This is a genomic window from Conexibacter sp. CPCC 205762 (assembly GCF_030646155.1).
Lineage (GTDB): Bacteria > Actinomycetota > Thermoleophilia > Solirubrobacterales > Solirubrobacteraceae > Conexibacter.
Window position 1 is genome coordinate 55787 of record NZ_JAUTDN010000009.1, and the last position, 57136, is coordinate 112922.

Below are 57136 nucleotides of genomic sequence, written 5' to 3' on the forward strand. Positions count from 1 at the left end.
GCGGGCGGGTGGGGGTGCCTTCCAGCAGCCAGGTCGCGCGATCGACGCGGCGGGCTGCGTCCCCGGCGCGCAGCGTCTGCAGCGCGCAGCGAACGCGGTGTCTCCAGCGCGTGTCGGTCGGATGGGCCGGCCCTGGCGGATCGTGGCCTCGGTCGCGGCTGATGTCGACCGAGGCGCCGCAGAGCCGGTAGAGATCGGTGAGCGTGTAAGTGCCGTGGCTCAGCGTGCGGAGGACGTCGGCTTCAGTGCGAAGCACGGGTCGGCAGAGCCGGGAGCGGGCTGCGGTCGCGTGCGGCGATGGTCACGCGCCAGTCGGAATCGGGCTCGTGGGCCGAGACCGATCCGGTTCCGTCGTAGTCCACCAGTCGCTGGACGACGGTTCTCATGAAGACGGGGCTTCGCGGATGGCCCCCGACCGCCTCGTCCACCAGGGCGCGGGTCCAGTCGGCCTGCAGCACCGCGAACCGCTGCGCGCGATCCAGTTCCGCGAAGCAGCGCAGGGTGTGTCGATCCAGCTGGTCGCCGCCGTCGTCGTCGCCAGCGCCGATGCTGACCAGCCAGTTCCAGTCATCGGTCAGCTCGATCGGATCATGCTCGCCGTACGGCTCGACGAGCACTGCGGCGAAGTCGCGAGCTGCGTCGGAGTTTGCGTGCCGTATGCCGCAGGCGCCCGCCCACGACTCGGTCAGGACCTTGTAGAGCGGGAACCGATCGGCTGCGGTGACGAGGAGATCGCCGAGTGCGTCGCGGGCTTGCACCAGATCGCCGCTGGCGAGCGCGTCCGGCACCGACTCGGTCTGGATGGCCCAGACGACGGCCGGCATCGCGGCGCCAAGCGCCTGAACGAAGGCGATGACCCGAGGATGCGACTCGTGGCCATCGGGGCTGGCGATCGGCGTGGTGGGCAGCTCGCCGGGATCGCCTTCCGGCACCGGCAGCACCGTCGCGGCGCCGGCACTGATGACGCCAGCACGCAATCCGTCGAGCGAGTCAAGGCCGTAAAGCGCCTCGATCAGCTCGATCTCCGACGACTGCGTGAGAGATGTTGCGGTCTGCCCGTCGTCGCGGCCCATGTAGCCGCGAAAGGGCTGCCACGCCCTGGCTGTGAGCCACTGGGCGTGAGCCAGCACGGGCGCGATCCCGCCGAAGCGAGCGAGTTCTTCTTGCCTGAGCATCGTGCTCCTGATCGTGAGGTTTACGCGGGCGGCCGGGCGCGGCGCCGCCGCTGTTCGGTGCGTCGTGTCAGGCCGCGCGGGCGCGGCGCTTCAGACTCGACGGGTTGTGCGAGACCAGCGCGAGGTTCTCGCCGGCAGGCAGGTCAAGCCGCTCGACCACGGTCGCGGCGAAGTCTTCGGGCGCGTGGTCCCACGCGTGGGCGAGCGCGAGGATTGCGGTGCCGATGCCGCCCGTCAGGGTCGCGTTGTGCGTGGGGATCTGAAGTCTGCGGTGGCGCTCGCGCGCGCCGACCTCGCGGGTGTCGCACAGGGCGCCCGCCACGACCGCCGAGACGGTCATGCGCTTGGCGTCGATCGTTGACCGCTGCGCGATCTCGGCGTCGAAGCGGCGCTGGGCCTCCTCGGCGCCGAGCGGCGGTCGGTCGCGTTCGTCCATGAAGCCGCCGGTGCCCTCGACGGCCTCCACGCGCCAGTCCGCACGCACGTGTCCTAAGCCCTGGCCGACCAACAGTCGGATGCGGGCGTGGCAGATGCCCAGTAGGATCGCGTCCAGTGAGTCGGGCAGGTCGCAGCCGTCCGTGCCGCTGGTGATGGCGTCGCAGAATCGGCCGACCGCGCGGTTCCATCTCTTCGCGTCGGCCTTGATGTCGCTGATGACGTCCTGCTCGATGTCGAGGATGGTCGGCGGCAGATTCTCGGGCGTCGCGGCCTTGTTGCCGTAGCGGGCGGCGAGGGCGTTGGTCGCTCGGACGGCCCATTCGAGCATCAGGGTTGGGCTGGTGCAGATGACGGCGCGAGCGAGGAGGTCGCCGTCGCGATCGCCTCTGGTGTCGAGCGCGACGATCGCGCCGTCGGGCGCGGTCTGCATCGCCTGGTGGACGTCGCTGGGCTCGACGTGCGCCAGCCGCTCATCGGGAGCCAGTTGTGAAATCAGCTCGAGGGCAGCTCTGACGTCGCGGGCGAGCGCGGTCCTCTCCCGCCACTGTCTCCGCGTCTTGAGCGCCTCGACCGCGCGGTTGATGACGTCGTCGACGGCGAGGACGTCGAGGCCGCCGGAGAACACCTCGGCGTAGGTGACGTCTTGGACACGCCCATCGCGGACAGCTTCGTAGACCACGAGGTCCGGATTGGCTGCGACCTGGCTTGCTCCGACGCGTTCCCCGAGGTCGCGAATGACGCCTTCCACGACCGCAGGGGCGCGTTTGGCCAGCGGCACCAGGCGCGTGGCTGCCTCCTTGGTGAGCTGGCCGGCGTCGAGCTTCTCCAGCGCGATCGGGGGCAGTGACGCTGCGAGTCGAAGGTCGCCTCTGATGGTCGGCACCGAGGTGCCGTAGTTCTCGGCGATCGCCTGGAGCGTCATTCTCGTGGCGTTGACGCATGCTGCGATCGCTGCGATCCGCTCGCCTGGCCGGAGAGCGCGCCGGTGCTCGTTCTCGATCGTCGCGATCGCGACGATGGTGGCCGGATCGGTCCCGGGAGGGTGGATCGCGGCGTGCACCTGGCCCGTGCCGGTGCCGTTCTCAAACAGCAGCCGGATCGATTCGTAGCGCCGTCTGCCCGCGACCAGTTCGTGAGTGCGGCCTTCAACGTCGGGTCTCTCGTATTCGACGACGTTGATGTTCTGCAGCTGGCCGTTTTGCCCGAGGCTTCCGGCCAAGCCGTCCACGTCTTGGAGGTCGCGGCGTGGGTTGTTTCTCGCCGGTGCGATCGCGGTGATGTGCAGGACGGCGACTCTGAGGGGCGCGTGGATGTCGCGAGTGGCGAGGTGCAGCTGGGTGCCGGCGGGCGCGGCCGCGGGCTGGGGCTTTCTGGGCATGGGCCTCCTGGTCGTGAGCGTTAGGCACGCTGCTCGATCAGCCGAGCGGCGATGTAGCCGGCGGCGGTCGCGTGCTCGCCGAGCTGGTGGTCGGCGGCCAGCGCAGCGAACTGGCCGGCGAGGTGGCTGCGGGCATTGGCTCCGTCGAGCATCGCGACGGCTGGGGCTGCACGGACCATGAGCTGCTCCTGGTGAAACCGCATGTAGGAGCCGGCGAGGAGGCCGATGATGACCTCGATCTCGGGCCAGCAGGATCCGATGCGGGCGGCGCGTCCGTTGCGCTGCGCGAATCTCGGCGGCGTCGGCGGAAGGTCGATGTGAAGGACGCGCTGGGCGCGTTGAAGGTTCTTGCCGCGTATCGACTTCGGGCCGATGAGCAGCGCGTCGACGTTCGCCTCGCCGGTGCGGAACGCGCGGCAGAGGCGATGCCGTTCCTCGGCCGGTGTGCTGCCGGTCAGCAGTCCTGCCTTGATCCCGAAGCGCGACTGCAGTTCCTGGTCCAGCAGCGTCAGCGGCGGGATGTGCTCGCAGAAGCCCAGGATCGGGTGCCCGCCTTCGACTGATCTGGCGATCAGCTCCGCGTGCAGCCGTCGCATCGTCGGCGTCTGCCCGGACTCCTTGAGACGCTTGATGTCCTCGTCGAGCGCGAGCAGCTGCGCAGCGTTGGAGGTGCTCGCCAGCGCGGCCTCCCAGTCACATGCCAACCGCGACGCGAGCGGGCCGAGGTAGCGCAACGACCGCAGCGCGCTGTCGAGCGCCAGCTGATTCTGCCGGCCTCTCTCCGACGTGGGATCCAGCGCACCGGCAGACTCTGCGGCGTCCACCAGCGTCTGGAGCGCGGCGATGAGGCGGTTCTCGATCGACTCCATCGCCCGCTGCTCAAGCTCGGTCGGCGGAACCTCGTGGACGAGCGGCGGCGCCAGCCGTGGCATGACGTGCTCGACCTCTTCTGGGGTCGGCCGTGCGATGACGGGGCTGAAGGACTCGTGCAGCCGCGTGAGCGTCGCGGTGTCGGTGACCCGCAGCTTGTTGAGCCGTTGACGGCCACGGCGCATCGTCTCCTCCGAGTAGCCGCGCCCGACGCCGATCTGTTTGAAGACGTCGGTGTGGCTGACGTGGTACGGCGTGGCGTTGGCGACGATGCACCGGTCGGCGTTCTGGCGGATCCGCCGCGCGGCTCGCTCGATCGCGCTCTCGCCGATCAGGAAGTCAGCGTCGTCGATGACCATGACGTCCCAGAAGCAGACGACGTCGCCCTCGGCGCCGCCGGGATCGCGGCGGACCGTTTGCGAGAGCGCGGCGACGGCGGTGCGCGCGACGGTCTGCCCGCACAGGAACACGACCGGTCCGACGCCTGCAGCGGCGTCGAGCTCGCGCATTGCCTTGGTGACGTTGCAGCTCGGGGTCAGGATCCGCACGATCGCGTCCTTGGTGAGGAACCCGGCTTCCTCGGCCGTGCCGACCAGCACGTCGTCGCGCCACTGCGCGACCAATTCGTCCTCGACCAAGATCAGGTCGCGCGTGGCCGGCGTGGTTCCGGCCCACCGGTTGAGCGTCTCGACGATCATCGCCGACTTGCCGCTCCCTGTTCCGGAGGCCAGCAGGATGCCCCGGTCGGTTGCTTCCATCTGCGCCACGAGCCGTTCCTGGAAGCCGTAGAGCTGTTCCCCGTTGGGGAGGCGACCGGTGCCGCGAACGGGCGCGTGCATCATGCGCACGACGTCGGCGACCTCGCCGTCGATGCTCGCCGCGCGGCCAGATCGCTGGTGGTGCTCGATCGCGTCCAGCGCGACGGCGACCGGGACCTCCTCGGCGCTGATGGGCGCCCCGGTCGGTTGCCCGACCAGGAGGGTGCCGCGGCCCGGGAGTCCGGCGACGGGGGCGACTGCGAGGGTGCGTCGCCCTCGCGTGATCAGCTCCTCGGCGACCGGGAGCTGCTGGCGGTCGAGCGCGAGGACCGCGGTCCGGTCGGTCTGGCTGATCTCCCACAGGAGGCAGGCCATCACCGCTGGCGTGAGGAGCTTGGTGCGCGCATGGTCGCCGTCGAGCACCGACTCGCCGCAGACCGTCGTCGCTTGCGCCAGCGCGATCCGGCACTCGAACGTGTCAAAGCGCGCGTAGAGCATCGGTGGGGGTCCGGTGCCGATCGCGTCGGTCAGCTGCTCGAGGTAGGCGTCGCGCTGCCCGCGGCCCTTGAGCAGGCTTCCAAGGCTCACCGTGGCGACGTGCTGGGCGTGGGCGTGGGACGGCGCGTCTCTTGGGCCTGTTCGCAGCGCTCCGGGGATGCGGCTCGCGAGCTGCGTCAAGCGGCTGGCGGCGTTCTTGCCGGTGTCGCGGTTGAACGTCAGGGTCTGGCCTCTGGAGCGGTTGAGCGGCCGTCTGCTGGATCGCGAATCGGCGATGTAGCGCAGCTCGATCACCGGGTCGATCGTCCAGTCCAGCCGCAGCAGCGGCTCGTGCCAGCGGTCATCAGCGAGCCAGTCGAGGCTCTGGACCGGGCTGCCGTCACTGGTGCGCAGGACCGCGCGCCACAGCGCCATGGTTCCCGGCCTGAGCGTGAAGCGGGCGGTCGCCGTCGCCGCGATGCGACCGTCGGCGAGCATGTCGCCGGCGTCGACGAACACGGTCGTGTCGCTCGCGTGCTGGCTCGGACACAATCGCGACCCGTTGACGGTTGCCAGCGGATAGGCGAATTCGTGCCGTGCTGTCTGGGGTGGGGCCTCGACGAGGTCCGGCAAGGTCCTCGCGAGCGTTCTGCGCACGAGTGCTGCCGCGGCGTGCGCCGTCGTGATCTCCGGGGAGTCGATGCAGGCGAGGCTCGTCGTCCCGGTCAGCTCCGCAGCCCGCGGTAGCGTCTGGGAGGCCTGCGCGAGCGCGCGCGGGTAGGCCTCGGGCCATGCGCGGCGGGCGAGGTTGACGGCGCGGTCGTTGAGGCGGTCGAGACTCAGCAGCTCGCGTGCGGCCTCGACGTCGATCCCCGTCGGCTCCCTCGGCGGGGACCCGGTCGCTCGTCTGGCAGGCGACGATGCGGGATCTGGGTGGGCTGCGTGCGCGGGCTCTGGGTCAGGCGGGCGGTCCTGCAGCAGGGCAGGTCCGGTCATAGGCGTCCTTTCTCAGGCGGTTAGCGCTGTGCGGTGAGGCGGCGGCGAGACGCGCCGCGCCGCTGTCCGCGGTCGGCGAGCACCGCGTCGATCAGCACCGTGGCGAGTGCGTCGCCGAGTTCTGTCGGCTTGTCGACGCGGACGCCGGTTCCAAGCGCGTTCATCGGCTCGGCTCCGGCGCACACCGTCATGGCGCGCATCCCGGAGCGCAGATACGGGCTCAGGACCGCGTGGTCGTGGGCGTTGTAGTGCCAGTCGCCGTCGGAGACGACGGCGAGGATGCGGGTGGCAGCGGTGTCGAGCAGGTTGAGCCGGGCTGCGCCGACGAGAAACGCCTCACTGATGTGGGCGGTTCCGCCGGCGGCGTACATGATCGGGACGCGGCTTGGGGGTCTCGCCGGATCGATGAGGCCGGTGGCCTGGTTGCCGAAGGAGACGACGGCGACGCGCCCTCTGAGGCTGCGAGCTCCTTGTGCGATCGCCCACCCCATGCCGACGGCCAGATCGATCCAGTGGCCCATGCTGCCGCTGCTGTCGACGAGGACTACCACCAGCGGGTCTCGCAGCAGGCCACGGACGGGCTCGACGCGCCCGAATGGTTCGGCGTTTGGCGCGAGGCCGCGGGCCAGTTGTGCGTCGCGTCGGACGAGCTCGGTGAAGTCGATCCGGCCCGGCGGGTAGCGCGTCTGCAGGCGTTCGTCCCGCAGCGCCGGCACGGCCGCGATGCGGCGGTGCACCTCGCGCGCGACTGCCTGTTCCTCCGCCGTCGGCTGCCGCCAGCCGGCCACAGGGTCAAACGGGACGCCGGGCAGGCCGGCACCGGCGAGCACGGCCCTCCGGGAGGACCGGGACGGGTCCCCGTCCCCGGCTCTGACGGCACGGCGGATCTCGACGCGAGCGCGCGTGTCCTCGACATGCGCCAGCGCGTCGCCGATCGGCTCCCACTCGCCGGGCTCAAGCACCGACTGGGCCTCGCCGACCGTCGCCACCAACGCGATGAGATCGATGGTGGGCCCGACGACGTCTTGGCGATCGGTGTCGGCCGTCGACGCGCCGGCCTGGGTGCTCGGCTCGGCGTCGGGCGGCGTCGTCTCGGCCGGCGTGCTCGCGGTCGGCATGCCGACGGCGTCGTCCTGGTCGTCGCGCCCGGACGCGCCGGCGTCGGTCAGGAGGTCGCGCAGGCGCTCGCAGCAGGCCCGCATGCCGGCCTCGTCGGCGTCCTTCACGATGACGACGTCACGTGCGAGCTCGTCGAGCGCGGCAAACACTCTGGGTCTCAGAGCCGGTTCAAGGGCGTCCCGGCACGCCCGCACGACGGTGGGGTGCAGCAGCTGGGCGTGGTCGGCCCCCAGCGCTCGCAATGCGATGTCGACGAGCGGCAGCAGCTCCCCGTCGCCGACGGCTTCGGCCAGAGCCGGGAGTCGGTGGCCGGCGAAGACGTAGCCAAAACAGCCGCGGTACCACGGCTGCTTGACCGCCATCGATGCCTCCATGCGCGCCTCTTCCAGCAGCCGGTACTCGCGGTCCAGGCCCGCGGCGGCCAGGGCTCTGAGCATCGTCAGGAGGGAACAGAGGATGTGGCCGAGCTCGTGCATCAGGATCCCGTAGGCCTCCAGCGCGCGGCCGATCTCCTCCTGCGTCGCTGGCGTGATGAGCGGCTTCTGCTCGGCGACGGGCATCGACGGATCGCAGGCCCACAGGTAGCCCGACATCGTCACCAGCTCGTGTTCGAGGTCCGCGGCGGCGACTCCCGGGACGACCAGTCCGGGCCGGGTCTTGACAGCTAAGACCTTGCCGTGGGTGGTCTCGCGGGCGACCGCGGCGAGAAGCGCCAGCAGCCGTCGCCAATCGGGGTCGGCCCGTCGCGTGCTCTCGTTGCGGGCGATCGCCCCCATCACGACGCCCGCGAGGTCCTCAAGAGGCATGACCGCTCCCCCCGTTCGCCAGTGCTGCCGGCCTACAGCTCAAGGGGCGTGAGGTCGAGCTGGTCGGCGCCGGGCATGTCGCCCCACAGCGCGTCGATCAGCAGCCGAGCGATGCCGTCAGCGCCGGTGAGCTGGCATTTGGTGATGAACGCGCGCAGCGCCAACTCGGTGCCGACGATCCGCTCGGCTTGGGTGATCGCGATGATCTCGCGCCGGCCGGGCACCCAGTCGTCCGCCATCGCGGCCGCGTGCTGCACGTCGTCGAGGTCCAAGCCCAGGAGCGTCAGGCGCGCGTCGACCGCTTTCAGCGCGTGGTGCCGGCCGGGCTCGTGATCGGCGCCGACGCCACGGGACCGCCCAGAATCGCTGGGAGCCACGTAGCCCGAGCATCGGGCGAGTGCCACGAGCAGTTCGACCATCGTCACCACGTACGGGTTGGGCCGCAGCGCGGCGCTGCGCAGCGCCGGCGACAGAGCCACGGGGCGATAGGCGGTCGTCGGAGCGAGCGTCGGGGCCATGACCACGGCATCGGTGTCGGTTGCGGGCACCGTCATCGCGCCCAGTCCGCTGGGGTTGCAGACCGACAGCTCAAGCTTGAGGCGGCTTCGGACGGAGGCTTCCAAGGGGAATTGGGGGTCGTTGTTGTCGGTGAGGATCGCGCGGAACGTTGTGTGGGTCGGGACATCGGGTTCGCCGGGCTCGTAGGCGTCCAAGCTCAGCGCCTCGCGCTCCATCGGCGAGTTCAGCGCCTTCAAGACGTAGCCCAGCAAGTCGGCCTCGTTGATGACCAGGCCGCCGCCGTCGCGGATCGTCCGAGCAGCCTTCGCGAGCCGAAAGACCCAGCGGCCTTCGTCATCCTGCGTCGGGCGCCCGACGACCGCCTCGTCGCGCACGCCGGTCGTGCCGGCCATCACGACGACGCGGGCACGGCTCGATTCCAGCGGCTCTCTGTGCATCGCGGCCTGCGCCGCGACCATCGCCGCTTCGGCCAGCGACGACTTGCCGTAGCCGGCAGGTCCGTAGAGCCGGATGTTCCACCCGGCCTGGATCAGCAGCGACAGCAGCGTCACGTCGGTGACGCGCGTCCCTGGCACGATTCGGACCTCGTGCGTCTTGTGACCCGGGCGCGGGCACACGACCGTCTCCCCCTTTCCGATCTTGCCGACATTGGGATCTCTGGGAGGTCTGATCCAGCTCGGTTTGATCGGGGCCAAGACGTGCCCTCCACGCGGCGCACCGGCGCCGTAGGCCTGTTTGACGACCTGGTCCAGATTCGGCATAGAGCTCCTTGCTGAGCACGCGCCGAACTCCGGCGCGAGCGTCGAAGTCGAATGACGTGGCAAGCCGCCGGCACGCCGATCGCGCGCCGGCGGCTGACTGAGGCTGGCCGGGGTACCGAGCAAGCTCGGCGCCCGGGTTAGAGCAGCAGCAGCTGGCTGTCCCGCGAGACGCAGGTCCGGTCGGTCGCCGGCTGTGCGGCGGCTCGCTGACGCTGCTGCTTGGGCGCGTGCCGCCAGTCGTGCGTGTGGAGCGGAACGTCGCTGTAGGACCAGCCCCACAGCGACTTCTTGCCGTCCCCGAACTGGTTTGCCGCGCTGGGTCTGGAGTAGGTGCCGCCGCCGCCCGACCTTGGGCACGTTCGCAAGAACGTCCAGCCGTCGAACTTGTACATCTGGCCGCCTCTTGCGCCTGCCAGACCGTACGATATGACCGCGTCGATCGGCCAGCACGGCCACGTTTGAGCCAGGAACATCCGGTAGAGGCGAAGGAGCGCTCGCGTGCTGTGTCTGTGACGGGGCGTGCTGGCGATCCGTGCCAGTTCGACCGTGTTGGTGCGCATGATGGTGTCGGTGACCGTTCTGCTCACCGTCGATGCGCTGGTCGCGATCGCGACCAGCTCGTTGTTGACGCGCAACCCGAAGTTGTCCACGCGGAACGGTCGCTCGCAACGTCTGAGTCTGTGCCACCGGTCGTAGAAGGCGTTGGCCGTGTCCTCTCGCTCAGGCGTGATCACGACCATCGCGCCGCGACCGCCCCGGCCACCCGACTGGTGCTGGGCGCGCGTCGCCTCAGGCCACAGGAAGCCCGGAAGTCGCGCAGCGGTCCCTCCCGGCATCGCGACCTCGAGCACGGGCGCCCGCGCTCCTCGCGTCCGGTGCGGGCACGCGAATCGTCCCGGTCGTCGTTGGCGTCTGGCACGGGCGATCGCGGCGCGCGGGACGGCGCCGACGTGAGCCGTGGTGAGGCTCATCGCGTCTGCTGGGGATCGAGCCCGATCCCCAGCGCGGCCGCAAGGATCGCTCCGAGGGCGTGGCCGGGGTCCGCGCCGACCTTTTCGATCGCCCACCAGTCGACCTCGCGGCCGTCGGCTTCGCATACCGTGATCGCGTCCGGGGACCACTGCCCCTCGCCGTCCCGTTGGTGTTCGGGGAGGATGAAGCGGATCGACCGCCGGGGGGCGGCAGGGATCGGGATGTCGATATAGCGCCCGGCGGTTCCTCGGCGCAGTCGCCATCGCTCGCCGGCGGGCTCGCCAAGCGTGTACCGCAGATACATCGGCCCCGGCGGGCGGCTCTCGTTGAGCGGGTCGAAGAGGACAGCCGAGGGCTCAGCGACGTCGGCGCTGACCTGGCGGACGCTGTCGAGCGTCCCGACCTCCGCGCGCGCGGCTCGCAGATCGGCGAATCGCTTGGTTGCGATCCACTCCACGTATCCCTCCTCGAGGAACCCGTTCGGCGCGAACGTCGTCGTCCAACCAAGTTCCTGCAGGTCCGCGAGCAGGTAGCTCGCGCCGCGGAGACGGCGGCCGTCGATCACGTACGGTGCGCCGTCAGCGATGCCTCCCTCCTCCGGCGAGGCGACGTTGATGAAGATCTGCGCTTCGATCAATGGTGATGAACCTCCGGTGCGTGGATGATTGACGGGCCCGTGCGGGCGCGAGGGCAAGCGCGCGCTCGCGCCGCGGCGGCAAGCTGGTCGGGTAGGGCGGAGCGAGCCGGCGGGCTGCGCTGGGGGCGCCGCCCGACCGCCGACCGAGCGCCTTCGGTCGCTGCCGCCTGGTGCGAGGCGTTGGTGCGCTACCGGGCAAACCGGCGCACGGCGAGCAGGTCGCGCACGTACTGCTGCAGTCGCGGGTCTTGGCCGCGGTGTGGGTCGCACATGGCCGCGTTCTCCCAATCCCAGCTGCCGTCCTCGGCTCTGACGCCCTCCAACAGCTCACGGTTCTCGATCCAGAAGATCGACGGGTCCGAGTAGGCCTCGTCGTCGACGATCACGCTCGGTCGGCCGTCGACGACGGCGTAGCGGATCTCGACGGTTGCGTCGTCGTTGTCGGGGTCGCTGAGGATCTGCGCTTGGGTGACCGGCTCCGTGAACCAGGCGGCCACCAGCGCGACGATCGCGTCGAAGTTCTCCTGCCCGCCCTCGGGGGCGTCGTTGCGCAAGCACTCAGCGAGGTTGGTCAGGATCGTTTCCGCTGTCGTGCCATCGCCCAACATCGCAGCGACGAATGGATAGCCGGCTTGGTCGAGGCGTTCATCGAGACGCCACGGGCCGGTGAGCAGCAGGGGCGCGATCCGCTCGTTGATGAGCCGGGCAGCTTCTCGACGGTCAGCCACGATGACGCCGTCGATGCTCCCGGCCCCCGTTGACGTTGCCGCGTACGCTCTCGCGTCCGATCGGTCGAGAAAGGCGATCGGCTCCTCGAGTGTGTCGAACGGTCGAACGATCCAGACGACGTCCGGCATGCCCGCCGACGACGGGTCGGGTCTGGAGTGATCGGGCGTGCTCGGCACGACCCTGTCGTTGTTCATGAGAGTCTCCGTTTCAGAGTGCTGAGGCGGGGGTGTTGCGACCGGCGGGCGGTCGAGCTCGGCGCGTCGCGGCGCGCTTGACACCCCGTACGTGCTCGGCCCGCTCGCCCGCCGGCATGCGGCTACGCATCCATGCGCAGCTGGTCCGCTCGCCGCCGGTGCGCGGCAGCTTCCCGCAGCGTGCCTGCAAGCCCCCAGTCAAGGCGCGCGTCGCGGTAGAGCGCCCAGCCGGTGCCGTCGAAGGAATCGCAGGCGCCGGTGGCGATCACATGGCGGATGCGGCGCAGCGTGTTGACGCGCCCCCAGTGCACCCACCGGCCCCGCGATCTCGCGTGCCGGGCGATGGCAGCTGCGGCTGGACCGAGCTTCCAGGCGTCGCTTCCGCCGACGAAGACAGCGTCGACGCGGAAGGTGAGCGTGATCGTCAGCCAGTCGGGGTGGTGCTCGATCCCGTCCTGCAGGACGAGCGCAACCGGCAGCCCGCGGCGCGCGACTGCAGGCGCCCACGCCTCGAACCGGCGAGCTGTCGCGACGGCGTCGCCGACGACGTCGGGCACAGCGACGAATCTGCAGTAGGAAGCACGTCTGCGGGCGATGACTCTGGACGCTGCGGCGTCCCACTCGGCGCCGGCGACCGGCCGAAGCCGATCGAGCATCCGCACGAATCTTCGGCGGTCGAAGCGTCTGAAGCAGGCGTTGTCTGCGCCCCACGGGATCCGGGCGGCGTCGGTGTGCTCGACGTCGGTGTAGTGCCCCTCGGGCTGAACGAGCCGGCCAAGAGCGGCGTGCGGGCGGCCGGTTGCGTCGGTGTGCTCGAAGAACCGTCTGTGCGGCATCGTCACGAACATCAGCGGGCACGTGCGGCTAGCCATATCCGGAGCCGCCGGCGAGTCGCTCGGTTCGTCTGCAGCCTGGTCACGTGGCGAGTGTTCGGGCTCGCGATCGGCGCGCGGCGGCTGCGGTCCGTCAGCGCTCTGGGCGACGCGCGGGATGACGAGCGAGGTCGCACCGGCCCGGCGGCCCGGCGCTGAAGCGGTCGTCACCACGTCTGGGTGATGTGTCTCGGCGGGAACGGAACCCGCAGCAACTGCTCGCGGACACGGTCGGCGAGCAGCACGTCTGGCAGGTCGTCGATCTCCTTCTCGCCGCCGAGATCGGCGGCGGTGATGAACACGTCGTACTCATGCAGGCGTCGGGCGCTGGTCTTGTGGAGGTCGTGGTGCTCAAGACGCCCTGGGTAGGTGTCGCCGTCGTCATTGGTCGCGTGGTAGCTGAGGCCGTGCGACTGGGCAGCTGTGAGCACGGGACGGTACGCCTCGATGCCGTCGCACGCGCCGTGATCGACGATCCGCAAGAAGCCCTGGCCGGGGTCGCCCGGGTCGCTGGGGTGCCAGATCGCGGACCGTTCGTCGAGGCCGCGCAAGCCGGCGGCGTCGGCCTCTTGGACGGTCTTCACCTCATGGTCGCACTCGGCCAGCGCGAGTCTGAACGAGTGAGGGATCGCGTCGATCGAGCTGATCGGCCAGACGCAGATTTCGGTGTAGGCGATGTCGTCGATCAAGTTCAACTCCTTTGCTGCGACGGCCTCGACGGCTCGTGTCGCAGAGGTCGTGGGATGGCGACGGCGCCTCGCCGTCGATGGCACCGACCGCGGTTCGGCTGCGAGGCGCCGTCTGGGGTGGCCGCGACCGAGCCAGCGGCAGCAATCCTCGGCGGTCTCGGGGCGCCAGCAGGGTCGCGATCCAGTGTCGACGCTCGGCAGCGCGCGAAGGGTCCCCCCCTGCTCTGCACGAGCTGGCGGAGTCGCTCGCTCGTGGCGGTCGTGTATCGCGTCGTCGCTCCGGCGAGCGTGACGGGCAATGAAATGCGAAGGTCAGTCGCGCCCGAGCGCAGTCGCCAGGACCTCTGCGAGCGTGCCTTCGGGGTCGTTGTGGAGCTCGAAGTCGCTCCACGTTCTGATCACCGTGTCGTCGGCGCGGCACACGCGGATGTGGCCGCCGTCGAGATCAATCGTGCCATCGTCGCTGGCGCTGATCCGAAGGCGCCGGCGGGGGCCGGTGCTCAGATCGATCGCGATCTCCGACGCGGGCGACGCGTCGAGCTGCACGGGCATCAACGGCGAGGAAGGCGAGTCGAGGCTGAGTGCGATCCCGATCTGTCTCTCGTACTCGCCTCGATCCTCCCCCACCAGCAACTCGACCGGTGCGTCCTCAGACGACGGCTCGCCGGCCAAGCGCCAGCCCGGAAGGGCCAGCAACTCGTCGCGGGGTTGAAGATCTGCCGCGAACCGCTTACGCGCGGTCCATTCGATCCAGCCGCCCGCGAGTGCTTCCGGATCGCTGAACTCGATCTGCCAATTGAGCTGCCGAAGCTGTCTCAGAGCGGCGGCGATGGCGCGCAAGCGGGGGCCGTCGATGTGGTAGTCGTCGGGAGCCGGGCTCGGTGCAGTGCGGCCGTTGGCGGCGACGATGAGAGCGGTAGCTATGACCATTCTGGTTCCTTTCTGCCTATCGCTGCGGCGGTGTTCTGCGCTCGGCGACGATCTCGTCGATCGTCGCGCGCACGTTGTGCTCCTCGACGTGGTCGGCGAGGTAGGCCAGCTGCTCCGGGACGCCATCGCTGTTGACCGCCTCTGCGAGGTTGAGCGCTTCGTCCACAACGGCCTGAGCGAGTTCGTCGGCAGTAATTTCGTGCACGGCTGCCATGACCTCCAGGGAGGCTCTCGCCAAGACCCGATTGAGTTCCTCCACGATGTGACCAAGGACGATCTGGACCCTGGTCGCGGGTCTGGCCGCCTGCCAGCTCTTCGGGTCGCCGAGAAAGGCTCGGGCGTCGATCCATCCGTCGGTGACGAAGCTCCTCTCGCGATCGGTTGTCCGGATGAGCAGCAGGACCTTGGGGCCAGCGCGATCGGCTGCGTATGCCTCGACCTCGACGCCCGTGGGCGTCGTGACCAGCGCCTGGGCGAGGGCCAGTTCGAACACGGAGACGATCCTTGAGGCCAGTAAGCCCTGGGGCCATTGCTCGACCTTCGGGAGGGAGGAGTTCATGCTGTCTTCGTCGAGGCGGAAGAGTCCGCCGAAGTAGGCCGCTTTCAGCATCGCGGGCGTTGCATCGATGAGGCTCGGCATCGGATTGGTCATGAGGTCGTCCTTATCGATCTCGCGAGTTGTGAGGTACCGCGGCGGCGTTGGCGTGCAGACTCCCCGAGCGGGGACGCGAGAATCTGTGCTCGGTCGGGACGGTGGCACGCGATCGCCTGCGGTCCGCGGGCAGGCCGCGTTGGCTCGCGCAGGGAGCGGCTGGCGTTGGTCTGTTGACTTGGAGGAGCGTGCGCGAGCCGCTGGCTGGAGCGGGTCACATCTCGTCGTCGTCGTCGGCGGCGGCGTCGGCGTGTCCGAGCACGTCGAGGACGACCTGCTCTGCGTCGATGGCGAGCCCCAACAGGGTCGTGCCGGGGTGGCGCTCAACGATGTCGCGCAACGCTTCGCTCACAGCTGCGGCGATGTCGTGGGCGTCGTCAACGGCGATCTTGATGTCAGCCATTCGGGTTCTCTTTCGTGTTCGGACGTTCAGGAGCAAGGTGTGAGGTCTGCAGCGGTGGCGCGGCGCCACCACGTTGGGAAGTGCGGGTCCTGCTTGTCGACGGCGCCGGCTGTGCCGGCGCAGAGGTAGTGCTCTGTCCCGGGTTGGCGGTCAGGGCGCGTGCGCAGCCACGCGCGGGGCGTGACGTCGGTCTCGTCGACGGCGGCTCCCAGCGCGGCCGCCTCGTGCCGCAGGCGGCGGTGGATGTCGTCTCGCGACCCGACCGCCACAACGCGGACCGCCCGGCTGGAGTTGCCGACGGTGCGCGGGTCGGCGCGGCGGGGCCGGGCGATGCGTCTCACCTCGTAGAGCGCGTGCGGCTGGGCGGCGAGGTGCAGTTCGAACGCGGCGAGGAGATCGGGGGCCAGACGGTCGCGAAGTCGTCTGCCCGCGATCAGGCCCTGGCGCGGGTTGAGGCACAGGGCGTGGTGTTCGCGGGCGAGCACCGCCACGGCTACTGCCGGGTCGTCCCGAAATCTCTGCAGCGCTGCTGCCATTCCGGCCTTGTTGGTGAGCGTGAACGGGCAGTAGACGCATGCCGACTTCGGCCATCTCGCCACGCCCGTGGCGTTCTCGATGTAGGAGCGGCAGCGGCGGCGATCCCAGTCCCACTCCTGCAGCGGGTACCACCCGGTTCGACCGCGTCGGTCAAACGTCGCGTCGCGCGCTGCTCGCTTGCGTTCCCACGGCGAGGCGTCGAATCCGATGGCCTGCCGGAACGGGCGCCCGGCGCGGTCTGCGGCGAGGAACTGGTCGATGACCCAGCCCTTGAACTTGACCGAGCACAGTCGGGCGCCGCCGACCTGCGGAACGGTCCCGGCCGCGTGGAGTTCGTCGGACAGCGCGTAGCCGCCCGCAAGATAGAGGTGTGCCGGCGAGGTCGAGTCGTCGAGGATCTCGACGCCCTCCCGCTCGCGTTGGCCCCTGCGGGCGATCTGCACGAATCGCACGCCAGCGTCGGCGAGGCGTGGCAGCACGTGCTGGGTCACCAGCTGACCGGTGGCGGGATGCTCGTCGCCCGTCATCGCGGTGACGACGGTGAGGTCTTCCAGTCGGAAGTCTCGCGCCGACGGGTCGGCCAGCCAACGCAGCAGCAGCGCCGTCGAGTCGACTCCGAGGCCGTAGGAGAGCACGACCTCGCGGCCAGCCGGTTGCCTGCCGACGTTCACGTGAAGCAGCTCAAGCTGACCGCCGCGCGGGTCGACGGGGCACGGCAGCTCACGGCGGGCCGATGGCGCCCGCACCGCGACCTCGCGGCCATGCGGGCGCGGTGGCGGCGGTCTGCATGCGGTGAACGGCTGGGTGCGGGGCACGAGCGTCCCGTCGCTATCGGCGGGCAAGCGCGTTCCAGACAGGGCGCTGGGATTCGGCGACCATCGCGCCCTCACGTGCCAGCAGTATGCGGTGGATGATGTTGCCGAAGAGCGTCTGGCAGACGGCGTTGCCGGCGAGGCGCACGGCGTCGGAGTTGCAGATTCTGATCCTGTTTCTGGGGTCGGTCAGCTCGATCGTTTTGAAGATCTCGCCGTCGGGGCGCAGCACGAGATCCATCAGCGCCTGCGCCTCCTTGGGAACGAGCATGCGGAAGGTGCATTCCTCCAGCCGCGTGGCGGTCTGCGACAGTGCGTTGGTGCCGCGCGTGGGGCCGGCCTTGTAGTCGGCGAGCTGGTGCTGCGGTGGGCCGCCGGCGGGGGTGAGGACGGCGTGCCGGTCGCGGGTCGTCTGCGTCACAGCGGGTTCGTTGAGCGATCGCGGCGACCCTGGGTTGCCGTAGTAGCTCGTGAGGTAGTCGACGTCGTCCGGGCGTATCGCGAAGCCGCGCTCCTGCACGGGCAGACCGCCGAGCAGGCTCGGGCGCACGGTGGTGACCTGCGTCGGTGCCGGCGATTGGTCGACGTCCCGCGCCGATGAGTTCGATCCGGGCGGGAGGATCGCCTGGTGCTCCTGCAGGACGCCGCGTTCGAGGCTCGTGCTCTGCGTCGGAGCGGGCGCGTCAAGCGGCCAAGCGCGCACGTAGCCGCTGCCCGGCCGCTCGTAGGTGTTGCCCGACACCTGAACGACCATGTCGCGGCTGGTGGTCTGCACGGCAAAGAGCCCGCCGCCCTCGGCGGTGGTGACCGTCGCCGCCGGCTGGGTGCTGCTTTCACGGGCGACGTTGTTGGTGCGGTTGGGACCGACGAGCACCATGTGGTTGCCCTTGGTCGTGACCGTGGCGACCGGCTGGTGCGCGGTCTCGCGAGCGATGGCGCCTTCCTGGTCAGGTCCGACGATCGCGTGGTGGTTGCCCGATGCGCAGAGCGCGTGCGCGGGCTGGCCGACGTCGCGCGCGACGGTGTTGTTGCGCAGCGGCACGATCATGTCGGGCGCGAGGTACGCGAGCTCGTGCTGCGCGGTGACGGTCGGCGCTGGAACCCAGATCGGCCGAGGCGAGGTGGTTCGTGGGTCGCGGCCGTTGACGGTCGTCAGCTGTGCAACGGCGCCGCGCAGCTCCCATGCGCGATGCAGACGGGCCATCGTCTTGGGTCTGAGTGGCTTCTCGCGGTCGCAGATGCGGGTGGCGGGAATATGTGGGTCGATCGCAGTCCGTGCCGGGACGATGTAGGGCGAGACGACCGAGCGGCATTCAGGGCAGGCGTAGAGGTACTGGCCCTGGGGCCCGTACTTTCCTGCCGGGCCGACCGGCGTTCTGTTGCGCAGCGCGGCAGGTTTCCATGCCTGGATCCCGTGAACGTCTCTGACGCAGTGCCAGCAGAAGGCGCGGGGGCGGAAGTCCAGATTCGGCCGGGGTGCGCCAACGCGGCGGATCACGAACGCGACGCGGTCGCGGGATTGCGGCGCGTAGAAGAACGCCGCATTTATGCAGTGCATCTCGACGACGTAGCCGAGGTCTTTCCAGCCCTTGAGCCAGTTCCCGTTCCTGAACTGGTTCCACTTGACGACCTCGACGACGTTCTCCAGCAGGATGTATTCGTAGCGACGGTATGCGGCCATTCGCTGCGGACACCACATCGTCGCGCGCGAGCGCTCGCCCTCACGTCTGGGATCCCACGCTCCAAGCTCAGAGACTGCTTCCTGATAGTTGCGACCGCGGCTGTGCAGCCGGCACTCCGGGCAGGCGAGGAGGATGTCGGCCTCGCCGTGAAGGTTGGCCGGATGCAGCACGCTGATGTCGCCGATCAGGTGCTCCACGTCGGGGAAGTTCTCGCTGTGGGCAAAGAACGCCTTGGCGTTGTGATTGGCGCTGATGTTGCCGCGCATCCCGACCAGCCGGCCGGCGGCGTGCATGCCGCCCATGCCGGCGAACAGGTCGTCGAAGCGGCCGCGGTACCGGTGGTAGGAACCGCTCCGGAGGTCGCGCCATGTGAGCGGCGCGAGCTCGGAGCCCGCAAGGGCGACTACGGCCTCGCCCCCGTCCGGGTGCGGGCTGCTCGGAACGGCTCGCAGCGGATGCGCATCCGGATCACCGCGTCGCGACTGAGCCGCGTGGTCGCGCTGCCTGACCAAAACGGTCCGTCCAAAGCCATCCGAAGACGGCGGCCAACGGGGTCCTCGTGGGGAAGGTATCGGGCACGGTCGATGACGGCCTCCACACGCGGCGGCAACGCCGTCGTCTCGGCGTGAACTCGTTGCATCGGATGTCCTTTCGGATCTAGAGAAGTGAGAGCTGCTCGTGCTGACCGGCCGGCGCGCGATCGGGGCCGCTGGAAGCCGTCGGTGCTGGTTCCGGCGGACGCTGCGAGAGCAACGCGACGGGATAGGCCTCGGCGTCGGCGTGGGCGACCAGCAGGTGGTCGAGATCGGCGAGGGTGTCGGTCCAGCCGCAGTCGTCGAGCAGCGCGCGAAGCGCGCTAGGGTCGTCGGTCAAGCCGCTGTCTTGGGCCAGCTGGTTCGCGAGCGCGTCGTGGACGGTCAGCTCGGGCTGGCGGGCGATCGCGGTGGCGACGTTGGCGGCCGTCTGTTCGGGGTCTTCGCCGTGCGCGCCGTCGTACCGTCCGCCCCAGGCTCTGCGAGCGGCGAGCAGCAGGCTGTAGGCGCAGGGAAGTCTGCGGTCGAAGATCATCGCGTTGAGCGCCCGGAAACGGGCGTTCAGATGCCGTTCGCTGTGGAACGGGTCGATGCGGCGCAGCATGTCGCCGACGGCGAGCGTGACCGGGGCCGGCATGCCAGCGCGGTCGGCTGCGACCTCGAGGGTGACCGGCGTGAAGAGGTGGTGCCCGTCGGTGTAGTCGAACACGCGCCGGGCGCCGTCGGCGAGGTCGACGACGACCGCTTCGGACTCGGTCATCCGGACGGTCTCGATCAGCTGTCGCTCGCCAGAGGGGAAGGTGATGTCGCCGAAGACGCCGACGCCGACCGCCCAGCTGAAGCGGCGAGGCGCCGACGGGCGCGACGAGGTCCGCGGTCCTCGCCGCGGCGCTGAAGCTGCGGGTCCGTTCATGGACCTCCTTTCAGAGGTGGGTGGAGCATGCCGCCTGCCGGGACGCTCCCAGCGGCGGCGGCCTGCTAGAAGAGCTGCGAGGGTGTGGTGCCATCGCAGAGCAGCGATCTCCACACCCGGATTGGCCTACGGTTGCAAGACGGGCGTACTGAGGGGCGGGTCGCGTCGGTCTTCTCGACGAAGCCGCGTGCGCGGCACGCGGCCATCAGACCTCCGATCTGGCGGTCCTCGCGGGGTGGCATGCTCAAGACGCTCCAGACCTCGTCTGTGGTGAACTCGTCGTGTCTCTTTGCAAGCGCCTGCACGTCTCTGATTGACGCTTGCAACCACGCGGCGTCGAGTTCTCTGTTGCGCTCGACACGGGCGGTCGGGCTCACGGCGGCCGCGGGGGTTGGGAAGGGCAGCTCGAAGCCGTGGGCTGGTGCGCCGTCGGGCGAGCGCAGGATCCCGTCCTCGTCGAGGTAGGCGATGATCGCGCCGGTTTTGGCGTCGCGGAACTCGCCGTCCTGGTAGCGGATCGCGAGCTCGCCGGTGATGGAGTCGGTCATGCGGCCTGTCGGGTCCTCTCGTCGGTGTCGGTGAGCAGGAGCGACTGCCAGACGCGCAGGCGTCGGCCGCCGCTCTGCCTGCGGCGGCACGGGGTGGTTGCGTCGGTGCGGGCGATGTAGCGCCGCTCGGCGGCGCGGTTCATCAGGACGCTGAGGCCCGACCGGGTGTCGCGCGGCAACGTCGTGAGGACGTCGCGGACGTCCTCGGTGGTGATCTCGGCCTCGCGTTCGGCCAGGCGCCGGACGCTGTCGAGCGCGTCCTTGAGCCACTTCTGGTCTCGCCGGCGCAGCTCTTCCGCGGCGAGGTCGGGGTCTGGGCGTGGGACCGCGCGCAGGACGGGTACGGCGATCGACTCGGTCGGGATGCCGTCGGCGTCGCGCCAGACGTCGTCCTCACCGAGTTCTGCGACCAGCTCGAGCGTGTCGGGTTGGATGATGCGGCGGCCGCGCAGCAGCACGAGGCTTGTGACCGCGCCGGCGTCCAGCTGCTCGGAGCTGAACTGGCCGGCGCGGGTCTGTCGCTGCGCGCTGTGCGGCAGGGGCGTGCGGCGTGCGACGTCCGCCAGCGCGGTCACGCCGCGCGTGCGGCGCGCCGGCGTCGTCTGGCGACGGGAAGCTCGACGACGCGCCCGGGGACGGCGGCGCCGCGGTAGCCGGTGTTGTAGGGCATGCGGCCGTCGGCGTCTTCGAGCGGGTGCGAGCCGTCGACGCGTTCGTAGGTCGCGTCGCAGGCTTCGGCGAGGTCCTCGAAGCGGTTGGAGCCCAGCAGCCCGGGAGCGGTGGCGAATGGGCCGATGAGCAACTCGTTGAGGAGCGGCGGCCTGGCCTGCGATCGTCTCGTGTCGGTCATGCTCAGTTCCTTTCAGGGGTCGGTGTCGCCCGTGTTCGTGGTCGTGTCTGGAACGGCGAGGTCGGCAGTCCGCCGACCTCGCCAGCGAGCAGCGATGCGGCGTGCGCGAGTCGGCGGCGCTCGGCGAAGTCGCGTATCGGGTCCATCGCCATCGCTCGGCTGAGCAGGTTGGCGACGGCGGTGACGTGGGCGTGGTGAACGGCGATGACGGTGTCTGGCCAGCCGTCGCCGACCGCGGTCCGGAGGTCGTACGGCGTTCCGTCGTCGGCGTCGTGCCAGTACGGATGCTCGGGTGTTGGTGGTGTGAGTCGAGCCCAGCCGCCGAGCAGGCTCGAGTAGACGTTGACGTGCACGGTCGACCGTCCTTTCGTCGCGGCCGGCGGGTGTGCCGGTGGCGCAGGTTCGGGGGATGTCGGACGACCGGGGTCGTCTGTGCCCCCCTCTTCGGCACGGCTGTGCCGCAGATTGGTCAGGCTGCGTGTGCCAGAGCCGCGTCTGCGGCCGGCGCCTCTGAGGTTCTTGGCGCTGCGACTGCCGCGAGTTCTGCGACGTTGGCGGCGCGCTGGTCGCGTTCCATCTCCTGCTCGACCGCCGTGCAGCGGGAACGGGCTTCAGCGAGACGTTCCTCGTTCTTGAACGGCTGCCCGATCGCCGCGAGCGCCTGCCGCGCCTCTTCGACGACCTGCTCGCGAGACCGGCGGGCGGCCTCGGCAGCCGCGGGGATCTGAGCGATCTGATTCTCCAGCTGCTGGATCATGTAGAACGCGGCGCCGGCGTCGAGCACGCGCATCGAGCGTTCGGCCGGGAGGAGCTTGCACCCGTCGACCCGCAAGATCGCTCGGGTCTCGGACCCGTCGAGCAGCACGGCTGCGGCGATTGGGAGTCCGCCGAGGACTCCGAGGTTTCCGAGGTGGTGCCAGCCGCGCTCGTCGAGCCCGCTGACGTGGTGGCGCAGCCACCGCGCGACGTGCTCGCCGGCCTCTCTACGAGCCGTCGCTCGATTGGCCCCGATCGTCATCTCGAACGCGTCCCCCCGAGTCGGCGTCACGACGGTCAGCGCCTGCTCGTATCCGGCGATCTGCCGGGCGAGGTCCTCTTCCTGGATGGTCAACCGCTCATGGCTTCGACGGAGCGCGTTCTGGTTGCGGTGGTAGGCGCGCTCGAGGCGCTCGAGCCGTGCCAGCTCCGCGTCGGCGGATGCCTTCTCGAGGATGAGCGGATCGCCCGAGGCCAGCGCCTTGACCTCTTGGAAGGTGAGCGCGGCGTCGCCGATGTCCTCGATCTCGCGGACGTCGAGGCGGCCGCTCATGATCTGATCGATGAACCGCTGCTTGCGCTCGATCGTCTGCCACATGTAGGCGTCGAAGCTCGCCTCCACGACGTACCGGTACCAGCGTATCTCGGGATTCTGGTTGCCCCGCCGCCCGCCGCGGCCGAAGCGCTGCGTGACGCCGTCGGGCCGCCACGGGGCGTCAACGTCGTGGCCGGCGATGCAGCGAGCCTGGACGTTGGTGCCGACCCCCATCTTCGAGGTCGATCCGATCAGGACGGCGACGTAGCCGGCGCGTGCTGCGGCGAACAGCCGCTCCTTCTCCTCGACGGTTCTGGCGTCGTGGATGAAGCGCACCATCTCGCGCGGCACGCCGCGGGCGACGAGCAAGTCGCGGAGGTGGTCGTAGGCGTTCCACGTCGGCCCCGGCGTGCCCATGTCGCAGAAGACGAGTTGCAGCGCGCCGGTCTGGGGCGAGATCTCCCCGGTCTCGGTGTCGCGGTAGGTGACGTCGCGATGCTCGTGGAAGATCGCGGCGACGTTGTCGGCGACGCGGTCGAGCTTGCATTCGCCGGTCGCCGGCTGGCCGGTGACCAGCCGCATGTCCAACGCGGCTTTGCGACCGTCGGTCGAGACCTTCAGCATGTTGTCCTCGGCTGGGGTGACCTGCCGCTTGGAGATCGCATCGGCCCGCTGGCCGAGCGCGGCGATGTACTCGCGCACCTCGGGCGAGGCGGGCACCACCACGGTCTCCGGCAGACGTGCGCCGTCCGCTCGCTCGCGCAGCGGAGGAGCGGGAAGCTGGAGTTGCTCGGCGGTCTTCACGTCGGCGAAGACGTGGAAGATGCTGAGCAGCTCGGGCGCGTTCTTGAAGCTCGCAAAGCGCGTCTTGAGGCGATAGTTGCCGCCGCCGCTGGGCGCCATCTCGATCTTGGTGACAGGCTGCCCGAACACCGCCCCCCAGGCGTCGAAGGCGGTGAGGCCGAGCCGCTGCAGAAGGTCGGGACGGAGGTAGCGGGTCATCACGTGCATCTCGGTCACGGAGTTCGCGATCGGGGTCGCGGTCATGAACGTCGCGACGCGGTTGCCGTGGATGCGCCGGAGGTAGTCGAGCTTGAGGTGCATGTCGCTCGCGCGTCTGGATCCCTCGATCGCCGCGTCGGTGATGTGCGACGTGGTGTGGAGGTTCTTGTAGTCGTGCGCCTCGTCGCAGCCGACGTAGTCGCAGCCGGTCGCCTCCCACGTCACCGCCGGGTCGACCTCGCCGTCGAGCAGCTCTTCCACCCGCGCCTCAAAGCGCGCGATCGCCTTCTCGACGCGCTTGACGGTCAGGCGAGCCGACCTCTCGGCGAAGGCGAGCATCTCCCGCATCTCGGCGATCTCCGCTTCGAGGTAGGCCGCCGCGGTCTCGGGCTGGACCGGCAGGCGCTCGAAGCCGGTGCGGGTCATGAGGACGACATCCCAGTCGTTGGTGGCCACGCGGGCGACGAAGTTGCGCCGGCGCGCGCGGGTGAGGTCGTCGGTCGATGCTGCCAGCAGCATCGTCTGCGGATACAGCTGGATCCACTCGCGGGAGAACTGCTCGAGCATGTGGTTGGGGACGACGACGACCGGCTTGCTGACCATGCCCAGCCGGCGCAGCTCCATGATGCCCATCACCATCTCGGCGGTCTTGCCGGCGCCGGTGCAGTGGAAGAGGCCCACGGCCGGCTCGTTGATCATGCGCGCGACCGCGGTGCGCTGATGGCTCAGGGGCGTGAACCACTCGGCCAGGCCGGGCAGCGTCAGCCGCTCGCCGTCGGCGGCGTAGTCGCGCCGCACCCACGCGTTGTAGAGGTCGTTGTAGACCCGCAGCAGACGCGTCGTGCGCTCGGGCGACTCCCACACCCACTCGCTGAATCGCTCGCGCAGGGCGTCGGCCTTCTCGTTGGCTGCGGCGGTCTCCTCAGCGTTGAAGATGCGCCGTTCATCGACGGTGACGTCGTGCACCTCGATCGGACGCTGCTCGACGATCGCTCTGACGATCTCGGTGGCATCGACGCGCTCGGTGCCCCATTCCTGCGTGGCTGCGATCGACGTGCGGTTGCCGCGTACCTCCCAGATCCCTCGGCCTGCGCTCTCGACCTGTGCGCCCGGGTCGGACAGGATCTCGCGCAGGAATTCCTGATGGGTCTCCGCGTCGATCCAGCCCGCGCCGAGCTGCGCGTGCACCTCCTCAGCGCCAAGGTCGACGGGCTGCACCTCGGTCAGCGCGTTCACGTTGGCGGTGAACCGCGGGTCGCCGGCGGCCGCGGCGATCGCTGCGGTCAGCTTGGAGCGAACCTCGCCGGAAAGGTACTCGGTGGCAGGGACCAGCTCGCCGTCCTGCGGGTCCTCGAAGACCAGGGCGCCAAGCGCGTCGCGCGCAGCGTCGGGCGCCACGCCGAGCAGCGATCCGATGCGGGCGAGATCGACCCGGCCGACCTGCTCGATGCAGATGGCCAGCGCGTCGGCCGGCGTCTCGGCCGTCGAGATCGCCGCACGCGGGTGAAGCGTGCGACGGGTGAGCAACGCGGCAGGGACCGCCTTCTGCGTCTGCTCGTCGAAGACCTCCAGCGCCGCCACCAGCGGCGCGTGAGGATCGCTGCGCAGCCGCCGCATCACCGGCGGGACGATGCGAGCCATCTTCGGCTCGCCGCGCTCGTCGCGATGCCCGGTCCACCGCTTCGTGAAGCGGTTGATCGGGCCGTAGGCGGCGACGTATCGCTTGTAGCGGGCGCGCGCGCCGGCTCGCATCTGGTCCAGCGAAGGATGGTCGCCGGTCGTCGCCGCCTCCTTGGCCAGGAGCGCGCGGACGTCGTCGCGCAGTTGCAGGAGCGCGCGCAGCTCTGGCCGCCGCTTCACCGGCACCTCGAATGGGACGTACGCGCCTGACTCCATGCGCGCGAAGCCGCCGTCGGACGTGGCGACGATGCGGCCGTCGCGGTGGTCGCTCTCGTCGTCGGGGACCGCGTCCGGCGGACTCGGAGCCGCGGTAATCGAGCGCAGGGCCTTCCGGAGATCGCTCGAGATCGAGGCGCCGTGGTGCTCGACGCCGAGCGTCGGTGACCCGTTCACGCCCCGGTCAGCCACGCAGTCGCCGAGAATGTGGTCGGGGTTGGCGTCGAAGTACCGGTTGACCCGCACGACGCCGCTGTCGAGATCACGAAGTGGTGCGTCGAGCCACGCGGCGGGCGTCGCCGGCGCTCCTGCCTCGCGACGTCGCAGCAGCAGAAGATCGGTGACGACGCGCGCGCCGGCCGCTCTCTGATGCGCGGCGGTCGGCAGGCGCACGGCGCCGAGGAGATCGGCGACGCCGTGGATCTCGGCGCGCACGGCGTCGCTTTGGCTGTCGAGCGTGTAGCGGCTGGTGATGACCGCGACCAGGCCGCCGGGCTTCGTGAGCGCCAGCGACTTGATGATGACGTAGTTGTGGATCGAGTACCGACGGTGGCGGGCGGGGTCGTAGAGCGTGATGTCGCCGAACGGGACGTTGCCGATGACGAGGTCAAACGAGCCCTCAGGCAGTCTCGTTCTGGCGAACGACTCGCAGCGGATCGTGGCCTCGGGGTACAGGGCGTGGGCGATCTGGGCGCTTGTGGGGTCCAGCTCGACGCCCGTCATCTCGGCGTCGGGCGGCGCCATGCCGATGAAGACGCCGGCGCCGCAGCCCGGTTCGAGGACGCGGCCGGCGGTGAAGCCGAGGCTTCCGACCGCGTCCCAGATCTCGCGGACATACGCCACGTCGGTGAAGTGCGCGTTGATCGTTGCACGACGCGCCGCGAGATAATCGGCGTGGTCGAGCAAAGCCCGCAGGCGCTGGCGCTCCATCGCCCAGTCGAGCCGGTCTTCGTCGAACAGGAACGGGACTGCCCCCCAGCTCGACCAGCGCGCCAGCGTCTGCTTCTCAGCCAGCGTCGCCGGGCGCCGCTCGTCCTGTATGCGACGAAGCGTCTCGATCGCGGCGAGGTTCGCGTCGACGCGGGCGCGAGCGCCTGTTGGCGCGAGCTCGGCTTGGCAGACGGGACGGAACCGTGACTCGGCGGCGAGGCCATGCACGATCGGACCGGAGGCGCTCTCACGCTCCGCGCCGCCGCTCGGCTCTGCCGGGGACGACGACGAGACGCTTGGCACGGCGGTGGGCGGGCGGCTCGGTGCGTTCCCTGGCGAGCCGACCGGTACCGGCGCGGTCGCCGAGCGGCCGCTCTTGCCGGCCGTCGTTGTGGCCGGAGTCGCGACCACGGTCAGCGATGCCGGTGCACGAGCTGCCGTCGGCGCTGGTGTTGCTGCCGGCGCGGTGGTTGCCACCTCGGCGGCCGTGAAGAGCGTTGACGGCGGCGGCGGCTGCGCAGGTGGCTCTGGATTCTGGCCCCATAAGGCGAGCTGTGCGGGATCCTCGTGCGGCGCTCGCCTCCGCCGGCGGGCGCCTCCTCGCCGTCTCGGTGGAGTGGCTTGTCTGTCCAATATCGCTCCTGTCTGCCGCGAGCGTGTGGTCTCGGGCCGTCGTCAGGGTGGACGAGCGTTTCGCCCCGCTGCAGGCGGCGGGCCTTGTCGTCCGGGTCTTTTACGTGTGCCGCGTCGTCAGCCACGCCGGTGGGCGGTCGCCCGTGCTGTGGTGCGATGCGCGCCGCAGAGCCTCTTTCCAGAAGACCTCGCGCCAGTTGCGGTCGCGCTCGGCGGCCGACTGCCGGCTGAGGGCGAGCGCAGCCACCAGGGTCTGCTCGTCGAGCTGCGCGAGCTGCAGCACCTCGACGGCGTCCTTGAGCTGGCTGTGCTGTTGATCGAGCAGCTGGTCGCCGTGGCGGTAGCTCAGGAAGAGCGCCTCGGCGACGGCGTCGAGGGTGCCGCTGGAGTACGCGGCGTCGGTGGCTGTCTCGATCTGCGCCGGTGCGGCGCTCATGCCCGGAATCCGGCGAGCCGGTCATCGTCGGCAGGCACCGCCGCGGGGCGCGGCACGATGATCGTGCTGGCCTGCTCGAATCTCGGGGCGGGGGGCGGTGGCGCGTCGGTCGGCGCGCTTTGCCTGGGGTCGGTTCCCAATCGGAGAAGCCGTTCGGTGAGTGCGTCGACATGCTGCCGCGGGAGCCACGCCAACGCGCTGAGCACCACGTCCGGTCTGATCTCGTCGGCCGGGATCTGACGGTGTCCCGTGACTGCGCACAGCGTCTGCACCAGCTCAACGTCGCTGATCGATCGGTGAGCCTGGATGCACTGGATCCGCGCCTGCTGCTCGTCGCTCGCCGGGGCGTCTGCCTCGTCTGTCGCGAGCGTGGCTCCCCGGAGCGGCGCCGGGAGCGGGTGGCCATCCTTGAGGTGGTCAATCGCAGCGCTGGCAACCTGCTTGGGGACTCTGTCCAGCAGCTCCTCCAGTTGCGCGGCCGCGCGCTCGTCAGGAAGGGGCTGGGCGCCGGCGAGCGTGCGGAGCAGGTTCGCGGCCTGAGCCGCGGTCGCGTCCCGCTCGCCGAGCAGGTTGCGGAGGTATCTTCTCGCGCCTGCCGTTGCAAGCTCGACGGGCTCTCCTGCTGCCGCGGCCCGTTGCTGACCGGTGGCGTCGGTGCGCTCGGGGTCGTCCGCCTGCGGGATCAGCAGCTGCTGGCGAATCAGCGTCTTGGTCGAGTTGGTGAACGCCATGCCGAGCCCAAGTGCCAAGGGATGCTCGCCACGACCGGCCCACGTTATCTCGAGCGTTTCGCCGGACTCCCTGTCGATCCACATGTACTCCATGTGGACCGTGGTGAGTGTCGTTCTCTGCCCATTCTGCAGCACGCAGTCGCGATCTCTGATCTCCTCGAGGCTCATGGTGAGCACCAGGCCCGCGTCGGCGATCGGGTCGCGAACTGCGCCCATGATCGCCTCGACTGAGGCGTAGTCGTAGTCCGAGACGATGTTCGTTCTGTCCTTGACCACCTCGTGAACGTTGCGCTGGACGATGATGAGCTTGCTGGCGAGGTCCCCGAGGGACGTGCGCGGCGGTCTGGCGCTCGACCCCGACCCCGGCGCAGGCGGCCGCTGCGGATGTTCGTTGTCTCGGTCGGGGACGACCGCGAGCGGTGGGTACATAGAGGCGTCCTTCGTTGGTCGTTGACGCGGCCCGAGAGGTCACGCGCCGGTGGACTGTGTCTGGAAGCCGGCCTCGGTCAGGAAGCGGCTCTGCTTCAGGTTGCGTCGGTCATGCCGGCGGCCGCAGTGCGTGAGCAGGAGGACGTCTCTTGCCCGAGTGCAGGCGACGTAGAAGAGCCGACGCTGCTCCTCCATCACCGCAGAGCCCGGCGTCTCGATCGCGCGCCAGCCGGGGAGGACACCGTCCTCGAGCCCCTGCACGATGACCAGCAAGGTCTCGGTGCCCTTGGCGCGATGGATCGAGGAGATCGTTATCCGTCTGTCCTCTCCCTCCAGCGTCCGGCTGTGCATCGGGGTCGTCTGCTCCAAGAAGACCGCCAGCGTCGTCGGCTCCTCGCTCTCCAACTCGTAGGCGTTGACCGCGCCGACGATCGACCGAAGATCCTCGAGCACGCGCGCGGTGTCTCTCCGCTTGCGAGCACTGGTCCGCTCGGCGAGCTTGCCTTCGTAGTGGGCGATCAGGCCGCCGTCCATCGCCAAGAGCTGCTGGACGACATGGGTCAGCGAACGGCCGTCTGCCAGCGCGCCGCGCGCGGCGCTCATGCCGGCGGCGAACTGCTCGAGCGCCTCTCGTTGTCTGACGTTCAGCGATGCGATCGAGCTCGCTTGACTGCAAGCGGCGATCAGGTCGATGCGTCTGGCGCGGGCGCTCTCGACGACATGCCGACGGCCGACTTCGCCGATGCCACGCGCCGGGCGGGCCACGGCGCGATCGAACGCCAGCGCGTCCTGGGGATTTACGAGCAGCCGGACGTAGGCGAGCGCGTCCTTGACCTCGCTTCGCTCCAGCACGCCGAGCGATCCGAGCACGCGGTACGGGATTCGAGCCTGCGCGAGCGCACGTTGCAGCGGCATCGACACCCAGCGCGCGGGATGCAGCACCTGGATCTCCTCGGGGCTGATGCCCTTCGCGAGCGCGTCGCTAACGCGTCTGGTGATCCACCGAGCCTCGTCCTGGTCGTCGGCGAAGCAGTAGCTGCGCACGACGCCTCCGGCCCCTCGAGCAGCGTCGAGCTGCTTGGGCTGCCGGTCGCGGTTGCGGCGGATCACGGTGGACGCGATCTCGAGCACGAGCGCTCTGCTGCGAAAGTTGCGGCTGAGGACGACGGTGCGATGGCCGGGGAAGCTGTCGCCGAAGCGCAGGACGTTGGCGATCTCAGAGCCTTGAAAGCTGTACAGGCTCTGGTCGTCGTCGCAGACGGCCAGCAGCCGGCCTCCGCTGTCTCCGTAGCCGGTGCCGGCGAGCAGCCGGACCAGCGCCATCTGGGCGGCGTTGGTGTCCTGGAACTCGTCGACGAGCACCCACCGCCACCGGGCCTGGTAGTGCGTTCGGATGCCGGCCGCTTCGGCCAGGAGCCAAGCGGTGCACGTGATGAGGTCGTCGAAGGTGAAGGCGTTGCTGGCGAGCAGCTCGCGGTCGAGCTCTGTCCATGCCGCAGCGATGAACGCGGCCGAGATGTGGTCGCTGTGCTGCGCGTACACGGTGGGGTTCCACAATCGCCCCTTCGCCAGTCCGATCTCGTCCAGCACCTCCTGCGGCGGCGCCTCGCCGCATCGAGCGGCAGCGGCGACGATGGGTTCGCGATGTTGGGCGAGCGTCGTGACCAGCAGCTTTCTGAGGTCGACGTCGTCGAAGATCGTGTAGGCGTCGGTGCGCCCGAAGACGGCTGCGTGGGACCGCAGCACGCGCGCGCAGATCGAGTGGAACGTGCCTGCGGTGAGCCCGTTGACGCCGTCCTCGCCCAGCAGCGTTGGCGAGGACAGCCGCGTGCGCATCTCCTCGGCGGCGCGCGAGGTGAAGGTGAGCGCGAGCACCTCGTTTGGCGCGGCGTGCCGCTCGCGGATCAACCAGGCGATGCGCTCGGTCAGTACGCGGGTCTTGCCGGTCCCGGGACCCGCGAAGACGAGGAGTGGACCGCCGACGTGCGTGACGGCGTCAGTCTGCTCGCTGGTGAGGCCGCCGTTCGTCGGCGGTCTCGATGGCGGCGGCGCGACCGCCAGGGTGGCGCTCCGCGCCGGGTTCTCAGTCGCCAAGCGCGACCTCCTTGTCGGACACGATTCGCGGGGATCGACGGCTGCCGGCGAGCCCGCGTGCCGGCGGCTTGGCGAGCGACCAGGTCGCCGCTCACGCGGAGCCTCGTTGCGCGAGCGCGAGTGCGACGCCGTCCGTCATGTAGCTCCTTGAGGCCCGGAGGACGGCCGGGTCGCCGCCGAGCCCGAGCACATCGCTCGCCAGGCTGACGACGAGTGGAACGGGCGACCAGCCGTCCTTGTAGTCGGCCGTTTCGCTGTAGCAGCGGCCGTAGCAGGAGAGCAAGCGGTATGCCTCGGCGAGGTCGCGGGCTTGGGCGACGCCGGGCTCCCATTCGGTCTGCTGGCGGCGGGCTCTGATGAGCCGCGCCCAGGTGACCGACTGCTGGTCGTCCTCGCGGAATCTGAAGTCGATGCCCCGCGCGTTGGTCATGAACCAGAGGTCTCCGGATGCCCGACCGCAGCAGGAGTTCGGCTTCGCGGAAGAGGAGAGGTCCAGACGGGGCCGCGCCACCTGGCCGTCACGAACCGCGTGCTCGGCGTAGTCGAGCAGACGCCGGCAATCATCTGGCCTGAGGCCAGCAATGAACATGGGCGCCTGCCCGTACTGCAGGCGCGGGTCGTCTGCGTGGGCGCCGCGCAGCAGGATCTCGCGCGTGGGACCGATCTGCGGTGGGGCTCTCTCGAAGAGCGACAGTTGTCGCGATGTCACTGCGCGCCTCTCACGCTCCCGGCTTGTCGCGATTGGTGTCGTTCGCGTCGGTGTCGCCGGGCGTGGCCGCGCCCCGACGTTGGCGCTCCTCCTCGCGGAGGTCGTAGGCGAGTTGGGCCCGTTGCCGGTGGCCCCACCCCGCCAGCTGCAGGCTGACCGGCTCGAAGTCCTCGATCGGGTGGCCGCCGCTTCGTGTCATCCAGGGGTTGCTCAACGTGGTCCTTTCGTTCGCCGGAACGACGAACGCCCTCCCGCGTGGCGCGGAAGGGCGTTCGGACCGGCTCGGCGGTTGTCGTGGTGCGATGCGGTCTTCAGGCGACCTGATCCCGCTCCAGCGGCTGTCGGGTGCGGCGGCTCCAGCCGGCGGCGAGCTCGCCGCGGACGATCTCGACGTCGCGCGGGGCGGTGGTGCCCAAGCGAGCACGTCCGTTGCCGGCTGAGATCAGGGTGATGCGGATCCCGTTGCCGATCTCGATCGTCTCACCGGGTCTGCGCGTCAGGACGAGCATTCCGCCTCTTCGCGTCGGGGTGGCCGCGCCGGCGGCGCCGGTCCGCGCGGTCGACGGGCGGCGGCGTTTGAGGGTCGCGTGATGGGTCATCTGAGCCGCGCCTGAGCGTCGAAGGAGTCGAAGTCGCCGCGCGCGCACTGCCAGCACCGCTCGAACGTCGTGAAGACCGCGCACGCCCCGGTCAGGAGCAGCCAAGCGGCGAACAAGCCGCTGAGCAGAGCGACGCGGTCTCCGGTGGCCCACTGGTCGCGCATCGTCTCGGCCTCGGGCGAGGTCAGCAGGTAGACGATCATGAACAGCGCGAACAGCATGGTCGCGAGCAGGGCGGCCCTTCGCACCACCCAGACGACGTGCCAGATCAGGGGCTTGAGCGCACGCAACCGACGCAGGATTTCGCTCAAGCGGCGGCGGTCGCTCGCCGCGTTTCGGCGCCGGGGGGTTTGGCGTGGAATGCGGTGGGGCATCGCGTTTCCTTTCGGTCGGGGTTTCCGAAGTGCTGATCGACGTAGACGTAGGCTCGGCGGAACGCCTCGTCGCGAAGGTCGCTGCCGATGGGGCCGCCCAGCAGCGCGCTGGCGAAGTCGAAGATCGTTCCCTTCGTCTCGCAGCCGTGGCAGCAGAACAACGTCGGGTTGGGCCCGGCGACCGAGCAGCTCGGGTGGTTGTCCTCGTGGTGCAGCGCGGGGCAGCGGATCAAGCCGCTGCCATCGGGCCGCTGGCCGGTCATGCGCGCGGCGTATTCGATTGCCGGGATCTGGCGGAAGCCATCGACCCGCGACCGCGACACACGCCCCGCGGCGGCCGCTGAAGCCCGGCGAGGCGGAAGCGGACGAGGCGGCGTGGGTGACGCCGGCAGGTGTCGGTCGGGCAGGTGCCCGACCAGCTGCTGAAGGGAGTAGGACGCCAGAGCGAAGTCGGCGGCGAGCAGCCGGGCCTGCTCGCCGGTCTTGTAGTTGACGGTGCCGGGCAGGCGCATGATCCGGCTGCGGTCCTTGCACTTGGGGTCGGCGCCGCGAAGCACTTCATGCCCGTCGACCTCGACGCGCAGACCGATGTGCTCCACCAGTCGGGCGTGCGCCCGCTCGATCCACTCGACCTCGGCGCCCGTCTCGGCGTCGAGCTCGAAGGATGGCTGCGGTGCGGCCAGGCGCCAGTAGGCGTGCTCGCCGCCACTGCCCCCTGACGCGATTCGCAGATGCGCCGGACGCTGGAGCAAGAACGCGGAGAGGCGAGGAAGGATGGCGGGATCGTCGATGTCGAGCCACAGCCAGCGGCTCTCGCTGACGGCTGCCTTCGTTGGCCGGGGCTCGCTGCGAACAGCGGGACCGATCGCGACCTCGCGACGGGGGCGAGCGCAGAGTCCGGAGATGTGCGTAAGCGCGTCCTCGAGCCAGTCGGGGCTGTTCGTCGCGCCGCCGAGCCAGTAGCTGTCGTCGCGGTGGCGGCTGCTCCAGCGCGTTCTGCCGTCAGACGGGCGATAGCCGTGCGCGATCTCGAAGAGGCCGGCGGTGTCGGCGTGCAGGTACCCGAGGTGGATGCGGCGGTGCCGCCATGCGGGCAGCTGTCCCTCGAAGACGCGTCCGCTGCGCGAGCGGACGCGCACGGGCAGCAGTTCGTGTGCGCGCAGGTCGCCGGCCGCCGGCTCGAAGGACCGCGTCGCCGGATCGGCGGTCGGGGTGATCGTCGGGACCGCGGCCACCTCAGGCGCTCCCGGTCTGCGATCGGTGGTGGGTGGCGGCGTAGTCTCTGGCGATCCCGATCGCGGCTCTGCAGGCGTCTGGCGAGTCCGGCAGCTCCTCGACCGTGTAGCCGACTGCGATGACCCAGGTCCGCCGGTACTTCTCGACGAAGACGTGGCAGGTGCGGCCGTCGTGATCGACGTAGGACGCGGCTGGCTCCGACGGGCCGGTCAACGCCATGTCGTTGCGTGCCGTCGGGACGGTGCTCAGCGACACGGTCCACCTCGCCGACGAGAAGGCAACGCGGTCACGACCGGCTCCTCGCCGCTGTGAGATCGGCTGGCTCGGAGCTGGCGGCGCAGCTCCAGCTGACTGATGCCGTCCGGGTCCAGCCAGCGGCCGAGCATGCTGAGCGCGGCGGCGTCGTCGGGCCGCACGATGCGCGTGCGGGGATCCCATACCGCGACGGCGTGAAAGTCGTCGAGGCGACCGCTGAAGGTGGTGCCGTTCCCCGCGCGCAGCTCTCGCTCAGCGCGCGCCGCGCGATCGGCGAACCGCTCTCGCGGCAGCGGCTCCGCCACGACAGCGAGCGGCAGCCGGGCGCTGGGCGCCGACATCACGACCGATCCCGGCGTGACCGACGTGCGGTCGACGCGCGGCAGCCAGATCGTCGGCGTGTCCTCGCCGGCGGGCGCCGAGGTCCGCGGGCTGTGGGCTGCTGCGAGGGCGGCCGTCATCGGGCACCTCCGGGCGCGGCGGGGCCGATGTCGGGGCTGGGAGCGTGCGCGCGAGCGTACGCCTGCTCTGCGGCGACGTCGGTCAGCTTGAGCGCAAGGTCGGCCATGGAGACCGGATCGAGGTTCGGCGGCAGCGGAGCCGACAGGACGTCCAGTGCGGCAACCGCGTTCACGAAGATGTCCTCGAGCTTCTTCTCGCGCCACTGGGGCTCCAGATGGTCGAGGTGCTCGATGACCGCGGCGGTTCTGGGCGTGTTCACCGCGCCGAGCCTGACCAGGAGGATGCGCAGGACCTGCTCCCACTCGCGCTCGGCGTCGGCAAGGTGCGGTCTGTGCTCTCGCTGCAGCCACGCGGCTCGCCAGGCCAATCCGTCGGCGGCGGCCGCGAGCGCGCGAAGACGCGGAAGCGGCGATCGGTCGCTGAACAGCTGTTTGCGCGCACGTCCGACGCCGTCGGTGGCAAGCTCGTAGAACAGGTCGAAAGGTGTCGTTGCTGACATGGGAGTCCTTTCCGGTCGTGAGGGGGTGTCGGAAAAAGGCGTGCCGATGTACCCCCCCTTCTTGTTGGTGCCGGCTGCGGTCGGCTCAGCGCGGCGAGTACGCGCGGCGCGGGAAGACGACGACGCCGAGCGCGGTGAGCGCCGTGCGCACGAGCGCCGCGTCGCTGCCGGCCAACTGGTCAAGGCCCGCTCGACGCGCGGCGCCGCGGGTCCGGTCGCGCTCTTCCATGCAGGCGGCGGCGAAGGCCCGCTCGTCGACGAGCAGCAGCGCGACATCGCCGCAGCCGACCGCCTTGATCGCGTCGAGGACATAGGTGAAGCTGACCGCCGCCGGCTTGCGCGGGCGCGGAGCCGCTGGGTCCCGACGGTGGCGCACTCCTCGCAGAGCGGTGGGCGGCGCGGTCATGTGCCGTCGAGCCCGCACGTGCGGCAGCGCAACAGCGTTCCGGCAGCGTCGCATTCGAACCCGGTGGGATGCGTGCATTCGCTTGGGCTTTTGCGGCCGTATCGAGCGCAGACGTCGATCGCCCAGCCGGCGACTTCCGTCGGGATCGTCACCTGGTGCCGGCAGTCGCTGAGGTCAAAGCACGACCACTGCCGATCCAGACGGTCCGCGCCGTGCGCGCTGGCGATCTGTGCCGGCGACGGCCAAGGGACGGCACCCAACTGGTCGATGCGGTAGCGCACGCCGACGGGCAGGCTCTCGGCGTCGGGCTCGCCGGGCGAGTGAGTCGCCATCAGCGAAGCGTCCGGCTGAGGCGCGGCTGGAGGCAGTGGCGTCGGCAGGTCTCCGAGCCGCAGCTCGGGGCTTCGACCGCGGCGGTTGCGGTGCCGACGGTCGCGAGCGACTTGTCGCAGGGCTCCAGGGCGTTGGCTGCGATGACGTTCTCAGGCAGAGGCTTCGCGAACGCGAAGCGCTCGGGGCGTCTGCGCGGCGGGGGACCGGGTGCCTTCAACGGCCCCCACGGGTCTGGGAGTGGCGGCGGTTGCAGCACCGCGTCCAACATCGAGGCGCGCGGGCGCAACGGTCGCGTGGCGCGGTAGACGAACGGTCCGGTCCCGCAGACGAGGTCTGCCGGGCCGAGCGTCGGGACCGGGCGACGGAAGTTGGTTACCTGCGCGGCGCTCCAAGCAGGGAGCGTCTGGATCTCCCGGCCGCTCAGCTCGATCGACGCACCTGCGGCAGCGAGCGCGTCGTCGAGCGCGTCGACTTCCCTCTTGAGCCCCGCCGTTGCTGCGGTGCGAGCTGCGATGAACGCTTGTCGCAGCGCCGGATCCACCGGCCCCGGGTCGGAGGAGTGGATCCGCCGCAGCCGTTCGGCGGCGGTGGTGCGCTGGCGGAGCAGCGTGGCGACGTCCTCGCTCGGAAGACGTGTCGTGACGTTCATACGGATTGGCCTTTCTCGCCTGCTGGCGGGATTGGTCGTGGGAGATGCACGCGGGACGAATCCGCGTGCGGTCGGTGGTCTCAGCGCTCGGTGGCCGGGCGCGCTCATCGCCGCTCCTGGGAAGCACTCGGACCTGTGCATTGGGACGACCGGCTCTGACGGCAGTCGTTGGCCGGCACGTCGATCAGCGGGTTCCCGGGCGGCGGTCTCTGGGCGCTTGCGGGTCCGGGGGCGGGGCCAGCACGCAACGCTGGGTGAGCGCAACCGAATGGGGAAGTGCCTCGGCGCGGAGCAGGTCGAGTGCGCGATCAAGCGCGTCCTGCCGCTCGATCGCGAAGGCGTATCTCAGCTGCCACGCCCACGCACGGGCTGGCTGCGTTCGGAGCCCCGCTGTGTGGAGAACGCGGTCGAACTGCCGACGGTTCATCGGCCCGTGGACGGTCACCTCGGCCTCCACGGAGACGGTGACGTACTCGCCGGCGGGCACCGCCAGCGAAGTCGGATAGGTGGGTGTCGCGAGTCGCCAGCCTGAGGAGCCGTCGCGCACGATCCGTGTGGTCGCGCTGCGCAGGCTCAGCTTGGCGGCGAGCTCCTCGATGACCGCGTGTGGGTCTGTCGCTCTGCCGCCGCTCGTTTGGACGAGCGCCTCGATCTCAGCAGAGGAACGCGACGAGCGCGTCTCGGCCAGCAGCTGCAGGACGTCGAACTCGGCAGTGGTGAGCAGGAGCGGCGCCCCATGGAGTTCAACCGACCGGGCATAGCCGTCAAGCCGAAGCGGATCGTCGCTCGTCCGCCGCCGCTCGATCCGTGGACACGTCCGCGACTGCAGCGCCAGCGCGGCGAAGCGCCGCGGTGTGAGCACGTCGTGGACGTATCGCGGCGGTGTCCCGCCTGCCGCCGCTCCAAGGAGGTAGCGGCCGGTGCCGAGCTTGTCGAGTGACAGGACCGCGCTCGCGTGGCTCGCGTGCCCGACCGCTCCGACGACGTTGCGGCAGCCGCCTGCGACGTCGGTGCGGAGGTCGAAGATCACGCATCGCGGCCGAAGGGTCGCGATGAGATCGAGCGCCGCCTGCGGCTGCGGTTCCCATCGGCACCGCACGCCGCAGCGCTCGGCGACGTCGCGAACGGCCTCGGCGGCGTGGACCTCAGCGGTGATGACGATCGCGTCGTGCGCGGCAGCCCGCGACGGCCGCCGCAACGCATCTGGTTGCAGCAATTATGGTCCTTCCTCAAGAGGTGGTCTTGTGCTGCTGTCGATCTCGGCTGCGGCGGCAGCTCAAGCGACGGCGAGAGCGGACTCGGCTTGGGCCGCGGCGACCCACGCGCGGTCCGCCGCCCGATCAGCCGCATCGGCGGCCGTCTCGAGCCCTTGTGAGCGCAGGATCGCCGCGGTCGACGCCCACATGTCAGCGCTCTCGAACATGGGGGCGGTGCTGCGCAGCTCGGCGCCGATCTCGGCGGCGGCGCGAGGTTCGAGCTGTTCGCCGCCGCCGCTGCGAGCCAGCGACTGGGCGCTGCTGCCGAAGTCCTGCGGCAGCGATCTGAGTGTCGTCATTGTGTCCTTTCACCGCGCCGCGATTCGCGGCGCTTCGGCGGCCCGCGCGTCGTGCGCAAGCCGTTGCACGTGCGGACCGTGCCGCCGCGATGTCGGCGACGGCGCAGCACAGAGGCCGCCGGCGGGCGGCGACCGGGGCTGTCAGGAGCGGCGGGCGGGCTCGTTGGCCAGCCACCGCGGAATCAGTTCCTCGCAGCCGGCGTTCTGCGCGAGATCGGTGATCGCCAGGCGTGTGGAGCGTCTTCTGGGCCGGCGAGCGACTGCGGCGCGCACCGCGCGCCGCTGCTCGTGATGACGCCAGCTCGTCGCGAGCTCGTCATGACTGAGCCGCGAGGGAGCATCGTTCGAGCCGTGCCGCCGCCTCCTGGGCGACGGCACGGTCAGAGCGGTCACCGAGCGTGCGGCAACCGCTGTCAGGTGCGTCGGGTTGGTTCGTACGAGAGCCAGGCGTCCGGGATCAGGTCGTCGCAGCGGTGCTTCTGTGCCGCGTCGATGATCTCGAGCCGGCGTCTGCGCGACTCCGGCTTGGCGGCGATCGCGGCGCGAACGGCGCGGCGCGTCTTGTGGCTCAACCAGGAGTGCGTCTGGAGCTGGACGTCGAGTTGCGCCGGGTCGGTGATGCCGAGCCATTCGCTCACCAGCGCGACCGTTGCGCCGTCGTCTGCGACGAGCTCGATCACGCCTTCGACTGGGTCGTAGCGGCCGACCCGTGTCAGGCGGGAGCGCAGGACCGTCATGGTCCGGTGGGTCGGGGCTCGTTCGACCATCCGCGCGTGGGCGTGCCCAACGCGATCTGCCCAGTAGAGGAACTGCGAGCCGCCGCCGACGTCCTCCTGGTAATAGATGGTGACGGTGACCGGCTCGTCCTCCGGCCCGTCCGTGGGCAGGATGCCGACGATCCCGGATTCTGCCTTCCATGCGTCGACGAGCTTGTGGGGAACGAATACGTCGGCGGCTGCCAGGAGCCGTGGGCTCGTGCGCTCCGTCATCACGGCCCAGCGGCGCTCGACTTGCGCGACAGCGCCATCGAAGGGAAGCTGGTCGCGGTCGGTGATCGGCGTCTCCGCGGTCGCGGGTCGCGGGCGCCAGACAGCGCTTCTCCGTCTGCCCGCCGGGAGGTGGTCGACGAGGCCCAGCGTCTCGAGGGCTTCGAGCGCCGCGATGGTGCGTGTCTTGTCGAGTCCTGACCGCTTCCCGCGCCGCTTCATGATGCTCTTGAGGTTCGCGTACGGCTCGCCGTTCGGGCCGCGTCGGGTCACGGCGCCGTCGTCGATCGCGGCGCCCGTCGTGCGCAGGACGCGGTCGAGCGTTCCGCCCGCAGGCGGCGCCAGGCGGCGCGTGCGCGCCTTCACGAGGGTCGCTTCGAGCGCCGTGAAGGTCGTGTTGGGCTCCCGCTCGTCGAGGTAGTCAAGGGCACGTGTGATTGCGAGCGCCCGCGTCTCTCCCCACGACAGCAGTGTGGCGGGCTCGTCCTGATCGTCGATGAGCGCGACGGCCCAGGTGTCGACGGAATGCTCTCCTTGGCCTCCGGTGAACGGCACCAGCTTGGGTCGCGTTCCCGCCGGCGTCGGGGCCGTGGAGCGCGTGTCGTTGCCGGCTTCGTCTGGCCGCTGGTCGTTTTCGCTGCTGCGACGAGGAGCTGGTCTGTCTCTGGACGCCATCGGCGTCCTCCTTTCTGGCGGTGTTGACCGCGGCCGCCTTCGGCCCGTGCCGTCGGGCCGGAGGGAACGCGGCAGGATGCGTCTCGCGCCTCACGCGCGAGCAGCCACCCGTGGCTCGTGAGATGGGGCGGCAAGGTGACGGCGGCCGGATGCGGCCGCCGTGAGGTTCCGGCTCGTGTGGTCGAGGCCGCCGCGTGCTGCGCGATGTAGCAGGCGCTCGGCTGGCTCAGAGTCGCCCGTCGGCGTCGCTCGGCTCCTCAGGGTGAGGGCCTGCGTCGCCCTGGAAGCGGAAGTGGTCGACGCAGGTGATGCAGACGGGCCGGCCTGCGAACGGGCGGCCGGTGACGCCGAGGTACGGCGCCGCCGGAAGCCGCAGCTCTCGCACGCCTGCCTGGTCCGCATGGCCGCGCCGTCGCGGCGAGGTTGTGCGTTGGTCGTTTGCGGTTGATGGCCCGTCGCCGCGTCGCTCATCGAGAGCGACCGGGCTCTGGCCGCTCGAGCGACAACTGGTCGACGACGGCGGCTGGCAGCTCACCAGTGAACCCGTACCGAGTCGCTGGCGTCCAGTCGCCGATGTTCGTCGTGGCCCAGTCGATCTCGACGTCGTAGTGCCGCCCGAGATAGCCGATGTCAAGCGGCCGCAGCGGCGACCAGTACACGGCGCCGGTCACACGCGTCGCCGTCGCGGCCACGCCTCGACGGCGTGCTCGTTGTTCCACGCCTCGACCAGCTCCCAGGTCCCGTACGTCCAAGCGGGAGCGAGTTCAGGCGAGATCTCGTCGTAGAGGGCCTGACGAGTCGCCTGCTCCACCGCGATACCCCTGCCGTCGGGGAGCGCCACAACGCCCACGGCGACCGTCTGCGCCTCGTCGCGGTGCGCGAACGCCGCGTCCTGCGTAGCGTCGACGTCGGCCCAGGCCTTGGTCTCGTCGAGCGCTGCACGGAGGACCCCATCGGCCCAGTCGCGCGCCGACTCGAGCGCGTCGAATGCTCTCCGCCCCACGACGCGCACCTTCGGGATCGCTTCGCGCTTCCATGACCGGACGCCGAGCCGTCCGGCGTGGAAGGTGCAGTAACGCTCGCCGCTGAGCGCGCCGGAGCGGAAGATCGTCGTCGCGTCGTGCCGGCATCGGTGGCCCTGCACCGTGTCCGCGTCGCACCACTCGCGGTGCCGCACGGTGAGCGCGACTCGGTAGGGTTCCGGCGCCATAACGCCTCCGTCGTCAGGTCGCGGATCTCGTTGCGGCCGAGCGGTCGGCACCGGCGCGCTGCCGGCGACTCGCGCTGACGGTTTGCACCGTCGGGAACGACGGCACGTGTTTTCGGACGCCAAAGGCGCCTCCTTTCGGACTTAGTGGATGTGGTCGCGGCGCTCGCGCGGCGGCGGTCAGCTCGCGACCGACCGGCGCGGATTCGTCCCCTCAGGGCACGACGCCGTCGTTCTGCCACGGGCCCGAGGGTTCGAGGGTTCCGCCCGGTCGCGGCGAACGTCAGCCCGGGACGCCGTGACGTCCCGGGCCTTGGTGTTGCTCGCTAGGCGGCTACGACCGACTGGCTACGGCGCGCGCGTTGCCGGCGCGAGCAGGGCGTCGACGTAGCGGGAGACCGCGGCCTCGCCGGGTGCCTGCGCGCTCGTTCGTCCGCTGGCGCGGGCGACGGCGGCGACGCCGAACGCAGCGCCGTCATCGCCGGCGGCGGCGATCGCCGCGAGACGGTCGAGCGCTTCCTCGCGACCAACCGTGAACTCGTCAGCTGCCCAGCGGCCGGAGCGGCTGGGGCCCATCACCTCGACGTAGTCGAGGTAGGCCGGGACCTCAGCGGCGGGCACAACCAGACCGCGAAGGCTCTGGTCGGCCAGGTCGCCGGGAAGCGCGACGGGCAGCGGCAGCCGGGTGCGCGAGCTGGGTCGGCGTGCGGCGCGGGTGCGGGTTCTCCGTCGGCGCATGGCCAGAGCGTAGCGCGCCCACCTCTCCAACAAGCTCATGTTCGGCTCCTACTCGCGCGCAGTCGGTGCTGCGCGATGCGGTAGACCGTGTCGGCTCCTGGGTGTGGGTGGGCGTCTCCGATAGCGACGATCTCGATCAGCTGGATCGACGCTCCTCCTCTCGTGATCGTGTAGGGCTTGTAGATGACCCTCCATCTGCGCTGCTGGTAGCGGCTTCCCGGGCGTGCCGCGCCGTGCTCGTCGAGCAGACGTCGGGGATCGTCGGCGCGATCGAAGCGCACGCGCAGCGCTCCGATGGTGCTCAGCCAGCCATGCGAGTGGTGCTCTCCGAGGCCCGGCTCGACGGCGAGCCGGCGGATGATGTCGCGAGCGACGGCCCGCAGCTGAGGGTCGAGGTTGGCCAGATCGTGCTGCACGGTCTTGCTGAGCGGCACGAGGTAGCTCCGCATCTCACGTCCTCCTGACGGTCGACGCAGGACTCACGCCGTCAGCAGGTCACCGTCGACTGCGGGCTCGTCGATGTCCCAGCCGGCGCCAGCGGTGCAGCGCCCGAGCCGGAAGGTGACGTGAAGCTCGGGGTCGGCCGGCGGCACCCGCGTCGCCAGCTCGGCGACGTCGGGCTGGGCGAGGACAGGGTGCAGCAGCTGCGCGTACCCGGCGCCGAACGTGCTCGCGATCTCGGCGAGGGTGGGATCGGCGAAGTAGCCCGCGAGGCGGAGCCGGTCGGGCCGGCGATCGGCCGCGAAGGCGGGGCCGAGTTCGCGGAGGGCACGCTGGCGCGCGTTGCGGCGCTCGATCGCGTCCTCGCAGATGGCGGGGGACGTGGCGTTGATCATCGTGGTCGACATCGCTGTCTCCTTGCGGTTGTCGGCCCGCGCGCACGATGCGTCCGCCGGCGGCGGACGACCGAGGTCGGCGCGGGCGGTGCAGTTCGTGATGGACGCGGCTCGGCAGCGGTGCCGGTCCGCGGGATGTGTCAGGCGCGGACGCCGTCCGCTGTCGGGCTAGAGGAGCGCGAGGCCGCGCTCGTCGAGCACCATCGAGCGCGGCTCGACGTGCCGGGCCTGTTCCTCACCTCGACGCAGCTGCGCGTCCAGGTCGGCCGTGACGATCTTGAGCGCCTCGTGGTAGCCGAGCGGAGCAACTCCGTCGGCGCCGCTTCTGCCTGTCGTGGGAGCCGCCGGCATCAGATCGGGAGGTAGCGCAGCGGCTTGACCTGATCTGCGGCGCCAGTCTGGCTCGCCGCGGAGCTGGCGAACCAGGTGCTGCCGGGATCGACGCGGCGCAGCAGCCGCTCCATCCGATCGCCTGAGCTAGGCGTCGCGGCGGACGTGCCAGCCATCGGGGTGTTGTCGGCGTCCTGTCCGGCTGCGACACTGTTCTGAAGAAGCATGCAGTTCCTTCCATGGTGGATCGGCTGTGTGTCGCCAGGGCGCGGTTCCAGCGCGCTCCGGCGGGTTAACGACGACGAGCCCCCGCGATGCCAGTCAGGCGCCGGGGGGGCTCGTTGTTTCTCGGCCGTTGGACGGCGGTGTGGCGGCGGTCCTCGGGCCCGTCCAAGCAAGCGGCTCATCGCCACTCGCGATCGAGTTCGCTGCCTCGGCTTAGCCGGCGAGCCAGCAGCCCGCTGATGCCGCCGAGAAGGAGCGCCGCGGCCGCGAGACGAAGCGCGATCAACGCGAGCGGCAACGCGGGGGCGTAGAGCTGCGTCGTGACCGCAACCAGAACGACGGCGGCGAGCGCTCCACGCACAGCCACGAAACGGGAGCCGGCGGCGACGATCGCCAAGAGCGTGGCAAGCCGCGCAGGCCGCACGGATTTCTCGCACACGAGAGGGTCCTTTCTGTAGTCGCCGGGACGAAAGCGCGCGGGGGCGGCACGTCGATGGCGAGGCAGGGCTGTTGGCACGTGCTGGACAACGCGAGATCCGACGTCAGGGAGACGACGGCACGACGCGTAGCGCAGGCACGTAAGGATGCGTTCAGACGGCGGGCGCCAGAACTATGAGGCGCGACCGGAGGTAAGGCAGCTGAACGACGTGTACGGCGGGTGCTGCAAACGGCAGAGCGAAGAGAAAGAAGAGAAGAGGCGACCAGCGTAGCGCGCCTGCGACCGCCGTCAACAGACCCCCGCTCCAGCCCCGCCGATCGGCCACCCCCTCACGCCGATCTGCTGCATCTCCCTACCCCGCTCACCGCCCGCTTTCCCCGCTACCACTGCGATCTCGTCTCCTGGACGCCGTCACAGAGTGGGGTACGCAGAATGGAGGAGAATGCAGAAATCGGGGACCGGATCGTGATCCGGCAAGCAGGCGGATGCAGAGAACCGGGGGTGGATGCACACAGATTCTCGGCGGGAGCCGGGCCGGGGCAGGCCGCAGACGGGTACAACACGGACAGCGCGCCGCAGGCGTCCGCAGTCGCCGCTAGTTGTCCCGCTGCTCGCTCGCCAGAGCCGCCTTCGCGCGTAGCGGATCGGGTACCCCGCCCACAGCGGCGGCGCGGTCGACCCGCCAGAACCGCGCACCAGCAGACGCCCCTCGACGACGCCCCCTCGACAGGGTCGTCGATCTCACACCTCGGCGACGAGAGAACGTCAGCTCCGAACCTTCCGGGAGACTTCGCCGCAGTCGGCAAGTCGCTCGGTTTCCTGCTCGACGCCGAACCGGCTGCCGCCGCAGGACGAAGGCCATCGCATGCGCGTGGAAGTCAGCAACGAGCTGACGCCCGCCGCCCGCGCGGAGCGTACACTCGCCGGATGGAGACCTCCGCACCGCGCCCAGGAGCCGTCTCGCGGCCGTCCATGGAGACGCTCCGCAATCACCTTGCGTTGATCGCGGTAGCTCGCGGCATCACGATCGCCTACGACACCGCGCCCATCCCGCCAGAAAGACTGTGTCGCGCCCACCCGGCTAGACGAGTCCTGATCACCCCGCGCGTGCGCAGGCGCCGCGAGTATTTCATCGCCCTGCACGGTCTCGCGATGCTGATCGTCGAGGACACGCGCCTCAAGATCGTCGACGAACCGACCTGCTGGTTGTGGGCGATCGAGAACGCGAAGACACCGCTGACACCATCGATCGCGACGATGATCGACAACTCCGTCTTCGGTGCTGTCCTTGACGCGGGATACAGCAGCTTCGCCGCCGCCGCGGCCGCGCTCGGAGACCGAGGCGACGCGTTGATTCAGCTGGACGGCTACCTCCGCGGACCGTTCGACTGACGGGCGCCCAAGCCGTCGCGCGAGGGAGGGAGCGCAGGCCACCGACAGGTCGGAACGACGGGCGTTCCCCACAACGGATCAGCCTGTCGGGCAGCGGGCAAGCACGTCGTAACAGCGAGCCCGGCGTGCCTGCGCGCGCAGCCGCCGAGCGCGCCGCCCCGTGACCGAGCCGCCGCCGCAGGCTCGGGCAGCGGCGTGCGTAGACGCACGACTCGCGGTCGGCCTCAGGGGATCCGACCGCGTCGAGCCGGCTGCCACGGACCTACGCCTTGCCCAGCGGGGGCGCACGGGCGACCGAGCGCGATCCATGCCGACCGTCCCTGTCCCGCCAACCGGGCTCGCGTCGGTCGCTCCAGCGCCCGTGGTCACGGTGCCGGCTACCGCAGGCCACCTCCGGGCCAGCACGCAGGCGACTCCGCCGGTGTGCCAGGAACCAACCGCGAACATCCCGCCCCGGCCCCCTCACGTTGTATAGGAAGTCACAGCCTCAGATGAGGCTTTCGACCGGGCGCTTCGTCCAGCCGATTCGCCCATCTCACGGCGAATTCGAGGTGCGATACCGTGCATCCGCGTCCTCGAAATCGTGCATCCCGGGTCATCCTGGATTCGGGGGGGCGAATGCAGAAATCGGGGACCCAGATGCAGGCGTCCAAAGATTTATCTTCGACTCGTCGATGGCCTTCGCGTCGAACGTCCGCTGAGCGATCGGTCAACGGTCTTCCATCGGAGCCGAATACCTGGTGAGATAGCGCCTACGCGCCCGCAGGTCGTCACGAGACGGGAGGAGGTGCCGTGCCGATCGCGCATTCGTCTGGGTTCCTCTCCGCTCGCTCGTACGGTGCAGCCGCACCGTCCAACGAGAGACCTGGAGACGCCATGCGAACCGCCTCACAACACCGCCAAGCCCGTACAAGCGGGCCGGCTCAACCGCGCAGACGATGCAGGACCGTCTTCGCAACTGCCGCAGGAGTGCTCGCCCTCGGCATCGTCGCGCCGGCGGCAACGCCCGGCGGCCTCAGACTCGACGTCATCGCCCCGGTCGCGCACGCGGCGACCTACCAGGTGAGAGCCTGCCAAGCGGCGTCCGAGTACGGATTCGCGAACAGATCGTGGGTCGCGACCAATACCGCGCCGACTTTCTTCGAGGCTTCCACCACCTGCCCAACGAGTGGCGGACAGAACGGCGGAATCCACGTCGGCGAGCAGCTGGGCATCGTCGGATTCACCCCGCTCGGCACGGGCGCCAGCGTCCGCTTCACAGCACCAGCCGGCACTACCATCATCGGCCTCTCCTACGCCCGCTACCTCGGCCAGTGGAGCGACAACTCCAAGGTCCCGGCGCTGCTCGACGACACCGGCAACATCGTCGCCGGCGAGACCTGCACCTTCGACGCCTGGGCCAGCGAATGCGCGCTCGGATCAAGCAGCCCCTCCGCCGCGCACCGAACGATCACCGGCCTCACCACCCAGACACTCACCGCGGGGATCAGCTGCCAGGCGGCCCCACCTGCGACCGGATGCGGCGGCTCGACGAGATACGGCATGAACTCGTGGTTCTCGATCTACGCCTCGACCGTCACGATCAGCCAGTCGACCGCCCCGAACATCGCTGCCAGTTCCATCCCGAGCGCGTGGACGAGAACGCTCCCTGGTCCGAACGTCAGCAGCGGCGACCCGTCGGGCGTTCGACACCTCCGGCTCTACGTCGACGGCTCGCGCGTCGTCGACGAGGAGCTGCCCTGCGACTTCTCGCGCCCCGCGCCGTGCGACAACATCACCGCCCGCCCGGTGCCAGATCCGACCATCTCCGACGGCACTCATTCGGTTGTCGCAGCAACGACGAACGCGGCAGGACTCGAAGCCAGAGCATCCGCCCAGACCGTGCGGATCGATCGCACGGCACCAACACCGCCGACGGAACTCCGCACCGACACGGGGACCGACTGGCAGACGAACGGATCGACGACAGCACGCTGGACACTCCCAGTGGAAGCCGACGCAGCTCCGATCACCACCGCGACGGTCAGGGTCTGCGAACAAGCCACCGGCATTTGCGACAGCCCGAGAGCGGCCGCCACGCTCAACTCAACCTCGATCGACCTCCCTCACGAGGGCACGTTCACCGTCTCGGTCTGGCTCGGTGACGCCGCCGGCAACACCGACGAAACGAGAGCGGCGACGACCGTCATCCGCTACACCACAACCCCGCCCGCGCCACCGATGGGGCTCACAAGCGACGTCGGCAGCGACTGGCAAAACAGATCCAGCGCGACCATCCTCTGGACGCCGCCAGAGACGAGCGGTGCTCCGGTCAACGACGCCTACCTGCAGCGGTGCGGCATCAGCGGATGCTCGGCACCAACCCTGGTCGGGAGCACGACTACCGCGACGGTCGCGTTCCCGAACGACGGCATCTTCACCGTTCGCGTCTGGCTCAAGAACGCAGCCGGACTCGCCTCACCGGCAGCTGCCTCCGAGACCACGCTCCGCCTCGATACGACGCCGCCGGCCGCACCAACAGGCCTCACGCTCGACCTGTCAGGCGCTCCTTCTCAGCCACTCGTCCACGCCGTCTGGAGTGGCCCACCGGCTGACGGCGGCAGCCCCTTGTCGACCAGCCGCTGGACGCTCTGCAAGAGCACGGCTTGCGTCAGCGGAACGACGGCCGACAACAGCGTCATCGCGGCAGTCCCCGGTGCCGGGGAGTGGACGTTCTCCGTCCGCGTCTCCGACGCCGCCGGCAACATCGGCCCCGCCACCAGCGCCACCTTTGCATCGACTCCAACGCAGGCGCCGCCGGACAGACCCGGCGACGGTCCAGACGATGATCCGGACGGCAGCGGCGAGCGACCGTCGTCGAGAAGACCAGCTACGAAGGCCTCTGCCGACTTGCGGATCACGCGGCTTCGCGCCGTCAAAGGCGTCCTGGAACTTCGACTCAACGCGACATCGCGACTCACTGCCCGAGCCACGATCACGGTTCGCGCGACCAGCCCAAGATCACTGCCGCCGATCCGCCGCCGAGCCCAGTTGCGAGCCGGCCGAGCCACCCTGCGGATCACACTGCGAAGAGGCACCCGCCGCGGCAGCGTCACGATCACGACGCCGTCGACCGCGACGGTTCAGTCCGGCAAGACGACCTCCGCCTTCAAAGCCATCAGCACGAGCGCGACGAGGACTCGATGACCGTCCCTTGCACACCCCGCTTGCGCCGGACCATGCTTCTCGTGAGCGCCCTCGTCCTGCTGCTGACGTGTTGGCCAGCAGCAACGTCGGGGGCGGCTGAGCACGCCCCCGCCACGCCTGGACGCGAGGGTGCAACCGCTCGGTTCCTCGCCTACAGCCCGCCTCCGCCGACACCGGCCGCCGTCTGCTTTGTCGACACAGGAATCGACACAAACCCGGACACCGCAGGCGCGCTTCTGCACAGTGAGGCGGTGGTCCCCGGTCAGGCGCCGACGGGCGATACCGACCCCGCCCGCAAACATGGCACAAAGGTCCTCGGTGTCGCAGCGGCGCCCCGCAACGACTGGGGCACGGTCGGCATCTGGCCACAGCTGAAAGCGGTCTCGATCAACGGAACGCGTGTAGCCGCACCGACATTCCCATTCGACGCGTACCGCCTGGCAATTCGGCGTTGCATGACGCTGCGCACCACGTTCCCCATCGTCGCCGTCAACCTCTCGCTCGGCAGTCCTGACGTCCCCACGCCCGCTCAACTCGCGCAGTTGCTCGACGCGATCGACGCGGCGCGGGTTAACGGGATCCACGTCGTCGCGAGCGCAGGCAATACGGGTGCTGGGGTCGAGACTCCGGCGTCGCTGGACGGAGTGTTCGCTGTCGGCGCGTCAGAGCCCGCGACCGGCGCCTTGTGCTCGTTCTCCGCGCGTGGCGAGGGTCTCGACGTCCTGTTCCCGGGATGCGGAGTCGCGATCGCCTCGCCTTCCGGAGAGCCGCTGTTGGCCGACGGAACGACCTACGGATCCGCGGGCCTCGTAGCCGTTCTGGCAGCGCTGCGCGCGTACGCACCTACGCTCTCCGTTGATGCTGCCGAGCAGCTCGTCCGCGAGTCGGCGGCATCGCACGGCGGCGTAGTCGATGCGCGCGCAGCATTCATCGCCGCCGGCCTGTCGTCCGTCGTGCTCGAGGGCGAGCGACGAGCAGCGGAGGTCGAGGCCGCGACACCGCCCGATCAGATACCGCCCACGCAGGACCCGCCAGCGGCCCAACCTCCCAGCACGACCGTCCCTGGCTCGACCCCGCCTCGTCCCCCCGTCCCGTCCGGATCGAGCGAAGGTCGCTGGCAGCGTCCGCGAGCAGTCGTAGCGCGCCGTGGTCAGCGGCTCACGATCAGGCTCTTGAACCGCCCGCGCGGCGCCCACACGACCGTGGTGGTCGAATCGCGCAGCAACGAGTTCGGATGGCGCCAGCGCTCGCGCCGAACAACCGGCGCGGCCCTCGTCCGCCTCACGCTTCCACGCACCGTCCGCGTGCGACGAGCGCGCGTCCGGCTCTGGTATGCAGCCGACCTTTCCGCTGCGGCATCGAGACCACTCGTCATCCCATCCTCACGGTTCCGTCCGCAGTAACCGACAGCTGTCCCCCTTGCCCGCCGTGCGAACTGCTAGGAATCTTCGCCATGGAATGTGGGAGAGCAGCCGTCGAGGGCCTGGACCCTCCTCAGGTCTCGCAGAGGGGACCCGCAGCGACGAAAGCCGCCGAGGCGACGCCTGAAGTGGCGCGGCGCGAGGTCCTGTGTGAGAACTGCAACAACATGGTGACGACGGAGCCGGTTGAGCCGGGCGAAGACCCTTCCGTCGAGCGCTGGGTCGAAGCAGACGAATGCGAGCACTGCACGTCCGACGACGGGTAGCGCCGACGGCCGGAAGCGTCGGTCGCCTGCCGAGATCAGTCGGATAGAGCCGCTGCATCGCTAAGCCTCGATGGATGGCGAACCTCCTAGGTCTAGCGTCGGCGATACGCCGCCAGAGGACGCGCCAGCCAGCCCACCTATGGCAATGCGCCCTATAATGCGGCGCATGGCGCGTCGGTGCGAACCTCAAGCCAGGCAGGGACCTAAGACGAGAGGTCGATGCCGAGGCGGGTTCGGGCCCTGCGCCCGCGGCCAGAGCAGCAGCGAGCCGTGCGCGCGATCGTCAGCGAGATCGGTTGGAGGGACGTTCATCGACGCAGATGGGCCACCGAACTGGTGCGCGCGAACTTTGCGCAGCAGCCCGGCTGTCGCCGCTGGCGGAGGTCGGATGCGCGCTCCGGATCCCGGTGTTCGTCACGCCGCGTGCGCCTCCAACAGCCGTCTCAGGTTCGTCGAACGCGGTCTGCAGACGCGCGCTGCCGCGATGCCGGCACGGGTGCCGTCGGAGAGCTGCTCGCGCACGTCGATCGGGAGCGCGGGAACGCGGAGCCCGTCGAGACTACCGGCGTGGATATCGGCCTCTGCGACGAACAGCATCCGGTCGCGCGCCGGGTACCGCCATGTCGATGCGGCCGTTCCGGGCACCGCCAGTCGTGCGATGAGCGCCTCGTCCGCGGCGGCGACGAACTGCAGGACCTGCTCCTGGTTGACAGCGACGAAGACGACGAATGGCAGGCCCATGTGGGTGCGGTAGCGGTCGAGTTCGGTCCACCAGCCGGTGAGGAAATGGTCGAAGCGCTCGAACTTGCCGCGCTGCTTTGACGGGCGCTCGGTGAGGTCGACTTCGACGAGCAGCTCTTGGCGACGGTTGCCGCTTCCTGGCAGTTGGAGTTCGGCGGCTGCGTCTGGGGTGATGGAGCGGAAGCTATCGGCGGCGACGAGTCTGCCGTTGCCGTCGGTGCTCTTGAAGGAGTGCAGGAACGCGCCGTCGTCGGAGAGGACGTGGATGTCGTCGGGTCCGAGAGGGATCCAGCCGTTGCGCGCGCGACGTCGTGGTGCGGGCAGGTGCGCGCTTTGGGGTCCGCGGACGTTGGTGACGCGGCCGTCGAAGGCGTCGATGAGCGCGAGCATCCAGCCGCTGACGTGGAGGTCGTGGCGTGGGGAGCGGCCGGCGGGGTCTCTGAGGTCGGGCGCGACCGCCTGGCTTCTCGGGTTGAGGTAGGTGCCGCGTGGCCCGAAGGTGGTCTTGGCGGCGGCGAGGCCGGCGTCCGTGACGACGTAGCAGGCCGGTGATCCGCCGCCGTTGTCGTAGGTGAATTGGAAGCGGGAGACGAGCCCGGCGTCGAACAGCTTTCGCAAGTATCGGTTGAGCGTGTCTCTCGTGACCTTTGGGTACCAGCGGCGGGCGATCTGCGTCGAGAACGCGACGCGCATCTCCGCCAGCCACGCCAAGATCTCAAGGTCGGTCGGGTCCAGATCGCGGCCGGCAGCGGTCGCCGCGTTGAGCACCGAGGCGCCGGCGGCGGTCAGCACGTAGCCGTCCACTCTTCTCTCGTCGGCTTCGACGGTGATGCGGTTGAGCCATCCTGCGTCGACCATCGGGGTGAGCGCTCTGACGGCGTCTGCGGTGCTGCGTTTCGCGAACCAGCCGCTTCGCACCTGCGAGATCGTCATCGATCTGTCGTCGGTCGCGGCCAAGCCGGCGAGGATCGCTTGCTCTATGGCTCTCGGCAGCGTTGATGGTCTGCCGTGTCTGATGCTCACCATCATGTCGAGCGCCGCGAGCTCGAGCATCGATTCGGGCGTCGATCTCGGCGCGGCCACGGCGGTCGAGGGTTCGGTCTCGTCGTCGGATGGATCAGTTCTCGTATCGACGGCCGGGGTACCCGGTCCGCGCTTCGGTGCCGAACGGCTGGTGGTCGAGGCCGGGTCGGCTGGCGCCGGCGGCTGGACGCCGGGGAACATCAGCTGCCCGGCGATGCCGTTAACGACGGCTTCCACGGGTGGCGACGCGGCTTCCGCCGCAGGTTCGATGGCGGGGCCCTCTCTGCCTCCGAGCCGGAGCCAGTCGTCGAGCGTTCCGTGTCGGGTCTGTCGATCCCACTGCCGTTGCAGGTGGGCACGGTTGACGGACGGTTCGATCTCGTGCCGATTGGTGCGGACGAAGTAGGGCTGGAGGCGACCTCTGGTGGTCACCGAGGAGACGGCTTGCTCGTAGCGCGGGAGGTTGAGCAGGTAGTCCGGGGTGACGCGGAGTCTGGAGTGGGCGTCGGTGACGCGGATCGAGTCGGTGTAGTCGGCCATCATGATGTCGATCGCCTCGCGCGCGTCAGCGGCTGATGGCGTCGCGCACCAGATGTGGTGCGCGAAGAGGCCGTTGAACTGTGCGAGCACATCGCGGTCGGTCCACTGCGCGTTGTTCTGCCAGGCGGCGCGCGTGCGCAGCTTCGCCGAGCGCTTCAGGGCCATCGTTCTCGGGGTCTGTCTGTTGAACACCAGCCATGCCTCGTCGACGGTGTAGTTGACGGGCTTGCGGGCGTCTTCGAGGAGGTCGTCTTGCTGGCGGGAGAGCGCGGCGTCGAGCATGCCGTGCAGCAGTTGCATGACGACGGCGGTGTTGCCTGCGCCCATTCGGCCGAGTGCGCCTCTGACGATCAGCACGTCGGCGTTGCGGATCAGGTGGTCGAAGTCGAGGACCTCGCCGGTCTCTCTGAGCACACGTTTGATGCTCTCGGAGTTGAGGAAGCGGGCGAGCTTGTTGGCGGGGGCGTCGAGCTTGGCGGTGGTCGTCTGGGTGGAGTCCTTGAGCTGCGCGCGGAGTTCGCTGCGGAAGAACTCGACGATCTCCTGGATCTCCGGCAGGTGCGCGAGCTCCTCGCCGAGCTGGCGGCGATAGCGGGTGCCTTGGTCGCTGACCGACAGCACCTTGGCGACGTGCCACAGCGTGGCTTTCTCGCCCTCGAAGTGCTTGACGGCGATGATCGCGTTGCGCAAATAGCGGTCGGAGCTGGCCTTGATGTCGCCCTCGTCGAAGAGGTTGCGCATCGCCTCCAGGATGTAGTCGGCGACGGTGTCGGCCGCGACTCCGGGCACCCACATCGGGTTGAAGCCGACCATTGGCATCGCGAGGTCGATGTAGGTGACTCTGCGATCGGCCGGGACCTTGGTGAGCGCGGTTTCGGCGGCGTCGCCCTTGGGGTCGAAGAGGATGACGCTCTCGCCGCCGCGCGCGAGGTCCTCTTCGATGCCGGAGACGATCGTCGAGGTCTTGCCCTGCTCGACGGCGCCGATGATCTTGACGTTCTGGCTCAGCGTCTCGACGTGGAAGGAGATCGGACCGTGCTCGTCGTGGAAGAGGCCTCGTCCGGTCTTGGGCCGGTACGCCCCGGGGGGCGCTGGCATGTTCGGCGTGTTGGAGCGGTGCAGTGGGACCTTGGAGAAGGCCAAGGAGGGGTAGTGCCAGAGGCTGGCGATCTCGCTTGAGGAGAAGACGCCTTTCTCCCATGAGGGAAGCGGGTTGCCCTCGCCGCGCGCGACGCGCTGGCGGTAGAGGTCCAGTCGGCCGTGGCGGAGGCTGGTTCCTCGCTCGATCAGCCGGTTCTCGGCAGCGCTGGCGCGCAGAGCGGCCGCGATGTTCTCGCAGGCCGGTCGCGCGCTGCTGACGATGCGGATGTCGGCGAAGAACAGCCCGTGATGCTGGATGTCGAGGCCGCCTTCGAACTGCCGCTCCTGTGCGCGCGACGGTCTGTGAGTTCTCGGATCGGCGAACGCTCCACCTTCGGCGGCCTCGTCCTCGGCCCGTCTTGCCTTCCGGCCGGCGTACCAGTCGAACCATGCCGGTGTCGGCGTCAGCGCCAGCTGCACCAGCGCGGGCTCGCCGACGTCGCCCAGGGCGGTGAGCACGCGGTCCATCGTCGGGATCTCGTCGTGGTCGCGCTGGGCCGCGACCTTGATGCGCCGGATGAAGTCGTGGCGTTTCTTCAGGCGCAGGACGTAGCCGCCGCCAGTGACCGTCCCTGTCTCGCGGCTGACCCGCGTGTGTGGGTAGCAGCTGGTGATCGCCGAGCGGACGGCAGGGATCTGCGCCTCGAGGCAGGACACGGTCAGAGCCGCCTCCCGCACATTCGATGCGCCGTTCTTGCGGTACATGATCTCCAGCGCAACACTTGGTTGGCCGGTGAGAAGCCGTTGCCACCAGCGCACGAGAACCTGCCGATGGATGTCCTCCATCAGCGTCTTCTCGCTGGCGGGCGAGGCCTCGTCGCTGCGGAAGGGCGTGATCCGCAGGCGCACGTATCTCCGAGCCCGCCGAGCGCGCCAGCGGGAGACGACCATCACAGCGAAAGCGATGGCGGCCGCTACGGCCGCGGGAGCAAACAGCGGAACGTTGCCCCACGCCCAGCTGAAGGCGCGCAAAGCGACGGCGATCGGCCACGTCACGAGGGCGACGAGGGCCGCGAGCAGTCCTCCGATCGGGCCGCCAAGGTGAAGTGGCCCGAGGGTGAGTTCGTCGGGGATTCGCGGCAGATGGGGTCCGCGCGGCTGCGCACTTCTTCTGGTCAGCGATTCGACGAGGCCGCCGCCCAGGACCCAGGGGATGACGGTCAGGAAGATGGCGGCGCCGAGCACGAGGGCGAGGCGCGCGGAGAGCGAGCGCAGCATTGGTTCTTGGCCTCCCTGAGACGGTCGAGGACGTGGCGTGTCAGCCGGCGGGGTCGTCTGGGTCGGCGAGCGTGTCGACCGCCCACCCAGATCTGGATTTGGTGATCAGGAACGAGAGATGCGCGACGTAGCCCTCAGCGTGCGCGACCCCGCGCACGCCGACGACCTCGGCGGTAATGCGCCGCGCCCGGATCTGCACCTGGAGGTCGCGAGCGGTCGTGCCCGCGGGCGCGCGCAGGCCCGCGAGCGCGATGTCGGTCTTGAGGCGTTCGGTGGCGTGGCGAACGCGGCGTGGAGATCGCGCGCCGAGGAGCGTCTCGAGGTAGTCCCGCGCGAACTGATGCGCCGATTCGATCGACGCGCGTGGCGCCGGGTGGGTTCGTGCGGGTGGAGGCGGCGGACCGGTGCGGAGATCGTAGAGGCGCGGAGCGGCGCCGGTGCTCGGAGCGCCCGGCACGTTGGAGTGCGCGCCGAGCAGGACCGCGATCGCTGCGATGACGAGGGCGAGCGCCACAGCTGCCCGCGCGGCTGTTGCGCGCGGTCGCTGCGGGCGGTGTCGTGCGGTCACCGTCACAGGCCCTCTGGATGGCGGGCGGTGAAGCCGGCGTGGCTGCGGAGTGTGCGCCATCGCGGCCCGGACTCCGCTCTGCGTGGTCCGCTGTCGGTGACGCGGCTGGTGTCGAGGCGGATGCCGGCGATCTCGACGAAGGCGTGGCCGGAATGGGCAAGGACCGTCACCCACTTTCCGACGCCGTCGGCGCCGTAGCTCATGAGGCCAGTCGAGTCCATCGCGAACTCCTCGGGGAACGCCTTGCCGCCGAAGAGCACGTAGCTGACGGCCGAGCTGCAGTCATAGCCGCCGGGGTCAAGTCTCGAGAGCGGTGTCCCGTGCGCGCCGCCATACCGGTACCGGCTTCTGAGCAGCTCGTTGCCGGCGGCGATCATCGCCTTCACGCTCGCCGGCGCGTCCTCGGGAGCGGCGGCGGTGCCGTCCGGGAGGATCCGCGCCCGCTGCCCCGGGACCGTCGATGCGGACGCGGTGTCGAGGCACGGGTCGCTCCCTTCGCCCTCTGACGGGTCACCGACGGCGGCGTCGGGATCCGTTTGGCCCGCGATCGCCTCGGCGGTGGAGAGGTTCTCGGTGCCGGGGTTGAGGACGATGTGGTTGCGTTCGTCGTGGACCTGGCCGTCGGTCGGTGAGTGCCAGGCGCCGGGTATCGGGCGGTGCAGACCGAAGCGGTTGAGCGTGGCTTCGGGCACGTCCTGGATGCCGTCGATGTCGGCGGCCTCCCCGGTGAGGTGCTGGGAGGTTGGCGAGCCGCCGACCGCCTGATTGTGAGCGGGATCGCGGCGGCCGCTGATCCCGGTCAAGCGCAGCCCAAGCTCCAGCCCGAGCGCGTGAGCGCGCCGCGCGATCTCGGGCTCGCGGCCAGATGAGAAGTCCTTGCCCGGAACCGGCGTGAACCCGACCCCGCCGTTCGCGTTCGGTATCCCACCGTCCGCGACGTCGCCGGGAGCTGCTGCGCGGATGGGTGCCGGGCACACGCAGAACGTCGGCGGCTCCTGGTCGCGGTCTGGCTGGGCGTTGTCGGCGCCGATCGCGCCGGCCGGGCGCTGCTTGCCCATGTAGACGACGGTCCAGACACCCTGGTCGGTGGGGAACCGGTCGTCGCCGGCGAGTCTGAAGACGACGCGTGCGGCGACCGCGTTGACATCGACGGTTCGGCGGACGCCGTCTCGACCGCTGGCGGAAGGTCCGTAGTCGGTCTGTTGGAGGATCGCGACGGTGCCGTCGGGGGCCTCGACGCTCCACCAGCCGCCGAGCGTCTGGTCGTTGAAGATCGCGATCCCCGGGACGTCGTTGGTCGCCCCTTCGAGTCTCGGGATGTTGTTGTCGCCGGCGTCGATGACGCCTGCCGCCGGGTCGTTGCCGTAGACGGATGCGAAGCCGGAGTAGGACGCACCGACCTGGATCGCGGCGGGGTTCGCCGGCGGCGGCGCGGTCGCGCGTCTTCCCGTGGTCGTGCTCGTGCCGTCGGCAACCTGGACGCTGCTTGGGGGCCCGCGGTAGCTGGCGGCGGTCTGCAGGACGTCGTTGACGTACCAGTCGGCGTGGTTGTAGGCGAAGACCGCTTTGCGCCAGTCGGCGGGTGCGCCGCTGGCGCGCAGGTAGTTGGCGGCGGCGTGGATGGCGTCGCGCGGCTCGTATGGGTCTCTCTCGCCGTCGCCGTTGGCGTCGACGCCGTAGGAGTCCCAGGTGCCGGGCATGAACTGCATCCAGCCGACCGCGCCGGCGCTGCTGGTGGAGACGTTGGTGCCAAACGACGTCTCGATCTTGTTGATCGAGGCGAGCACCGACCAGCCGTCGGGGCCGAGCCGGTATCTGGTCGCGGCCGCGAGGTAGATCGGCACGAGTCTTTGCGGGACCTCGCGGCGTGCGAGGGCGGACTGGCCGACGCCGCCTCCGGGCATCTCGCCTTGCTGAGCCAGATAGGTCGGGTCGCACAGCGCCGCTGCGGCGGCGGTGTTCTTGGTCTTGGCCAGCGCAAGCGTCAGGAGCGCCAGCAAGGTGATCAAGCCGGCGACCAGCAGGAACGGCGTGAGCTTGATCCAGAGCGCCGTCTTGCCGGCACGCACTCCGGCGCGCAGGAGCGCGCGTCCAGCTCGTGCCTCGGGGGAGGATCGTGTGTGGCGAGGTGCCATTGGTTCAGCGCGGTCGGGCTGGGCGGCGGTCGCGTGCGCGGCGGCGTGAGACGTGCCGGTCGCGCCAGCGCTCCTGCATCTCGCGGTCGATCGCGCCGAACTGGCGTCGGATTCGCTCGCGCTGCATCTGCTCGCGCGCGCGGCCGTCGGCCTGGCCGGCGGCGGACGGGGTACCCGGTCCGCCTCTGGCCGTCTGCTCGGCAGCGGCGAACTTCTGCACAAGGTCCGGTGTCGGTGCTCTGCCGGCGGCCAGCAGCGCGGCGCCGGCTTGGCGCCGTGTGAGTTCCGCGTCGACGGCGCG

54 protein-coding genes and 1 pseudogene (2 of these 55 cut by a window edge) are annotated in these 57136 nt (G+C 70.0%); 3 read left to right on the forward strand and 52 right to left on the reverse strand.

The window, feature by feature from the left end:
• The 48 genes and pseudogenes from Q7L73_RS10415 to Q7L73_RS10650 form a co-directional block, all read right to left on the reverse strand.
• A protein-coding gene (locus tag Q7L73_RS10415) for a DNA methyltransferase (protein ID WP_304690382.1) crosses the window boundary here: on the reverse strand, positions 1 to 256 show its start. It extends 815 nt beyond the left edge of the window; only the first 256 of its 1071 coding nucleotides appear in the window; the start codon lies at positions 254 to 256; its stop codon lies off the left edge, out of view.
• A complete protein-coding gene (locus Q7L73_RS10420; protein WP_304690383.1) occupies positions 243 to 1175 on the reverse strand; it encodes a hypothetical protein in 933 nt (310 codons plus the stop codon). Before Q7L73_RS10420 ends, Q7L73_RS10415 begins: the two co-directional genes overlap by 14 nt.
• 67 nt (positions 1176 to 1242) lie before the next feature.
• Complete coding sequence (locus tag Q7L73_RS10425) at positions 1243 to 2991, reverse strand: ParB/RepB/Spo0J family partition protein (protein WP_304690384.1); 1749 nt, start codon at positions 2989 to 2991, stop codon at positions 1243 to 1245.
• Between the two features lie 20 nt (positions 2992 to 3011).
• Positions 3012 to 5729, reverse strand: a complete 2718-nt coding sequence (locus Q7L73_RS10430; protein WP_304690385.1) for a DEAD/DEAH box helicase — start codon at positions 5727 to 5729, stop codon at positions 3012 to 3014.
• A 383-nt stretch (positions 5730 to 6112) separates the two neighbouring features.
• Complete coding sequence (locus Q7L73_RS10435; protein ID WP_304690386.1) at positions 6113 to 8017, reverse strand: vWA domain-containing protein; 1905 nt, start codon at positions 8015 to 8017, stop codon at positions 6113 to 6115.
• Positions 8018 to 8049: 32 nt separating this feature from the next.
• The gene (locus Q7L73_RS10440) at positions 8050 to 9297 is read right to left on the reverse strand and encodes an AAA family ATPase (protein WP_304690387.1); all 1248 of its coding nucleotides are present in this window, start codon (positions 9295 to 9297) and stop codon (positions 8050 to 8052) included.
• Between the two features lie 137 nt (positions 9298 to 9434).
• Entirely contained in the window at positions 9435 to 10148 is a 714-nt protein-coding gene (locus Q7L73_RS10445) for a hypothetical protein (RefSeq protein WP_304715544.1), read from the reverse strand.
• Between the two features lie 116 nt (positions 10149 to 10264).
• Positions 10265 to 10906, reverse strand: coding sequence for a hypothetical protein (locus Q7L73_RS10450; protein WP_304690389.1), 642 nt, complete (start codon positions 10904 to 10906; stop codon positions 10265 to 10267).
• A gap of 188 nt (positions 10907 to 11094) precedes the next feature.
• On the reverse strand, positions 11095 to 11829 hold the full coding sequence (locus tag Q7L73_RS10455; protein WP_304690390.1) for a hypothetical protein: 735 nt from the start codon (positions 11827 to 11829) through the stop codon (positions 11095 to 11097).
• Positions 11830 to 11951: 122 nt separating this feature from the next.
• Positions 11952 to 12701, reverse strand: coding sequence for a hypothetical protein (locus tag Q7L73_RS10460; protein WP_304690391.1), 750 nt, complete (start codon positions 12699 to 12701; stop codon positions 11952 to 11954).
• Positions 12702 to 12868: 167 nt separating this feature from the next.
• Positions 12869 to 13390 carry a hypothetical protein gene (locus tag Q7L73_RS10465; RefSeq protein ID WP_304690392.1) on the reverse strand — a complete coding sequence of 174 codons (522 nt, stop codon included), beginning with the start codon at positions 13388 to 13390 and terminating at the stop codon, positions 12869 to 12871.
• Between the two features lie 312 nt (positions 13391 to 13702).
• Entirely contained in the window at positions 13703 to 14320 is a 618-nt protein-coding gene (locus tag Q7L73_RS10470; protein WP_304690393.1) for a hypothetical protein, read from the reverse strand.
• A gap of 16 nt (positions 14321 to 14336) precedes the next feature.
• Positions 14337 to 14972 carry a hypothetical protein gene (locus Q7L73_RS10475; RefSeq protein WP_304690394.1) on the reverse strand — a complete coding sequence of 212 codons (636 nt, stop codon included), beginning with the start codon at positions 14970 to 14972 and terminating at the stop codon, positions 14337 to 14339.
• Between the two features lie 214 nt (positions 14973 to 15186).
• Positions 15187 to 15375 carry a hypothetical protein gene (locus tag Q7L73_RS10480; protein WP_304690395.1) on the reverse strand — a complete coding sequence of 63 codons (189 nt, stop codon included), beginning with the start codon at positions 15373 to 15375 and terminating at the stop codon, positions 15187 to 15189.
• A 26-nt stretch (positions 15376 to 15401) separates the two neighbouring features.
• Positions 15402 to 16727 carry a hypothetical protein gene (locus Q7L73_RS10485; protein ID WP_304690396.1) on the reverse strand — a complete coding sequence of 442 codons (1326 nt, stop codon included), beginning with the start codon at positions 16725 to 16727 and terminating at the stop codon, positions 15402 to 15404.
• A gap of 13 nt (positions 16728 to 16740) precedes the next feature.
• Entirely contained in the window at positions 16741 to 18918 is a 2178-nt protein-coding gene (locus tag Q7L73_RS10490; RefSeq protein WP_304690397.1) for a DNA cytosine methyltransferase, read from the reverse strand.
• A 145-nt stretch (positions 18919 to 19063) separates the two neighbouring features.
• On the reverse strand, positions 19064 to 19852 hold the full coding sequence (locus Q7L73_RS10495) for a hypothetical protein (protein WP_304690398.1): 789 nt from the start codon (positions 19850 to 19852) through the stop codon (positions 19064 to 19066).
• Positions 19853 to 19917: 65 nt separating this feature from the next.
• Positions 19918 to 20400, reverse strand: coding sequence for a hypothetical protein (locus tag Q7L73_RS10500; protein ID WP_304690399.1), 483 nt, complete (start codon positions 20398 to 20400; stop codon positions 19918 to 19920).
• Entirely contained in the window at positions 20397 to 20975 is a 579-nt protein-coding gene (locus Q7L73_RS10505) for a hypothetical protein (RefSeq protein ID WP_304690400.1), read from the reverse strand. Before Q7L73_RS10505 ends, Q7L73_RS10500 begins: the two co-directional genes overlap by 4 nt.
• On the reverse strand, positions 20972 to 21250 hold the full coding sequence (locus Q7L73_RS10510) for a hypothetical protein (protein WP_304690401.1): 279 nt from the start codon (positions 21248 to 21250) through the stop codon (positions 20972 to 20974). Before Q7L73_RS10510 ends, Q7L73_RS10505 begins: the two co-directional genes overlap by 4 nt.
• A 2-nt stretch (positions 21251 to 21252) precedes the next feature.
• Complete coding sequence (locus Q7L73_RS10515; protein WP_304690402.1) at positions 21253 to 21603, reverse strand: hypothetical protein; 351 nt, start codon at positions 21601 to 21603, stop codon at positions 21253 to 21255.
• A gap of 116 nt (positions 21604 to 21719) precedes the next feature.
• Complete coding sequence (locus tag Q7L73_RS10520; protein ID WP_304690403.1) at positions 21720 to 25874, reverse strand: SNF2-related protein; 4155 nt, start codon at positions 25872 to 25874, stop codon at positions 21720 to 21722.
• A 222-nt stretch (positions 25875 to 26096) separates the two neighbouring features.
• Positions 26097 to 26369 (reverse strand): annotated as a pseudogene (locus Q7L73_RS28710) (hypothetical protein); the annotation flags it as partial.
• A 733-nt stretch (positions 26370 to 27102) separates the two neighbouring features.
• Complete coding sequence (locus tag Q7L73_RS10530) at positions 27103 to 27438, reverse strand: hypothetical protein (RefSeq protein ID WP_304690405.1); 336 nt, start codon at positions 27436 to 27438, stop codon at positions 27103 to 27105.
• The gene (locus Q7L73_RS10535) at positions 27435 to 28598 is read right to left on the reverse strand and encodes an ERF family protein (RefSeq protein WP_304690406.1); all 1164 of its coding nucleotides are present in this window, start codon (positions 28596 to 28598) and stop codon (positions 27435 to 27437) included. The genes Q7L73_RS10530 and Q7L73_RS10535 overlap by 4 nt, the downstream gene beginning before the upstream one ends.
• Positions 28599 to 28637: 39 nt before the next feature.
• Positions 28638 to 30692, reverse strand: coding sequence for an ATP-dependent helicase (locus Q7L73_RS10540; protein ID WP_304690407.1), 2055 nt, complete (start codon positions 30690 to 30692; stop codon positions 28638 to 28640).
• Between the two features lie 91 nt (positions 30693 to 30783).
• Complete coding sequence (locus Q7L73_RS10545) at positions 30784 to 31401, reverse strand: hypothetical protein (protein WP_304690408.1); 618 nt, start codon at positions 31399 to 31401, stop codon at positions 30784 to 30786.
• Between the two features lie 10 nt (positions 31402 to 31411).
• On the reverse strand, positions 31412 to 31600 hold the full coding sequence (locus tag Q7L73_RS10550; protein WP_304690409.1) for a hypothetical protein: 189 nt from the start codon (positions 31598 to 31600) through the stop codon (positions 31412 to 31414).
• Positions 31601 to 31712: 112 nt separating this feature from the next.
• A complete protein-coding gene (locus Q7L73_RS10555; RefSeq protein ID WP_304690410.1) occupies positions 31713 to 31910 on the reverse strand; it encodes a carbon storage regulator in 198 nt (65 codons plus the stop codon).
• Between the two features lie 86 nt (positions 31911 to 31996).
• Complete coding sequence (locus Q7L73_RS10560; protein ID WP_304690411.1) at positions 31997 to 32311, reverse strand: hypothetical protein; 315 nt, start codon at positions 32309 to 32311, stop codon at positions 31997 to 31999.
• Positions 32308 to 33609, reverse strand: a complete 1302-nt coding sequence (locus Q7L73_RS10565) for a hypothetical protein (RefSeq protein WP_304690412.1) — start codon at positions 33607 to 33609, stop codon at positions 32308 to 32310. The genes Q7L73_RS10560 and Q7L73_RS10565 overlap by 4 nt, the downstream gene beginning before the upstream one ends.
• 1 nt (position 33610) lies before the next feature.
• Complete coding sequence (locus tag Q7L73_RS10570) at positions 33611 to 33865, reverse strand: hypothetical protein (protein ID WP_304690413.1); 255 nt, start codon at positions 33863 to 33865, stop codon at positions 33611 to 33613.
• Positions 33856 to 34326 (reverse strand): hypothetical protein, encoded by a 471-nt coding sequence (locus tag Q7L73_RS10575; protein WP_304690414.1) that lies wholly within the window; start codon positions 34324 to 34326, stop codon positions 33856 to 33858. The genes Q7L73_RS10570 and Q7L73_RS10575 overlap by 10 nt, the downstream gene beginning before the upstream one ends.
• The gene (locus Q7L73_RS10580; RefSeq protein WP_304690415.1) at positions 34323 to 34826 is read right to left on the reverse strand and encodes a hypothetical protein; all 504 of its coding nucleotides are present in this window, start codon (positions 34824 to 34826) and stop codon (positions 34323 to 34325) included. Before Q7L73_RS10580 ends, Q7L73_RS10575 begins: the two co-directional genes overlap by 4 nt.
• A gap of 85 nt (positions 34827 to 34911) precedes the next feature.
• Positions 34912 to 35202, reverse strand: a complete 291-nt coding sequence (locus Q7L73_RS10585; protein ID WP_304690416.1) for a hypothetical protein — start codon at positions 35200 to 35202, stop codon at positions 34912 to 34914.
• A gap of 26 nt (positions 35203 to 35228) precedes the next feature.
• Entirely contained in the window at positions 35229 to 35564 is a 336-nt protein-coding gene (locus Q7L73_RS10590) for a hypothetical protein (RefSeq protein ID WP_304690417.1), read from the reverse strand.
• Positions 35564 to 36214 (reverse strand): hypothetical protein, encoded by a 651-nt coding sequence (locus Q7L73_RS10595; RefSeq protein WP_304690418.1) that lies wholly within the window; start codon positions 36212 to 36214, stop codon positions 35564 to 35566. Before Q7L73_RS10595 ends, Q7L73_RS10590 begins: the two co-directional genes overlap by 1 nt.
• Positions 36215 to 36398: 184 nt before the next feature.
• Positions 36399 to 37430: a hypothetical protein gene (locus Q7L73_RS10600; protein WP_304690419.1), complete on the reverse strand. Its 1032-nt coding sequence runs from the start codon at positions 37428 to 37430 to the stop codon at positions 36399 to 36401.
• 60 nt (positions 37431 to 37490) lie between these two features.
• Positions 37491 to 37769: a hypothetical protein gene (locus Q7L73_RS10605; RefSeq protein WP_304690420.1), complete on the reverse strand. Its 279-nt coding sequence runs from the start codon at positions 37767 to 37769 to the stop codon at positions 37491 to 37493.
• Between the two features lie 413 nt (positions 37770 to 38182).
• A complete protein-coding gene (locus Q7L73_RS10610) occupies positions 38183 to 39430 on the reverse strand; it encodes a hypothetical protein (RefSeq protein ID WP_304690421.1) in 1248 nt (415 codons plus the stop codon).
• A 226-nt stretch (positions 39431 to 39656) separates the two neighbouring features.
• Positions 39657 to 39815, reverse strand: a complete 159-nt coding sequence (locus tag Q7L73_RS10615; protein ID WP_304690422.1) for a hypothetical protein — start codon at positions 39813 to 39815, stop codon at positions 39657 to 39659.
• An 82-nt stretch (positions 39816 to 39897) separates the two neighbouring features.
• Complete coding sequence (locus tag Q7L73_RS10620; protein WP_304690424.1) at positions 39898 to 40101, reverse strand: hypothetical protein; 204 nt, start codon at positions 40099 to 40101, stop codon at positions 39898 to 39900.
• Complete coding sequence (locus Q7L73_RS10625; RefSeq protein WP_304690426.1) at positions 40098 to 40640, reverse strand: hypothetical protein; 543 nt, start codon at positions 40638 to 40640, stop codon at positions 40098 to 40100. The genes Q7L73_RS10620 and Q7L73_RS10625 overlap by 4 nt, the downstream gene beginning before the upstream one ends.
• Before the next feature lie 345 nt (positions 40641 to 40985).
• A complete protein-coding gene (locus tag Q7L73_RS10630) occupies positions 40986 to 41414 on the reverse strand; it encodes a hypothetical protein (protein WP_304690427.1) in 429 nt (142 codons plus the stop codon).
• Complete coding sequence (locus Q7L73_RS10635; RefSeq protein WP_304690428.1) at positions 41411 to 41809, reverse strand: hypothetical protein; 399 nt, start codon at positions 41807 to 41809, stop codon at positions 41411 to 41413. The genes Q7L73_RS10630 and Q7L73_RS10635 overlap by 4 nt, the downstream gene beginning before the upstream one ends.
• 45 nt (positions 41810 to 41854) lie before the next feature.
• Positions 41855 to 42223 carry a hypothetical protein gene (locus tag Q7L73_RS10640; RefSeq protein ID WP_304690429.1) on the reverse strand — a complete coding sequence of 123 codons (369 nt, stop codon included), beginning with the start codon at positions 42221 to 42223 and terminating at the stop codon, positions 41855 to 41857.
• Between the two features lie 156 nt (positions 42224 to 42379).
• Positions 42380 to 42562 carry a hypothetical protein gene (locus Q7L73_RS10645; RefSeq protein ID WP_304690430.1) on the reverse strand — a complete coding sequence of 61 codons (183 nt, stop codon included), beginning with the start codon at positions 42560 to 42562 and terminating at the stop codon, positions 42380 to 42382.
• Positions 42563 to 42944: 382 nt separating this feature from the next.
• Positions 42945 to 43205: a hypothetical protein gene (locus Q7L73_RS10650; protein ID WP_304690432.1), complete on the reverse strand. Its 261-nt coding sequence runs from the start codon at positions 43203 to 43205 to the stop codon at positions 42945 to 42947.
• Positions 43206 to 44132: 927 nt separating this feature from the next.
• Between Q7L73_RS10650 and Q7L73_RS10655 the strand changes: the two genes are divergently transcribed.
• The 3 genes from Q7L73_RS10655 (at position 44133) to Q7L73_RS10665 (ending at position 49186) form a co-directional block, all read left to right on the forward strand.
• Positions 44133 to 44597, forward strand: coding sequence for a hypothetical protein (locus Q7L73_RS10655; protein WP_304690433.1), 465 nt, complete (start codon positions 44133 to 44135; stop codon positions 44595 to 44597).
• 969 nt (positions 44598 to 45566) lie between these two features.
• Positions 45567 to 47783, forward strand: coding sequence for a hypothetical protein (locus Q7L73_RS10660; protein WP_304690434.1), 2217 nt, complete (start codon positions 45567 to 45569; stop codon positions 47781 to 47783).
• A gap of 41 nt (positions 47784 to 47824) precedes the next feature.
• The gene (locus Q7L73_RS10665) at positions 47825 to 49186 is read left to right on the forward strand and encodes a S8/S53 family peptidase (protein ID WP_304690435.1); all 1362 of its coding nucleotides are present in this window, start codon (positions 47825 to 47827) and stop codon (positions 49184 to 49186) included.
• 698 nt (positions 49187 to 49884) lie between these two features.
• On the opposite strand, the gene Q7L73_RS10670 is transcribed toward Q7L73_RS10665, so the two are convergent.
• From Q7L73_RS10670 to Q7L73_RS10685, 4 genes are all read right to left on the reverse strand, one after another.
• The gene (locus tag Q7L73_RS10670) at positions 49885 to 54132 is read right to left on the reverse strand and encodes a replication-relaxation family protein (RefSeq protein WP_304690436.1); all 4248 of its coding nucleotides are present in this window, start codon (positions 54130 to 54132) and stop codon (positions 49885 to 49887) included.
• Between the two features lie 40 nt (positions 54133 to 54172).
• Positions 54173 to 54646: a hypothetical protein gene (locus tag Q7L73_RS10675; protein WP_304690437.1), complete on the reverse strand. Its 474-nt coding sequence runs from the start codon at positions 54644 to 54646 to the stop codon at positions 54173 to 54175.
• Positions 54647 to 54702: 56 nt separating this feature from the next.
• On the reverse strand, positions 54703 to 56769 hold the full coding sequence (locus Q7L73_RS10680; RefSeq protein ID WP_304690438.1) for a lytic murein transglycosylase: 2067 nt from the start codon (positions 56767 to 56769) through the stop codon (positions 54703 to 54705).
• Positions 56770 to 56839: 70 nt separating this feature from the next.
• Positions 56840 to 57136 carry the 3' portion of a hypothetical protein gene (locus Q7L73_RS10685; protein ID WP_304690439.1) on the reverse strand. The gene runs 2307 nt beyond the window's last position, so 297 of the gene's 2604 nt are visible here — the last part of the coding sequence; the start codon falls outside the window, past its right edge — the gene reads right to left on this strand; its stop codon occupies positions 56840 to 56842.

Excerpts from the sequence above, each read along its gene's own strand:
- Q7L73_RS10420 (WP_304690383.1), bottom strand. The coding sequence starts at position 1,175 with ATGCTCAGGCAAGAAGAACTCGCTCGCTTCGGCGGGATCGCGCCCGTG.
- Q7L73_RS10425 (WP_304690384.1), bottom strand. The coding sequence starts at position 2,991 with ATGCCCAGAAAGCCCCAGCCCGCGGCCGCGCCCGCCGGCACCCAGCTG.
- Q7L73_RS10435 (WP_304690386.1), bottom strand. The coding sequence starts at position 8,017 with ATGCCTCTTGAGGACCTCGCGGGCGTCGTGATGGGGGCGATCGCCCGC.
- Q7L73_RS10440 (WP_304690387.1), bottom strand. The coding sequence starts at position 9,297 with ATGCCGAATCTGGACCAGGTCGTCAAACAGGCCTACGGCGCCGGTGCG.
- Q7L73_RS10455 (WP_304690390.1), bottom strand. The coding sequence starts at position 11,829 with ATGAACAACGACAGGGTCGTGCCGAGCACGCCCGATCACTCCAGACCC.
- Q7L73_RS10460 (WP_304690391.1), bottom strand. The coding sequence starts at position 12,701 with ATGGCTAGCCGCACGTGCCCGCTGATGTTCGTGACGATGCCGCACAGA.
- Q7L73_RS10470 (WP_304690393.1), bottom strand. The coding sequence starts at position 14,320 with ATGGTCATAGCTACCGCTCTCATCGTCGCCGCCAACGGCCGCACTGCA.
- Q7L73_RS10475 (WP_304690394.1), bottom strand. The coding sequence starts at position 14,972 with ATGACCAATCCGATGCCGAGCCTCATCGATGCAACGCCCGCGATGCTG.
- Q7L73_RS10480 (WP_304690395.1), bottom strand. The coding sequence starts at position 15,375 with ATGGCTGACATCAAGATCGCCGTTGACGACGCCCACGACATCGCCGCA.
- Q7L73_RS10495 (WP_304690398.1), bottom strand. The coding sequence starts at position 19,852 with ATGAACGGACCCGCAGCTTCAGCGCCGCGGCGAGGACCGCGGACCTCG.
- Q7L73_RS10500 (WP_304690399.1), bottom strand. The coding sequence starts at position 20,400 with ATGACCGACTCCATCACCGGCGAGCTCGCGATCCGCTACCAGGACGGC.
- Q7L73_RS10510 (WP_304690401.1), bottom strand. The coding sequence starts at position 21,250 with ATGACCGACACGAGACGATCGCAGGCCAGGCCGCCGCTCCTCAACGAG.
- Q7L73_RS10530 (WP_304690405.1), bottom strand. The coding sequence starts at position 27,438 with ATGAGCGCCGCACCGGCGCAGATCGAGACAGCCACCGACGCCGCGTAC.
- Q7L73_RS10535 (WP_304690406.1), bottom strand. The coding sequence starts at position 28,598 with ATGTACCCACCGCTCGCGGTCGTCCCCGACCGAGACAACGAACATCCG.
- Q7L73_RS10550 (WP_304690409.1), bottom strand. The coding sequence starts at position 31,600 with ATGACACGAAGCGGCGGCCACCCGATCGAGGACTTCGAGCCGGTCAGC.
- Q7L73_RS10555 (WP_304690410.1), bottom strand. The coding sequence starts at position 31,910 with ATGCTCGTCCTGACGCGCAGACCCGGTGAGACGATCGAGATCGGCAAC.
- Q7L73_RS10575 (WP_304690414.1), bottom strand. The coding sequence starts at position 34,326 with ATGACGGCCGCCCTCGCAGCAGCCCACAGCCCGCGGACCTCGGCGCCC.
- Q7L73_RS10580 (WP_304690415.1), bottom strand. The coding sequence starts at position 34,826 with ATGTCAGCAACGACACCTTTCGACCTGTTCTACGAGCTTGCCACCGAC.
- Q7L73_RS10590 (WP_304690417.1), bottom strand. The coding sequence starts at position 35,564 with ATGGCGACTCACTCGCCCGGCGAGCCCGACGCCGAGAGCCTGCCCGTC.
- Q7L73_RS10595 (WP_304690418.1), bottom strand. The coding sequence starts at position 36,214 with ATGAACGTCACGACACGTCTTCCGAGCGAGGACGTCGCCACGCTGCTC.
- Q7L73_RS10605 (WP_304690420.1), bottom strand. The coding sequence starts at position 37,769 with ATGACGACACTCAGATCGCTGCCGCAGGACTTCGGCAGCAGCGCCCAG.
- Q7L73_RS10610 (WP_304690421.1), bottom strand. The coding sequence starts at position 39,430 with ATGGCGTCCAGAGACAGACCAGCTCCTCGTCGCAGCAGCGAAAACGAC.
- Q7L73_RS10625 (WP_304690426.1), bottom strand. The coding sequence starts at position 40,640 with ATGGCGCCGGAACCCTACCGAGTCGCGCTCACCGTGCGGCACCGCGAG.
- Q7L73_RS10630 (WP_304690427.1), bottom strand. The coding sequence starts at position 41,414 with ATGAGCTTGTTGGAGAGGTGGGCGCGCTACGCTCTGGCCATGCGCCGA.
- Q7L73_RS10640 (WP_304690429.1), bottom strand. The coding sequence starts at position 42,223 with ATGTCGACCACGATGATCAACGCCACGTCCCCCGCCATCTGCGAGGAC.
- Q7L73_RS10645 (WP_304690430.1), bottom strand. The coding sequence starts at position 42,562 with ATGCCGGCGGCTCCCACGACAGGCAGAAGCGGCGCCGACGGAGTTGCT.
- Q7L73_RS10655 (WP_304690433.1), top strand. The coding sequence starts at position 44,133 with ATGGAGACCTCCGCACCGCGCCCAGGAGCCGTCTCGCGGCCGTCCATG.
- Q7L73_RS10670 (WP_304690436.1), bottom strand. The coding sequence starts at position 54,132 with ATGCTGCGCTCGCTCTCCGCGCGCCTCGCCCTCGTGCTCGGCGCCGCC.